Source organism: Leptospira broomii serovar Hurstbridge str. 5399 (assembly GCF_000243715.2).
Lineage (GTDB): Bacteria > Spirochaetota > Leptospiria > Leptospirales > Leptospiraceae > Leptospira_B > Leptospira_B broomii.
This window is the reverse complement of sequence record NZ_AHMO02000007.1, coordinates 170,123-227,793: the sequence shown is the minus strand read 5'-3', so window position 1 is coordinate 227,793 and position 57,671 is coordinate 170,123. Positions and strand designations below refer to the sequence as shown.

The window sequence follows — 57,671 nt, the reverse complement described above, 5'->3', positions numbered from 1 at the left end:
CCATAAACCTGCATTTTTTCCGGTTCCGCGATGACTCTGACTGCTTCTTTTCGACCGCCTAATAATTCCATTCGAGCGACGTCAGGGGTACTAGATAACTCTCTAGCAAGAGGAGCCACTATTGATCTTAAGGAATAATCGTCTCTTGTTTCCGAACTAAAGGTCAGAGCTAAAAACGGAACATCGTCTATCGTGTAAGAGCGAACGGTAGGTTCCGAAACGTTCGGAGGTAGAGTGGATTTAATTTCCATCAAACTATGATGTATTTTGACGAGCGAGGGTTCTAACGGTTCACCTACTTTAAATCTAACGGTAATAATTGCGCCGTGATCTGCACTGGCAGAGTAGACGTATTCAACGCCTTCTAAGCCCCAAACGGCTCTTTCTATCGGTTCGACGACTTTTCTTTCGGTCTCTTTTGCGACGAAACCGGGACTTGAGATATGAATGTCCACCATCGGGACCGAGATTTGAGGCTCTTCCTCTTTCGGAGTTAGCGTGACTGCCAGTATGCCTAATAGAATGCTCGCGATTGAAATGACTGGCGTAAGGCGCGAATTGATGAAAAGATTCGCAATTTTTCCTGCAAATCCTAAGGGAGTTTCTCTCGTATTATTCATTATAATTCTCTAAATTACTGTACATGTTTAACTCGGCTCTGATCTTTAAATATTCAGAGTTGAGATTTACGTTCGAAATTAAGGACTCCGCTGTCTTTCCGAACACGTCCGCTAATTGCAGAGAATGTATTGTTCCCGTCCGGAATAGACGTAGACTTAAATCGAGCTGTTCCTCCTGCGTTTTAAGCGAATCCAACGCTAGTAAAATGTTCTTTTTCAGCGTTTCTTCTTGAAATAGGAGCACTCGAAAATTGCTTTCTTCCTTTAGTCTAATTTCGTCCGCTTTTTTCCGAGCGGCGTCAGACTTCGTTCTCGCTTCCTTGACTGCGCCGATGTCGGAAGGATTCAATAGATTCATTTGTAAGTAAATCCCGGTATTGTACGATGTCGCGGTACTTCGGTTTCCGTCGTATGCATAGGCTTCCGCATAGGCGCCCACTTTAGGTAAAAACCTAGCTTTCTCAGTATCGACGCCGATGAGCGCGCTTTCGGCATACGATGAATAGGCGTTTGAGAGAGAAGTGTTAACGTTGGAATCCGATTTCGGGTAGGGCAAATATTTCTCGGAAAAGTTTATATTATTATCCGCCGACGGAGTAAATTTATCCGGAAGGAAACCGCTAAGTAACTTTAACATCTCTATTGCCGCTTGCCCTCTGGATAGGTAGTCGCCTCTTATTGCCTCTAATTTCAATCTAAGGGACTTGATAGCTAAGGCGCCGGAGTATTCGGTCGGATTTCCAGAAGCTCCGATCTTATAGAACTTAGAAAATTGATCGATTCTCTTAATTAAACGTTCGATCCCTTCCTTCGCTTCGAGCACGTTTCGGACCGACTGGTAGGCCACTGCAGCTTCGTAGTATTCTTTTTTCCGAATATATGAAACCTCGTACCTATTCCCTTCTACGATTTTTTGCTTCATTTTCGAGAGATTGCTCTTTGATCCGCCTTCATAGAGAGCCACGTCGATTCCGAGAGTTCCTCGGGAATAAGTATTGCTACCCGGATGATTTAAAGTATCCTTGGCGGCGATATTTAAGGAATTTGCATTCAAATTTTGATAGGGAAGATTATTGGAGTCCAAATAATTGGAAGGTCTTTGTCGGACGCTCAGAGTGGAGAAGTCGGATTCTCTTGCTGCTCTTTGTCCGAGTTTGCCTTGGAAATTCAATCCCGGATCGTTAGTATTATAATTTCTTAAATCAGTGTAGATTCTGGGTAGCCAATGCATATCCGAATTTTCCTTCGCGATTTCCGCAGCTCGCAACTCAAGCGCTTTTGCTTTTATCGAGGGTGAATTCGTTTTTACTTTTTCCCAGATTTCCGGAAAGCCGACACTCTCGTCGGCCTTTGTCGGAGAGAGGGCGACGAGGTATACCCCCAAGAGTATGAGGGTTCTAACGAGGGAGTTCATTCTTTCTTCTCCCTACCGGAAGCGATTCCGCATTCTGAAGGTACCCCTATTTTTTTAAGCAGAAACGCCATCGGGCAGAAACCTGTGCCCGCGTATAGAATCATGTTCAGTGCAACCAGAAGATTTAATAGATAACCCCATTGCGTAATGAAAAAGCCGATCGATACGCCGATTAAGAAAAGAAATCGTTCGATGTGCCAATTAGTTCCCGATTGCATATATACCCCCATAGGTATGTTATTTAAAATATACCCATAGGGGTATATGTAGCGTCAACTTTTTTCCGGATTCCGGAATCAAAAAGGAACGTTTATCCGAAACGTGAAATATACAAAGAATTTGAGACTCGATTCCCAATTTGCCCGATTGCGAATTCTATGCGTCTTCCAGAGAGAAAATTTTCACTCCGATCGACATGGGGGTGTTCTATTCGGAAACTGGGCGTGTTAAAAATGTTGTTCCCGAGACGGAGGTGGAAAGAGCAAGGATGAGATCCTTCCTCCCTATGAATTGACAGAAAATTTAAATAGGAAAGAAAATAATAAAGGTAGAAGGTTTTATATCGAAAAATCGATTACATTGTCTAATTCCTGGGAATTTCGGACCCGCACTTCATTTTTCTGATTTACTATGGAATAGGACGGAACGCTTTGCGTTAACCAAGCGTTCCCACCGATGATACTGTTTCGCCCGATCACTGTGTCCCCGCCTAGGATGGTTGCACCGGCATAGATAATAACGTTTTCTTCGATCGTCGGATGCCTTTTCAACTTTGCCATACTTTTACTTACTGACAATGCGCCTAACGTTACTCCTTGGTAGATTTTAACGTTATTGGCAATAATCGTAGTCCCGCCGATGACGATTCCGGTTCCATGGTCCATGAAAAAAGACCTGCCAATCTCCGCTCCGGGATGTATGTCGATTCCGGTTTTTTCGTGCGCGTATTCGCTTAACATTCTTGGAAAGATAGGAACTCCTAAGCCGTGGAGGACGTGTGCAATTCGATGTACTGCGATGGCATAAAAACCAGGGTAAGCGAGTATGACTTCCTTTACGCTTTCTGCGGCAGGATCTCCTTCGTAGGCGGCCAATGCATCTTGCCAGATGAGCTCGTATAAATTCGGGAGATTCTTTTGAAAATCCGTCAGTACGTCGGTAGCGTTAAGAGTATTGGAGGAAGAAGTCGAAAGCAAGTAAGGTTGAAGCTTGTCTTTAGTCTCAGACATAAATAACGCTATGCTATCCTCCACTTGGGCGATATCTCGAAACGTTAGATCGGAGAAATATCCTGCAAAAATGATATTGAACAATTCCTGAATAAAGTTTCTCGCTACACGCCGACCACCGTATCGATGAGTACTCTCATTTTGTTTCCGGTAGATGGATTCTAGAAAATTTCTATATTGCTGGTTCTCGGATTGGCTCCGGTCCGAAATCCGATTGAATGCATTTGAACCCATAGTTTATCTCTCCTTACGTGTATTCTATTATTATAGATAATATTCCGTTAAAACGAAAAATAGTAAACAAAATTCAAACTAGTTTATGAGTTAATTCAGCATATTAGACTAAATTCTTTCCGGTACAGAAGAGATTATGATTCGGATTTTCATGATCCGCAAGGTTGCAAATCGAGTTTTAGAAATCGAGTCCAAGTCCCTATTTTGAAATTCTATAATCGGTTACGGTATATCGATCGGAATCTTTGTCAGTCGTTTCTTCGAGTAGAACGAAAGGTTTGGACTGGAACGGAAAACACACTAAACCTGTTTCTCGTTAGAGGCTATAATTCGTTTTAGAAAAGAAATCATGAATTAGATGTGAGATTATGAAAGATATTTGAATCCTTTTTACGTAAAGGGAAGATGGTTGACCGAAGAGAAAGGAAAAAACGCCGATGAAAACTTTGTCGCATACGTTAGTTAGTCGATCTTTAAGATGGAACAGTTTCTGGAATCTTTGCGTCGGAACTTGGATTTTGATCTGGCAGGGATTCGCTTATCTTTCGGCATATGAGGAAAAGCAAGAAATTCTGTTTATTCTCGCGTTGGCTCTTTTCCATTATATCTTTGCAATATGGTATTGGAAAGGCCGGACGTTAACTTCATTTGCGGCAGCTTCGGTTCCTGCCAGACTTTTTATAGCGGGCTATTATTTGATCGTCGCATTTTTATTTTATTTCTTAAGCCCTTCTTCTTCGGCTCCGAGTTCTTTCAGAGGCTTTTTTCTCTTTTATCTAACCGTACAATTAACGATCGATGTTTTAGGCGCCATCATTACTTGGAAATCTTTGCGGGACGATATGCCTAAAATCGAAGGTCGAATCGGAAAGGAGCTGAAGTTCGAACATAAAAATCGGTTCTTGTTCGCGGTTTACTTGCTCTGTTTGGGGCTTTGGATTTTATTTTTTACCGACGGATTTCTACGATTTTTTCATTTCTCGGATAGTAGGTTTTTTGGTTGGAAGGACGACAAAATTCTTTTTGGCCCGATCCATATTCTTGCCGGACAAATTATACTTCTTGCATATTATAATTTTATAGCCGTGCGATATCGATTGGATCCCTTGATCGCAGCAGGAATTCGCGGAGGTGTATTCACTTGTTTCTTCTTACTTACCTTCGTATTGTTCGGATTATTGCATCCTTTGATCTTATTGTTACCGATCGTCGATTTCGTAAGTTTGGTTTCCATTTTGTTTCTGAAGTTAAAAAAAAGGAATTCTTGAATCGTTTTTCGCTCCGATTTTTAATCAAAAGTCCTATTGGCACCGAACATTAGGGCGGGAATATCCGACTTTAAGGAATGCTGAAATTCCTGCAATCTGATGTCCGTCGGGCCGAACGCCGTGTGGACAAGCGTCCAATCGCTAGTAAGTTGTCCGGTGACTCGTGCGGGTAGATAATATAAAAAGGTAAAATCGAATTTCCATTTGTCTTTTTTATAGCCGAGACCGACCGAAACGAGATCTTGGACCATGATTCCGGCTTGAAGAGCATTTGTGCCGTCGGATCGCAACACTCCTGTATTATGGCGAGCTCCCGCACGATAGATCCAAGAATCGGATTCGTATTCTCCGCCGATTCCCGCGGCCCAAGCATCATGATAGTCCAGATTCTGAGGAATCGTATTCGTATTTCCGAATGGAGTAGGATACCAAGAGGCGGCTAACACTTGTTTATAGGTCGTTACATAAGAGCTATAATTATAGTAAAGGAAGTCCATTCCGATACGAAACTTTTCCGTACCATAGGAAACGCCAAGTCCGTGACGTTCGGGAAGATAGAAAGCTGCGGAGACGCCTGTTCTTCCCGGATTCGCTCCGACTTGCATATCACCGTCTAAGGGAAGCTTTGCGGACGTCTGGTAAGAATAGGCGGCCTTTATATTCTCGGTAAGTTGATAGGTCAGGCCGAAAATTCCGCCTAGGGAGAATGCGTTTCGACTTCTGTAGTAAAATCCCTGACCCGGAAGTTCCACCGATCCGGTCGGATCATAGTATTTTTGATAGGCTATTTGATGCGAGTAAATGCCTTCTATTCCGGCCCCGACCAATAGATTTCCGATTTTATAGGAAAGTGCATGAGTATTCTTTACTACATAAAACGTACTAGAATAGGATTCCTTAATTCTTCTCGAGTCGCCGATCGGACCTGAAATATTCAGCCCGGACCAATTTTGAAAAGTTTGACCGTTCGGTGTCGCGCGATTTAATTCGCTAACGTTTCCGTTCCCTCCGCCGGGAACATAGACACCGCCGCCATAAGTTAACTTCTCGGAAATAGGAATCCGGATCGCCATGTACGGAAGCGGAGCAAGAACATTATAATTTTGAGAATTCGTATAAGCTAAATTAGGATCGGGATCTTGGAACTTATCCGTATATACCGAACGAATGTAAGGTAAAGAAACTCCGAATTCCAGTTCTTTTTTTGAAGAGAGTCCTAAATTGGCGGGATTCGTACCGATGTCCATCGGTGAACCGCCTATGGCTAAATTTGTTCCGCCCATTCCGCCATAACGAGCATTATGGGAGGGCTGAAAGATCCCGACTGAAAGAAGATCTCGAGTAGTCAATATCATACATAAGAATATTAGGGAAAAGAGGCGTTTTCCTCGAGTTTGAAGCGCGGGCATGAAACAAGGATTTCGTTCCGGATTTTTTTACAAGTGCTTTCTTTTTAATATCCGAATATTACAGTTGCCAATCCTAGAAAGCTAGAGTTGGAGTTACTGCAGATGGATACGAAGGAACTTAGAGCGCTGCGACAAGAAACGGATCCGATCGCGGATGAGATTATTAGAAAATTCTTTCATGAATCCGCGTTCGATCAACCGAAGACATTACTTTTTTTCGATTTTCTTGCTAAAAACTCCGATCCGATCCCCCCCGGACTTCCGCCGTACTTCGAAGAATATTTCGAAACCACCGAGGTGCTGCCGGACTGGACGGATCAGAATAAAATCCGGCAGGCCCAAGGCATATTTAGTCGCTTTGGAGGGCAGATTTTAATGATGCTCTGCGTTAAGTCTCTTCCGATGGCATATTCTTGCGGGGACGGCGCTCAGGTCCTTTTGAGAACGGGTCGCTTAGTGGAACAAAATCGATCCCTTTCCAACGTAAATCGGCGATTAATGGAAACGACTCAATTTGTTATTTCCGTTTTGCAAGCCGACGGGTTAGGTCCGAACGGGCGAGGCATAAGAGTTTCCCAAAAAGTTCGCCTGATGCACGCTTCCATTCGTTACTTTCTTTCTCAAAGCCCGGAATGGAATCCCGACTTAGGCAAACCTATTAATCAGGAAGATATGGCCGGAACTCTTCAGTCATTTTCAAGCCTAGTGATAGAAGGTCTAGCCCAATCTAGTATTCTTTTAACCGAGGAAGAGAAAGATTCGTTTATTCATTTATGGAGGGTCGTGGGTCACCTCATAGGAGTAAAACCCGAGCTTTGCCCGGAAAGTTTTTCGGACGCCCATTCGTTCGGAGAATCGATTTTTCTAGACCAAAGAAAACCGTCCGATGCGGGTAAGATTTTAACTCAATCGCTTATTGATTTTATGGAATATATGCTTCCTGGAAATCTTTTCGATAATCTGCCGCTTTACTTTATACAAACCTACATGGGTGAAGATACTTCTAAAGTTTTAGGTCTACCTTGGCCTCCCAAAGATCTGCTTGGGAACTTCCTTGAAAGAATTTTTGTGGATGCTGATTTTCATTTGGATGAGGATAGGGGATTCGGAAAACTTGTTTCCTTTTTCTCGTCTAAACTTCTATTTTCGATGGATCATTTTTATTATGACGGGAAGCGAGCCCGCTTCTGGATTCCACCGTCGTTACGGGAAAATTGGGGGGTATAAACCGATGGAATTCTTGAACAAAATTTTTTCGGATCCCGATCTTTTCGGAAGATATACTCTAGCGGAAAATATTCTGCTCTTTCTCGGAGTCATTTTTTGGGCTTATATGTATCTCGTTCTCGTGATTGCGCCGTTTAAATCCCATTTCGTAGAGATGCCCGTTTTCATTGCCTGCGGAAATATTATTTGGGAATTTCTTTGGGGTTTTGTGATTCAAGAACCGATGGGAGCCATTTTATTATGGGGATATAGGCTTGCTTTCGTTCTTGATGTCGTCATCTTCTATCATGTCATTCGATTCGGTAAAAAGCAATTGTCCTTTCCTATAAGCGACATAGGGTATCGATTCCTTTTAGCGTTTCTCGTAATTTCTTGGGGGACCTTAATTTACGCGTTCCACAAAGGGGGATACGATTTGTTTACCGGTTCAAATTCGGCGTATATTTTGAATTTATTTATTTCGGGGTTATATCCTCTTTTGTTTATTAGGATGAAAAATCCGAGTCTCTTTTCGCATCCGGTTTCTTGGGCAAAATTGGTCGGGAACGCTTTTTTTACGGTTTTCTTGTTTCTTTACTTCCCGACGGAATATTTCGTGCTGATTTTAGGTGTGCTTTGCTTCATCGCCGATTCATATTATTTAATAAATTTTAAACGATTAAGTTAATGACGCATGGCTAAGGCGAAAACCGAAAAAATTCCCTACGAGTTGGGGGAACAAATCCATGAGGATTCTTTCTCCGTCACCTACCGGGGGTTTTTTGGTTCTGTCCGAGACGCTAAAATTATTCGCGTTCAAAAAGTCGACGCAAAGGAAGCTTCCTCTTTTTATTTCGTAAACGAATTCGAACTCGGAAAGTTAGTGTCGGATTCCGGAATTTTACGACCGGAAATGATGGTAGACGTTTCCGAACGGATCTGTCTGGTTTATGAAAACGTTTCCTTCGGCCTTTTGGAAAAGCGACTCTCGGGCAGTCCTAATATCGAAATAGAGGAATTTTTGGAAATGGCCCTGTCATTATCCGAAAACCTTTTTAAACTACATTCAGTCGGAATCGTTCATAATCAAATCTCTCCCAAGGCCTTTTTTTATGACCCGGCATCTCGCGTTTCGAAACTGGCATGGCTGGGAGGTGCTTCTCTTTTACTTTCGGACAAAGGAGGGTATGTCCCTCAGCGCTATACCTTCGATTTGCTCGCATATTGCTCTCCGGAAAATACCGGACGCTTAAATAGAGCGGTCGATTCCCGTTCAGACGCTTATTCCTTGGGTGCCTTATTTTATCAGATCTTAGTGGGAGTTCCTCCATTCAATTCCGATGACCCTCTGGAATTAATCCATTATCATATTGCTCGATCGCCGGTTTCTCTCACAAAATTACGGGACGATGTACCGAGAGCCGTTTCCGATGTCGTAGACAAATTGCTTTCCAAAATGCCCGAAGAGCGATATCGCTCGCTCGAAAGTCTAACTCATGATTTAAAGAATATTAAGGAATCTTTACATTCAAAGCGAAAGCTTTCAGAATTTCTGCCCGGCGTTTACGAGCAGAGGACCGGGTTTCGTGACTCTGATCGCGTTTACGATAGGGAAAAGCAAAGAAAAACGATCGAATCCGCTATCGTTAGTGTTACCTCCGGCAAGCGAGGGGTCGTCGTAGTTCGGGGAAAATCCGGAACAGGAAAGACGACTTTGGTAGAGGATGCGATCTCCTACTTGGACATATATTCGGTTCAATTGATTCGAGGAAAGTTCGAGGAGGACAAGCGGGGCATTCCCTATTTCGCATTTAGACAAATGATGGGGGACCTTCTTCGAACGATCCTGGAGCGTAAGGAAGAGGAGATAGTACGTCTTCGGAGCTATATTAAAGAAACGTTAGGTGAAAATTTTGAAATTTTAGCCCACTTTTTACCGGATCTGGTAAACCTTCTCGGGGTTACCGATAAAGCAAGGGATCGGAAAAAAGCCAGGGATGAAAAGACCTTATTTGCAGTAGCGCTGAGGTTTTTATGCTTATGCTTCGATAAAAAGAACCCGGCCGTCATCTTGATGGATGATGTTCAGTGGGCGGATCCTGCCTCCGTTTCTTTAATCGAATTTATTCTGCAAAGTGAAGAATGGGAAGGTTTGCTATTCGTTCTGGCTAGTCGGATCGAGGAAGGGGAGTTTGCTAGTTTAAAGGGAAAGGAGCTTGCTCCAGGTCTGGAGGTCCGAGAAATAACGCTGGGTCCATTGAGTCGAGAAAGCGTACGTAAGTACGTTTCGGATAGCTTATACATAGATGCGGACGACGCGGATAAGTTGGTGGAGATATTAATATCCAAGACGGACGGTAATCCTTTATTCTTACATCAGTTCTTAAAGTCGCTTTTTCAGGATTCTTGCCTAACTTTCAATTCGACTACATCGCGTTACGTTCCGGAATGGGATCGGATTCTTCAAAGAGGCGTCACAGAAAACGTTCTCGATCTTGTTTTTGAAAGAATTGCGCGATTGCCGGAAGAGACCGCCCTCGTATTACGAGTGGGTGCTTGTATCGGTGCAAAGTTTGATCTTAGAATATTATACGATTTTTTCAAGGAAAAGCCGGACCTGCTCGCGCGCGGTATTCGAGAAAGCGTAAAGGAAGGTATTTTATTCTATCGAGAATCGGGAACGATGTTATTTCCTGCCCTACAATATATTTCGCAGGGAAAAATCGAAGAATCGGGACTTCTTTCTTCGTTGTCCGAAGTGCAGTTTCGTTTTTCTCACGATAGGATGAGTCAGGGGATTTCGGATGCTACTGAGCCGACCGAGCGCGGTATAATCCATAAGCGACTCGCGCGCATTCTAATCGAACGAGAAAAAGAGAACGGTAACGGGGCGTTGGTTCTGGAGATAGCGAGTCATCTCGTTCGATCACAAGAGTTGCGCGAAGATGAAGAAGGTAGCGAGGATTTTTTTCATTACACGGTCTTAGCAGGAAATGCGGCAAAAGCCTCCGCAGCTTACGAATCGGCTTATTCGATATTCAGGCTTCTTTCATCTCTTTTAAGAAAAAACCATTGGCGCTCCGATAGAAAAACTTCGTTTAACATTATGAAATCTTTGGCGGAATCCGCCTATTATCTATCCAAGAGGGAAGAGGCGGAGGAAATCGTTGCGGAATTACTGGTAAAAGCCGAGAATCCGATCGAGAAAGTCGACGTATATTTAATGCAGTTGGAGGTCATGAACGTTTTTAACGATCTTGAATCCGCATATAAAATCGGGGTCGACGCTTTGGAATGCCTCGGGATCCGATTTAGGGGCAAACCCGGAATCGCGGGGCTCCTATTTGAACTTCTAAAAATGATCGTTTACGGCAGAGGGAGGAGTCCCGAAAAACTCATTAATGCAAAGGAAAATAAGAACCCGCATAAAGTGGAGGCAGTTAACATTATCGTTAATTTGCTCAATTACGGAAAGCATATGGATGCTACCGTTATGGCGTATTTATATTTAAAACTTATTAATCTTACTCTTAAAGAAGGAAATTCTCCTCCTAGCTTTTTCGGATATGCCGGATTCGGTTCCGTAATCTTAGCAGGAACCGGAAACTTCGAATTATCCCTGCGATATTGGCGATTGGCGGAAGGGATTTTGGAGCGCTTCGACGCGGATCACCTTTACGGAAGATATATTTTCGGTCGCACAATCTTACTGGATTATTTTAAGCACCCTTTTCGCACTATCGTGGATTTTGCCGAAGAGTCATATCACAAATGCCTGCAGCACGGGGACTATTTATGGGCCGGTTACGCTCTTTTTTCCCAGAATATGTATCAACTTTATTCGGCGGAAAACTCCTATTCTTATAGGGAGAAGATTCGGGAAAATATAGAAAGAGGATCGAAACTCAATTACGATATTTTGAATATATTTTTATATACTTCCGAATCCTACCTGGACCGAATTGAGGGAAAGACTAACGAATCGATACGGTTCAAAGAATCAGTACTGAGTCATAAAAACTTCGAAGATTCGGTTCTTTCTCATGCCGGAAACGGTACCGCGAATTCTTGGTATGCGACTCTTATCGGGACTTCGGCGTATTTATCCAGAAATTATGTCGAAGCCGATCGTATTTTAGATAAATATAAAGAAGATGTGGAAAAATCCAGAATTCTATTCCTATATTCGGAATATAGATTTTATAAATCCATGCTGTTACTTAAATTTTCGGATTTGGGTCGAAAATTAAGATTTTCCGAAAGACTTTTTCTCAGGAATTCGCGATCTCTTTTCACTCGATGGCAAAGAATTTATCCGACTGCGTTTAGCGCTTATGCCTCCGTATTAAAGGCGGAAATTGCGGAATTCCAGGGAAAAGAAGACGCGGCTAGCGTTTATTACGAGGATGCAATTAAGGAGGCCGAGTATGAAAGCAGCGACCTTCGGAAAGCGGTCGTTTTTGAACACGCGGCCCGATGGAATATAAGAAGGGATCGTCTTTCGTACGGAAAGTTTCTTCTACAAAATTCACTCCGGCTTTACGGATACTGGGGAGCAAAATCTCTCGTGGAGTCCCTAAAGGAAGAGTTTGAAGAAGTGCTCAGAGTCTCTTCGACCGGCAAGCATTCTTTGGGAAGAGTATTATCCGATTCCATACTTGCCACTAGCTACAATCTTGATTTGAGGACGGTTTTGAAAGCTTCTCAAAGCATTTCGGGAGTAATCGAGTTAGGAGAACTCCTGCGGCAATTAGTTAGAACGATCATGGAAAGTGCCGCTGCGACTAGAGGTTTTTTGGTCCTTCCGGAAGGTAGGGAGTTATACTTGCGGGCCGGATCCGATATCGAAGAGCATGGGTTTTTGCCCAAGCCGATGACGTTGGATGATGCTGCTCACCTATTGCCTACGGAAGTCGTTTATTACTGTTTTCGATCGGGGCAAAGAGTTTTACTAGCGGACGCTTCGAAAGATCCTTTATATTCCGTAAACCCGTACGTTAGACGAAGCAAACCCAAGTCGTTATTGTGCATGCCGATTACGAAACAAGGTAGAATTCTTTGCGTTCTTTATTTGGAAAATCGTCTGACCTCCGGAATCTTCGACCAGCATAGATTGGAAATTTTGGAAATTCTATCGGCTCAAGCCGCAATTTCTTTGGAGAACGCAAAGCTTTACGAAGATATCACTTCCATGAATTCCGAATTGGAACAAAAAGTCGCGGAAAGAACGGATGAGCTGGCAAGGTCCTTAGAAATCATCCGGAAAGATATGCTATATTCGAAGAGGATTCAACGTAGTATTCTGCCCGAGCATTTCACGATACCGGGTTTACGTTACTCGGTTAGCTATTTGCCGATGGACGAGGTTGGAGGAGATTTTTACGACTTATCGGTCGTCAAAGACGGTAAATACAGATTCTTCTTAGCAGATGCGACAGGTCATGGAGTCCAAGCGGCATTGATTACTATGGCAATCAAAGGAGAATACGAGAATCTTAAGTTCAAATTCGACGATCCCGGAGAACTATTATCCGAATTAAATAATGCGATTTTAACTAAATATAAAACTCTGTATTTTACCGCAACATTAACCGACTTAGATTTGAATGAGATGAAATTGAAATATGCGTCTGCGGGACACCTTTCTCAATATTTACTTCGCGACGGAGAAACGAAGGACCTCCCTAAAACGGGGGCAATATTAGGGTTCGTAAAAGATTATCCTTATAAAAATAGCGAATTCAGCATCCGTTCAGGAGACAGGCTATATTTATTTTCCGACGGAATTTTCGAACAATTCGATTCGGATAAAATCGAATACGGCGAGGAACGATTCCTAAATTCAGTGTTATCTACGAATCAATTCGATCCGTATCGGCAGGCGGAGAAAATCATCGCGGGAGTGTATGAATTTCTGCGAGGGACTCCGGTCCAAGACGACATTACGCTTATTATCCTGAATATCGAGTAGAGATTTAAACTCGATAATTTAAAACGTAAAACCGATTCTGACCGCGAAGGGCTATCTAAAAGTTGTTAGGTTTTTTTGTTATATTCTACATTCTTATCACACTGCTGGTTGGAGCAATCTCCTCTAGATTTGTGAGAAGTTCCAAGGATTATGTTTTAGCGGGTAGGCGATTACCTCTTTTCCTTGCGTCTTCCGCATTATTTGCTACATGGTTCGGATCCGAAACGTTGATGGGTGCATCTTCCAAATTTGTGGATGGCGGGGTTTTAGCAGTTATCGAAGATCCATTCGGAGCGGCGCTCTGTCTTTCGTTAGTGGGATTATTTTTTGCCCGGCCTTTATATAGAATGAACATCCTTACCTTTGGAGATTTGTATCGAAATCGGTTCGGGAAGAAAATCGAATTTCTATCCGCGTTATTCATGATTCCTTCCTATTTCGGTTGGATAGCCGCTCAGCTAGTCGCGATGGGGATCGTTATAAATTCTCTGTTCGGTTTCGAAATGTACGTCGGAATCTTGCTCGCATCGATCGTAGTATTGATTTACACGTACGTAGGAGGAATGTGGGCGATTTCTATTACTGATTTTGTCCAAACAATTTTGATCGTAGCGGGATTAGCGGTGCTAGTTTGGGACTTAAAGGAAAAGGCCGGCGGCTTTAATACCGTTCTTTCGAATTCACAGCCAGGTTTTTTCAATTTTTTTCCACCTCTCGAATTGAAAGCCGTGCTGGCTTATATTGCCGCATGGATAACCATAGGTTTAGGCTCTATTCCTCAGCAGGATATTTTTCAAAGAGTCATGTCCTCCAAATCGGAGAAGGTGGCAGTCTATAGTTCCTATTTGGGAGCGGGCATGTACTTAACCGTCGCATTTCTACCTCTTTTGGCCGGATACTTTGCGAGAAAAGTTTATCCGGATATCGCGGTAGGAGACAGTCAAATGATCCTTCCGCAGGTAGTGTTAATTCATTCTTCTCTTTTGATCCAAATTCTTTTTTTCGGAGCCTTACTTTCCGCGATTCTGAGTACCGCTTCCGGAGCTATTCTTGCCCCGGCAACCGTCTTAGGGGAGAATTTGATTCGCCCTCTTCTTAAAGACGCCGGAGAAGACAGATTATTAAAAGTATTACGATTTTCTGTATTATTGGTCACTGCGGTTTCGACGGTAATGGCTTTGAGTGAAACGAACATTTACCAGCTTGTCGCCGATTCTTCTTCGATCAGTTTGGTTTCATTATTTGTTCCGCTTGTGTCCGCTCTTTTTTGGAAGCGTTCGACTGCGACGGGTTCGATTTTTGCTATGTTTTGGGGTACCGCGGCATGGATCGGTTTCAAATTTTGGGGCCCTGATTGGCTCCCGGCCTCCTTGCCGGGATTGGCGATCAGCTTTATGGGACAATTAATCGGAACTTTCTTTCCGATCGCAAGATTAGAACAAAGAGAATTAATTTAAGCCGATATCCGATTGCGGCCCGCCGACTTGGACTCGTAAAGTTTTTCATCCGCGATTCTTAGAAAATCTTCTACAGACTGATTCGGTTCCCTCATCGAAACTCCGATACTGACCGTCACGTTCCATGGAATTCCTTCGAACGTTTCGCTTTCGATCCTGTTACGAATTCGCTCCGCGACAAAGAGCGCTCCATCTTTCGAGGTATTCGTAAGAATTATACAGAATTCTTCCCCGCCGTATCGAGCGGCTATATCGCAATCTCTAACTAAGCCGAATAATAAGCCGCCGATTCTTGCGAGTAGTCGATCTCCTACCTGGTGTCCGAAGGAATCGTTCGTCCTTTTAAAATGATCTAAATCTAATAATAAGGCGGAGACCGGAAAATCGTATCGATTCGCCGCGGAAACCATGGTTTGCAAAGCTTCCATGAGGTGGCGGCGATTGTATAACCCCGTGAGTTGATCCTTATGAGAAAGTTCCCTAAGGTTTCGATTCGATTCTTCAAGTTCAAGCTGCAGAAAATTTCCTTTCAACCTTGCCCTTTCTACAACGACAGAAGCAAAAAGACTGCCTATGGAAAAAGCGATAATAGGGGCTAACGTGCTAAAATCAATTTCTTCATTTAACATCAGACGATATCCGAATAAAAACCAAGTAAAGTTGACCGCTATGATTGCGATATAAGTGGCGAGGCTAGAGCGTATAAAAAGGGGTAAAGTCATCAGACCGAAGCAATACGCAGAATAATCCTTAATATGCGCCAAATCAATCAAGGTGAGAGTGGTTGTCATGAATGTGGCGGTAAAACCGTAAAAATTAGTTAATATCCTGATGATACGAGAATTTGCGTTAAACGTTAAAAACAAGTAGCATATAAAGGAAATAATCGCCACTCCGGTAAACGAAGCGATATATAAAATTTGGATAATGCTCCCTTCGGGTAATCCGGGCGAAATTACATTTTGAACGATTAAAAGTAGAGAGATCAGAATGGAAGAGACGCAGAGTATTCTAACCGTCTTCCCGTTATCTAAGGCGCGAATTTCCCGAATTTGGGAGGATTTTGCTCTTAAAAAATCTTCGTTGATATAATCCCAGAGTTTCATATCCAATTACTTTGGTAGACGGAATAATGAAACGGATCATACGATCTTTAGTACATAACGATATTAATTCATAATTTTTTTCATAATGAAAGTTACGGATAGGTCGGAAAGAAATTGAACTTTCTTCTCGTCATGCTCCGTCTTGATTTTTGTCAAAAGCCTTCTAAAACCCGCGAAATCTTTCAGAGGCTTGCTTCTCCAAGGACTCACGGTGATCCGGATGTGCGATTCTTATTAATTCGTCCGCTCTTTGTCTCAGATTTTTTCCGTAAAGATCGGCAACCCCGTACTCAGTAACGATATAATGGACGTGAGCTCTTGTAGTAGTTACACTCGCTCCCGGCTTCAACATCGTGACTATCCTGGATTCTCCTTTGGAAGTGGAGGAAGGCAAGGCAACGATCGGCTTTCCACCTTCGGAGAGGGAAGCCCCTCGAATAAAGTCCATTTGTCCACCCACTCCCGAAAACTGCCTGGTTCCGATCGAGTCCGCGCAAATTTGTCCGGTTAGATCCACTTCTATTGCGGAATTGATGGCTGTGACTTTCGGATTTTTACAAATCACCGAAGTATCGTTTACGTATCCGATATCTAGCAGAACTACTTCGGGGTTATCGTCGATAAAATCGTAGAGTTTTCTTGTCCCCATGACGAAACCGGAAACGATTTTACCCGGGTGAGTTTTCTTACAGGTACCATTCACAACTCCGCTTTCGATCAAAGGTATCGCTCCATCCGAAAACATTTCGGTATGAATTCCTAAATTTTTGTGATTCGTTAAGAACGTTAAAACTGCATTGGGAATTGCACCTATGCCCATCTGTAATGTCGCTCCGTCTTCCACCAACCCGGCAATATATCTTCCGATATTTGTTTCCACTTCGTCCGGCACAGTCGCGGGGGCTTCTAAAAGCGGGGTGTCACCTTGCACGAAAGCGTCTATTTTACTTACGTGTAAAATCCCGTCACCGTGCGTTCGAGGCATATTGCGATTTACCTGCGCAATAACTTTTTTAGCGGTATCGACTGCCGCTTTTGCGATATCGACTGAAACTCCGAGAGAACAAAATCCATGTTTGTCCGGAGGAGAAACGGAAATCAATGCGACATCGATAGGAAGAATTCCTCTTCGAAATAGAGCAGGACATTCGCTTAAGAAAACGGGCACATAGTCTGCACGTCCTTCTTCCACTGCCTTCCGCATATTCGGACCTACAAAAAGAGCGTTCGTTCTAAAGCTCGCTTCGTTGCCAGGCATTGCATACGGAACCGGACCCTCGGTGTGAATGTGGACGACTTCTACGTCTTTGAGCTCGTTAGCTCTTTTCGACATTGCCTCGATCAGTAGAGGAGGAGCGGCAAAAACGCTATGAATAAAGACGCGATTGTAAGATTGGATTAACGAAACTGCTTGGTCTGCTGTGGTAAATTTTATGTTCATATTATGAAAGGGTCTACTAGACTAAATTCTAACTTTTGGGTATCGCAGCAAAGTATATTCTAAAAAAAGGATTTTTTATCCGGCGAAACTGTCAGAAAGCAAAATTTTCTCCCTTTCTTTTTTACTTTCTAAAGCGTGGTAGTATGGAGTCAACCTCTACCGTCGCCCGTCCAAAAGCCGCTCTCAGCGAACCGTTTTTGATCTTCCTTTTAGCTAGCATTCAGTTCACCCATATCATGGACTTTATGATTATGTTTCCGTTGCAGGATTATTTTTTAAAACAATTCGGAATTGATACGGCGGTATTTTCATTCGTTCTCGCATCTTATTCTTATGCCGCAGCGGCTGCCGCATTATTAGGTGCGAACTTCATCGATCGGTTTAACCGAAAATCTGCCGCAATATTTCTGTACACGGGTTTCATTTTCGGAACGATTCTTTGTGCAGTTGCAGACTCTTTTTATTTCCTCTTAACGGCGAGAATCATTGCAGGGACTTTCGGTGGAATGATTGGCGGAATAATTCTATCCATTATTGGAGATGTTTTCCCGATCGAAAGGCGGGGGCGTGCGATGGGCGCCGTGATGGGTGCATTCTCGGTCGCTTCAGTTGCGGGAGTCCCGATTGGACTTTGGATCGCTCACAAATTTTCTTGGAACTACAGTTTCGGATTCGTGGTTTCTCTAAGTCTGCCGATCTTGTTAAGCGCCATCTTTTATTTACCGAGTATTCCATCAAAGCAAGCAAAGGCACGAGCTTTGGATTTCTCTCAATTATATGCGGTTTTATCCGATAGAAATCACATTAAAGCGATAGTCTTTTTCATGTCGGTTATTCTAGGCGGGTTTGTGGTAGTCACTTCGATCGCGGTGTACATGGAAAGGAACGTGGGATTTTCAAAGCAAGACGTTCAATTAATATATTTGATCGGGGGACTTTGCACTTTTTTCTCTTCGCGGTTTATCGGAATTATGGCGGACAAATACGGGAAACATAAAGTTTTTCTAAACATGGTTCTTATAGCAATTGTTCCGATTATTGTGCTCACTCATTTGCCGAAGGTTCCCCTGCCTATTGCACTTCTAGTGACCACTAGCTTCATGGTTTTAGTATCGGGTCGGATCATTCCCGCAATGGCATTGATGACTTCGGCTGTTCGTCCGGAATTGCGAGGAAGTTTTATGTCGGTGAGTTCCGGTTTGCAAAGTATTGCAACAGGGTTAGGTGCAACGATTGCCGGATTTGTCTTGATCACACTTCCTGACGGATCCTTTGCAAGGTTTGATATCGTCGGTTATTTGGCAGTTGGTTTCAATTTAATCGGACTTTATCTTTCGCGCAAGGTTAAGATCGTTTCCTAAAATATCACCGACCTCGTACCAACTTGCCGGGAATTTCGTAAAAAATTTCGGACATTTCTTGACTTTTTTATGAGACAGAATACGTTCTGGCTACACGTAAAAGGAGGTGGTTTAGTTGAGTAGCGATAGTTGCAGCAAGAAAATGACCTGTGAGGTGGCTGAGCAATAGCCCAAGCCGCTTGCAAAGGCCCTCTAGGACCTATTGCAATACCATCAGACCACTGGCCTTTCTGAGCTCTAGAAATTGGTCACTTCTAGGCATTTTCGAATTCGTTTTGAGATCGAAGTATGCAGACGCTCAGAAGGTTTTAGTCCCTTTATTCAGTTCCTAAATATTCAATTTTACTAATTTTTCTTTCGAGAAACGATAAATTTTATTCTGATTGTTCTTCTTTTGGATTTTGAAAGTTTCCGCTGGGTGTCATAGTTCCTACATATGGGGGACCCTTTTTCTCGCCTTACCTGAAATATCTACCTGCTCCTAGTACTGGAAGATTTCGAAACGCTAGTATTCTGCCTTGAAATTTACTCGCAGAGAAGAAAACTGGCGAACGGATCTTCGAGAATGAAGCGTGCTTTAATTTTATCTGGCGGCGGGGCTCGGGGAGCATATCAGGCAGGAGTCCTGAAATATCTAGAGGAGATTCGCTTCAAGCCGGACATCGTTTGCGGAACTTCTGTAGGAGCTATTACAGCAACGGCGATGGGATGCGGTTTAAACGCCAAACAGATCGTCGATCTCTGGAAATCAATTGAAGTCCAAAAGGTAATGAAGTACTCCATTTGGAATGATTTTGTAGATCTTATTTTTAGGCGATTCTCTCCGCTAGCTGATACGACCCCTCTCAAATATCTTTTATATTCCCATTTGGACTTCCGAAATCTTCGAAAAAGTCCGATTCAAGTCATTATTACCGCCGTTAATATTTTAACTGCCGAGCTTGTTTTCTTTCGTAATAAAGATATCGATATTGAGCACGTAATGGCTTCTTCCGCCATCCCGCTTATATTTCCTTGGCAATACGTTGATGGGAAGCCTCATTGGGACGGTGGCATTATGGCAAATACACCAATCCTACCTGCGGTAGAACGAGGAGCCACGGAAATAGTTGTAGTTCTGCTTTCGCCTGTCGGAGGCGTTAATATGCCGTTACCGCGAAGCAGAAGAGAGGGGTTAGAAAGAGTATTCGAATTATCGTTGATCGGCTCTTTCCAAACCGTTATGTCGAATCTACAATACGAGAAAAAAAAGCGCAGAAGAGGAAAGAAAGGCTTCTTTCAAGAATCGGTTTTTTCTTTTGCCGAAAAGGAAGAAATTAAAATTCGAGTCATCGGACCGAGAACTTCCTTAGGGTTTGGAAGTATTTTAAATTTCTCGCAAGTTCAAGCTGATTACTTAATTAGCCGCGGGTATGAAGACGCAAAAGTCCAATTCGGGGAAGATTAAGCAAACATGTTAGAACTAACCGCTCAAAACGGAAATTTTTACGATTCCGAAGGCTTCCTACTTCAATTGAGAGGAGTGAATCTTTCCGGAAGCTCGAAAGTTCCGTTTCGCCCGGATGGAACTACGCACTTCGACCAAAGCCTGACTTTCTACGACCATAGAAACGTATCCTTTGTCGGGAGACCCTTAGAAGAAGCGCAGGCCAAAGAACATTTCGATCGTCTCAAGAAATGGGGCTTTAACTTTTTACGATTCTTAGTTACGTGGGAAGCGATTGAGCACAAAGGACCGGGTAAATACGACCTCGCCTATTTGGATTATGTGGAACGGATGGTGGCCCTAGCCGAGAAAAAAGGCTTTTATATTTTCATAGATCCCCACCAGGACGTTTGGTCTAGATTTACGGGGGGCGACGGTGCTCCCGGCTGGACGTTGGAAGAAGTCGGAATGGACATCGGTAAAATTCGAGATTCGGATACCGCTATCGTCCATCATCACCAGGGTAGAAATTACGAACGGATGTCGTGGCCTTTGAATTATCAAAAATACGCGTGCGCTACGATGTTTACCCTTTTTTTTGGGGGAAAAACATTCGCTCCACACTTGATGATTCGAGGAAAAAACGCGCAGGAATTTCTCCAGGATCATTATTTCGAATCTATTTGCAAACTTGCGAAGAAATTAGTAAAGTATAAAAATGTAATAGGCTTCGACTCATTGAACGAGCCTTCGCCGGGATGGATCGGAAAGAAGAATCTTGGAGAATTTTCCGGATTTGGATTCGGCAAAGTCATCACAACCTCGCCGTTTCAAGAAATGTTTCTTTCGGAAGGCAGATCTTTAAATGCGAATAATTCATATATGTTGGGATTCGCAGGAATCAACTTCGGAAAAACGAGACTGAATTCTCATAGGACTCCCCTTTGGAAGAAAGGAAATCGATGTGTTTGGCATGATCACGGTGTTTGGGATTATGATCCTAACGGAGCTCCCATGCTTCTTAAATCAGATTATTTTTACAAGTATCGAGGAAGAAAAGTGGAGTTCTTTCCCGAGTATATGACTCCTTTTATAAAACAATTTAAGAAACGAATTCAATCGGTCCAAAAAAGATTTTTCATTTTTATAGAAAGCGATCCTACTCGCTTGGAAATGGAATGGAAAGAGGAAAGCAGAGGAGAGCAAAGCGGCGTTGTAAATGCAACCCATTGGTACGACGCCTCCGTATTAATGTTTAAACGTTTTATGCCGTGGTTTGGGATTCATGTTTTTAAACAAAAACCGGTATTCGGCAAAAAGAACGTTCAAAGTGCTTATGAAGATACGGTAAAGATGATCAAAGAAATGTCTTTGAAAAAAATGGGAAATTGCCCTACGGTTATCGGTGAGACCGGGATTCCTATGGATCTTAACGGGAGAACGGCTTTTTTAAATAAGGATTATGAACCTTTAAAATCGGCCTTAGATCGCATGTTGATTCCTTTAGAAAAGCAATTTGTGCATTATACTTTATGGAATTATACTCCCGATAATACCCATAGTTTGGGCGACAGATGGAATCAGGAGGATTTATCTCTCTTCTCCCTGGATACTCCCTACGATATCGATACTGACGGAGGAAGGGCCGTCCTAGCGTTTTCTAGACCGTATCCGATTCGGACCAAAGGAATTCCTGAAGCTATCCACTTTGATATGGAAAAATCCTTGTTTAAATATTCTTTCCGTAAAGACGGAGAAGAATTGCCCGGAACTGAAATTTTCTTACCGGATATTCACTATAAAAAAGGATTCGAAGTTTTAGTGAACGCCGGAACGTTTAAATTTGACTCCAAAAGAAGGCTTTTATCATTTAAGGGAGAAAAGGGAATTTCCCATTATGGCATAACCGTTCTACCGTCCAAAAAATAACTTTCCAGAAGGAAGGGAGGCGGTAAAATGGCGAAGTTTAAACTACTTAAAAGAACCAAAAGCAGAGGTTTTACATGAAAAAACTATCCTTCGTTATTTTCCCCGCGCTTGTCCTCGCAGTACTTGCTTCCTGTGGTGGCCCGAAGGTTAGCCAAGCGGAATGCGAACCCGTAGTGAACGACTTATTCAAGAATCTTACCGAAGGTAAATCGACTGAAGAAATCGAAAAATTAAATTCACTGCGTCCTTCTCTTGCCCCTATGTTGCTCAAAGAGTGTATGTCGGGTAAGTATGAATTAAGTTGTCTTAAGTCAGCGAAGGATATCCAAGCCCTCGCAGTCTGTAAGAAATAAGTTTTATTTCAAATATCTAGGGCCCTTCCCACGAAGGGTTCTGGGTATTTCATCTCTTTCACATATACCTCTTAATCTTCTTTCAAAAGAAAAAATCCTCTTTCTTCCGTATAGCAGCCGTGCTCTCGATAAGGCCCCGATGGGAAGAAGTGAATTCGCTGTGCATACCGAATTCCGTTTTCAACGCATTTTAAACAGATATCCCAGCGGATGGCCCAATCGCATTCTTCCTTTCGGAAGGCAGGTAAAACCCTTAATAGCGGTTTTGATTCAGGTGTTTCCTTGGGAAAGACATTCGTAGGGGAAGATCCGACTTGCTCGAAGTCCAGAAGAAGAATTACAATAAGTAACAAGCCGAATTTTGCGTTTAGGGATGTCATCGAGTCGCTTCGTATACAATATCGGTTATTTTATTCGAAACCTCTTTTTCTTGGTGGATTTTCTCGTACTAGAATCATAGAGTTTTTCAAAGAAAGTAGTTTTCTTCGAGTTCCGAAGGATCTATTTTCAAAACGAGGAAATCCGGATGATATTTGTGCAAAGATTTCTACCTTATTATATTCTGCTGATCATTTCTATTCTTCCATCGAGTCTCTCTGCTTTCGATCATAAACATACTGACTGGGATGCCTTACTAAAGAGGCACGTGAGAAAGGGGCTAGTAGATTATGTCGCATTTAAGAAAGACATTTCATCCCTGGATACATATCTGAAGAATTTAAGTTCGGTAACTCCGGCCGAATATTCTAAATTCAATGAGCCAGAAAAGCTTACATTTCTCATAAACGCCTACAATGCATTTACCGTAAAACTGATCTTGGATCATTTTCCTGTAAAAAGCATTAAGGAGATCGGAAGTCTACTTTCAAGTCCGTGGAAGCGGGAATTTTTCGAACTGCTGGGGGAACGTAGGAACTTAGACTGGATCGAACACGTAAAGCTTCGAAAGGATTTTAAGGAACCTCGAATCCATATTGCGATCAACTGTGCTTCCTTGGGATGCCCCCCTCTTTTGAACGAATCATTCAAATCAGACCACGTCAAAGACCAATTGAGCAAGATTTCCAGGGCTTTTTTGAAAGATCCTAGTAGGAACTATTACGATTCTCCCGAGAAAACTCTCTATCTCTGCAAAATCTTTGATTGGTTCAAAGAGGATTTCACTCGGGATGGGGGCAGCCTGATCGACTTTTATAATAAAAATAGCGATTCCGCAATTCCCTCTGGAGTTTCTATCAAATTTAAAGATTATGACTGGAGCTTAAATAAGATTCCATAGGCGATTTTTTTTAGAAAAACTTCCTCTTCTTGGAAAAACCTTTTTCCTTAGGTGTTAAAAAAATTGAACGCATAAAAACACCGGAGGTGAAAGGGATCTGAAAAAGGAGCGAACGCTTGTTGGGGTCGGAAATGACTTGAATTAGGTTTTCCAGCTAGGATTATTGCTGAATGGAGTCCCGGAAAGTTTTTATGGAAACCCTTTATAGGGAATCCAGCGGGAGAATTTTTGATTTCCTATATAAATATACGGGAAATCCAGAGGTTGCCTCTGACCTAATGCAGGATACTTTCCTTAACTTCTTTAAGAAGTACGCTGATTCTGATCTCAATCGGGAACAATCCCTTAAACTTCTATATACGATAGCTAGAAATCGTTCGATTAACCATGCAAAGAAATTTTCCACCGTACGGGAAGCCGGAACGGAGGATATGGGAGTCTTTCAGGAAGAAGGTCCGACATTTGTTCGTAAAGCGGAACTCTCCGACTTGGAAGCAAGGCTCAAGGATTGCCTGAGTGCGCTTCAAGAGGACGAGAGATATGCGATCGTTTTGAAGAATATTGAAAATTATACATTAACGGACATTGCCGAAGTAATGGGGATTTCCGTTGCTACGGCTTCGCGTTTGGTGGTTCGAGCTACGGGGAAGCTTTTAGAAATTGCTAAGGAACGCCAGATACTTCCCGGAGCATGATGTGTAGAGATATTAGAGAGAAAGAGTTGGAGAGAATGGACGAAGAGCTGGAAAAAAGAATAAGGGAAGCGATTGAAGGTGGAGCAAATGATTTAACTCCGTCGATCGATATGTTGAATTCTCTTATTGCCAAATCTTGGGGAGATCAGCCTCTAACAAATTCCTCTTTCGAAGAGATTTATAAAAAGGCGGCATCGACAAACGTAAAAATATTTAGGAATAAAGCCTGGTATTTTCTTGCAGCGGCCGTCATTCTTATTACCCCTTTACTTTTTCTTTTTAGAAGCGGGAAAGCTTTCAAGCAAACGCCTGCGGATTCTTCCATTCTTGTAGTCCAGATAAACGGCAAAGGTTATCTTTCCGCAACGGGCTCAAATGATCGGTTAGCTCTTAATGAAGGCGAGAATGTGGGGAAAGGGCAAGTGCTTTCTACGGATCGCAATTCAATCCTTTCTCTTTCAGTCGCAAAGGGGGAAGCAATACTTTTAGATCCTGAGACTGACTTCGAAGTAGTAGACGGCCAAAAGAAAACGTTTCGATTGCACTCGGGAAAACTTCTCGCACACATTCACAAGAATCTTAAAAAAGAGGATTTTAAAATTCTTACTCCGAACGGAATTGTTGAAGTTAGGGGTACGAAATTTTCTGTAACGGAAAGCGCAGAGTTCGGAACTCAGGTTTCAGTATTAGAAGGTAGAGTGGCCGCTATCCGAGGTAGCGAAGAGGATAAGGGTGAGCAGGTGTTGGAACCTGGCCAGAGGATTCGTCTAAATTCTAAAGGCTTCCAGAGATCCTTTCTAACTTCCTCCGAATTAACTGAGCTAAGCGAGGAATTTACCCGGTTGAAGGTTGAAGAGATCCCTCGAGACACTACAAAATCGTTTTCGACAAAAGACGAACTTTTTAAGGAATACCAGAGATTTGAGAGAGTGGTTTTGACTGATAAAACTTCGTTAGAAGGAGTCATCATCGATATGGATGGAGATTTTCTATATCTTCAGACGCTCCAAAAGGAAATTCGGATCCCTAGAGATAGTGTTCAGGAAGTGATTCAAGTTCGATAAATAAGAAATATTTTTGACACGGGGTAATTTCCCCTGGAAGCTACCTAAGAAGGGAATTGCAATGCCGGAAGAAACCCCTAGTACATCTCATAAGCCCTCTAGATATAAGAGACACCTTGCTAATTACCTTATAGATAAGGATTTTCAATTACGATTCTTCCTAAACTTTTCTTTGCTCTTTCTGCTGGGATTATTTCTCACCTTAGGATTTCTCTTTTGGACTCATTCCACAAAGTATGATAAAGGTGTCGTTTTTCGGCTCCGGGAAGATACGGTTAAAGTCTATCAAAAAGGGTTCGAGTTCGTGAATGGTGAAGAGAAGGAAAAATTTGTCGAACGGGACATCGCTCTTCCGGATTACGATCATAGTTTAGATATGTTCACCATTCAGTTTAGAGGGATCCTTTTATTCTCACTTTTATACTTGTTTCTCTCGGCAATATTTGTGATCGTCTACTCCCATAAAATGGCAGGACCGATTTATAATATTAAAAAGAACTTAAGATCCTTGTTAGACGGAGAACCTGTCGAAAGAATAAGGTTGCGCCAGGGGGACGAATTTCAGGAATTGGCGGATTTATTAAATAAAGTGATCGATGAAAGGATGCATGGTAAAAAGTGAGGAATGAACGGGCTGAAGGTCCTATATTTTCACTTTCTTTAGATATTCTTTATTCTTTATTTTCCCGATTCGTTTTCCAAAAGATAGAACTTAATCCGTGGACGTTTGAGAAAACAAAGTGATTGATCCGATCACCCCTACCCAAACTACTCATATCTTTCACCTGAAGGATTCTCGCAGAATGAAAGTTGTGAAGGATCAGAGCGTAAATCTAATCTTAACCTCACCACCGTACCCGATGGTCCAAATGTGGGACGACCTCTTTAAGCAATGGGACGTTAAAGTAAAGAGACTTCTCTTGGAAAATAAAGCGAGTGAAGCCTTCGAGAGAATGCACTTGCAACTTGATGCAGTTTGGAAAGAGAGTTTCCGCGTATTGAAAGAAGGCGGGATTCTTGTTATTAATATTGGCGACGCGACTCGTAGTTTTAAGCAAGAATTTCAGTTATTTTCAAATCATTCTCGAATTCTTCAATCCTGTCATAAGCTAGGCTTTAATTGTCTTCCCGATATTCTATGGCGAAAGCAAACGAATTCCCCGACTAAATTTATGGGATCTGGAATGTTTCCAGTGGGCGCTTACGTAACTTATGAACATGAATATATTTTAATTTTCCGAAAAGGGAGCAAAAGAATTTTCTCGAAGGCGGAATTAGAACTTCGACGTGAGAGTGCTTTTTTTTGGGAAGAACGGAATAAATGGTTTTCCGATATATGGGAAATTAAAGGTGAAAAACAGATTGTAAAAGGTGTAGGAACAACTACAAGAAACAGAACGGCTGCTTTTCCCCTCGAATTTGCTTACAGATTGGTGAATATGTTATCGATAAAAGGGGATATAGTTTTGGACCCTTTTGTCGGGACTGGAACAACTTCTTTAGCAGCGGTATTGACAGCTCGAAATAGTATAGGGTTTGATATCGATTCCGGGATATTAGAAATTGGGAAGTTGAGAATTGAGAATTCGATCAAAATATCTTCCGAAATTTTAGGTCGGAGATGGCGTGAACACGCGGATTTCATCGCCCGGCGTATTCGAGAAGGAAAAAATGCGGTCCATATTAATGAAAATTATAATATAGGTGTAGTGACTGCTCAAGAGAGGACTCTCAAATGGGAAAGTGTGCATTCGGTTGATCGTAAAAATCATTTATCCTACACGGTAAATCATGTTCCTTTCGAACCCAAAAAGGGAAAAAATTGTTGAGTTAATACTTCATGGACTGCTATTTTTTTTGAAAATTATAACTTAAAGTTTACTTCTCTTCGTGCGGGTTTATTGCAATGAACAAATTAAGAAGGTAATCCATATGAAAGTTCGCGCAGTTGGTCAGCAATTAATTACGAGTTTCTGCATAGGGTTAGCAATGGCAATTTCGCCAATCGAGCCGGCCGAGGAAATTAGTGTGGTCCTTTTCGTCACCGGCGAGGCTTTTTATATTCAGAATGGCAAAAGAAGCGAAGTAAAAAAGAATATAGTTCTGAAAAAGCAAGATCAAGTTGAAACGATCAGGGGTAAAGTAGATCTGCAGATCGGGTCAAGCTCGGTTATCAGGATATCGCCATATACTAAAATTCAAATTTCGGAACTTTCATCGTCGGCAAAGGAAAATAAGTCAACGATCGACCTTGTTTCGGGAAAGGTTTTCGCGAAAGTAGATAAAAGTTCGAAAAAGGAAAACTTTGTAATTACATCAGCTTCCTATACTGCAGGTGTCCGTGGTACCCAATTTGTTATTGGCGAAGAATCGGAGCAGATACGTGCAAGTAATCCTGATCACGAAGATTCAAATATTCCAAATGGTATTTTTGTAAAAGAAGGAGAAGTAGGCGTTTCGACTGATTCCAATAACACGACGTCCGTCCATTCAGACGAAGAGATAGTCATTTCTCCTACAGGATTATTAAAACAACCTTTGCAAGCTTTTATGAAGGAAAAAATGAAAATTATTGATGAATTTCGTAGAATGAAAGATGAAAATTATAAAATGCTTAAAGATCAAATTTTGAAGAACCAAGAATTGCTGCATAATGCCAATACGAAGGTAAATCAGGAGTAAAAAATCTCCATTCAAAGATTTTGAGAAATTTCTTCGCGCAACAGAATAAAATAATACCTGTTATCGTTATGCATTCGATAGCTACATTTCGGGGCGAACAAAGGCAGACCATTGCGGTGCGACGTCATAATAGCCCATCTACAGTTTTAATTCCTGCACGAATATGGGAAAAGGTTTGGTTGAGATGGAACGGCAGCTTTTCCGAATATCTTGAATACTTGTTATCGAAGTACAGATTATCGCTGCACCTTAAAGAAGATCTTTGTAAAAATCGGCTCCGAGTTACGTTTCAGGATAGGGGATTGAATTTAATTCGCTATAGTTATCGGCCATTTGAAGAAGATTATCAAGAATTAAAAACCTTATCTCTTGCTCACGGAGTTTCAATTAATCTCCTTATCGTTTATTTAATTGAAATGGACCAAAATTTCATTTGGCAGAAAGTTTTATCTTTATTTTGGAAAGGTAAAATGCCTCCCCAACCGAGAGTTTCCATTTTTTATAGAGAGGTCGACTTTTTTCACAAGCAAATGTCGATAGCGAGTATGTTCGAACCGACCGTATTCTATTTGGCAAGGGGGGCAATTTCATGGTCGATTCTATGAATTTCTTAGTGGAGCTTCGTTTTTCCAATTAACCATTTTTTTTAGCTTGAACAAATCAAGATATCTTGATATCAGGAAAAGGTGGGTAAAAGTAGCGGGATGCTTGATTTGGAAAGTTTAAACGCTTCACAGCTCGCCGAAAAAGGATTGGCGGATCTTACGGTTCAAACTGATTTCCAGTATAATGCGAATTCGCCATCTAGGGAGATCCTTAATGCGTTAAAAGCGGTCTCAGATGAAACTAGAATTAGACTATTATTGGTTCTGTCGATTGCACCATTCAATGTTCAGGAAGTGACCGAAGTTATGGGAATGGGCCAGTCTAGAATTTCCCGCCATTTGAAAATATTGGCCGATGCTGGATTTCTCCATTTTCAGAGAGAAGGCTCATGGGTTTATTATAAAGTAAAAGATCCGACAGTAGGGAATAATTTCCAAATTCGAATTTTCAATATTCTGATGTCACATGAAAGAGACTTGACTTACTCGGTAAGGGATATCGAAAAAGCAAAGGAAATATTAAAGCAGAGGGATCTTAAAACCACTCGTTATTTTGATTTTGTTGCAAAGGATTGGGAAAATCTGCAACAGGATGTCTTAGATCCTCTGCTTTATAGAAAGAAAATTCTTCAGCTATTACCCGACTCGCTGTGTAGGACCTTCGACTTAGGATGTGGCCCTGGGGGGTTAATACCATATCTTCTAACTAAGAGCCAGGAAGTTATAGGTATTGATTCGTCTGAAAGTATGATTCGAGAAGCAACCCTAACTTTTCTGAATAATCCAAAAGTAAATTTTATTGCGGCAGATCTTGAAATGCTACCCGGAGAGTTAGAGAATTCCTCTGATGCGGTAGTAGCTTCGATGGTTTTACATCATATTTCTAATCCGCCTAAGGCGATGAAAGAAGTGCACCGAGTTCTCAAAGATGGCGGAACCTTTTTAATCGTAGATCTGAAAAAACATAGTCAAGAGTTTATGCGCGATAATTTTGCAGATCTATGGTTAGGTTTCGAACCGGAACTCTTAAGCGATTGGCTAGAAGATTCCGGTTTTACAATTGAATCCGTGCAAGAAATTGAATCTCAGAAATACTTCAAAGTATTAATTATTAAAGCTAAGAAAAAAGGAGGACTTTAATGTCCACTGCAGCACAAGAAAAAGGTTTAGACTATAAGGTTAAGGATATCTCACTCGCCGATTGGGGGCGCCAAGAGATTATTCTGGCGGAAAAGGAAATGCCGGGTCTGATGGCATTACGTCAAGAATATAAAGGGAAACAACCACTGAAAGGGACTCGTATTGCTGGTTCTCTGCATATGACAATTCAAACGGCCGTTTTAATCGAAACTCTGACTGAATTAGGAGCGCAGGTTCGTTGGTCATCATGTAATATTTTTTCGACGCAAGATCATGCTGCTGCTGCGATTGCGAAATCAGGCGTTCCGGTATTTGCGTGGAAAGGAGAAACCGAAGAAGAATATTGGTGGTGCGTTGAGCAGACTTTATTTTTTGAAAATGGAACCGGTCCAAATATGATTCTGGATGATGGTGGCGATCTAACCATGTATATTCATGAGAAATATCCCAAACTTCTTGAAAACATCAAAGGAGTTTCTGAAGAGACGACTACCGGTGTGAAAGGGCTCGAGAAACTTTTAAAGAAAGGTGAATTAAAAATTCCGGCAATCAATGTCAACGATTCGGTGACTAAATCAAAGTTTGATAATCTTTATGGATGCAGAGAATCACTTGCGGACGGTATTAAAAGAGCTACCGATATCATGCTTGCGGGTAAAGTTGCTTTGGTTTGCGGATATGGCGATGTCGGCAAAGGGTCCGCTGCTTCTTTAAGAAACTTTGGAGCGCGCGTAATTGTAACTGAAATCGATCCTATTTGTGCGCTACAAGCCGTTATGGAAGGATATCAAGTCCTTCGTGTAGAAGATGTAATTGAGACGGTCGATATTGTAGTAACTTCGACAGGCAACGATGACATCATCACACTTGAGCATATGAAGGCGATGAAAGACGGTTCAATTCTTTGTAATATTGGCCACTTCGATACGGAAATTCAAATGGCGCGTTTAAATTCCGAAAAAGGTGTTACCAAATTGGAAATCAAGCCGCAAGTCGATAAGTATACGTTCCCTGACGGAAAGGCTATCATAGTTCTTGCAGAAGGACGTCTAGTAAATCTAGGCTGCGCGACTGGACACCCATCGTTTGTAATGTCCTGTTCATTTACGAACCAAGTATTGGCTCAAATCGAACTTTGGAATAACAAGTATGAAATAGGTGTATATCGTCTACCCAAGAAATTGGATGAGAAAGTTGCCGCCTTGCATTTGGAGCAGCTTGGTGTTCGTCTTACGACCTTAAACGCGAAACAAGCGGAATACATAGGCGTACCAATCGAAGGACCTTATAAACCGGAGCATTATCGGTATTAATCGGTAAAAGTACGAAACGGGTAGGTGAATTTTGGCATATGTCGTTACTGAACCTTGCGTAGGGTGTAAGTATACTTACTGTGCCGCTGCCTGCCCGGTGGAAGCATTTCGGGAAAGCGAGAACCTTGTTCTAATTGATCCGGACGTTTGTATCCATTGTAACGACTGTTTGCGGGAGTGTCCCGCAAACGCGATTTTCCCCGAGGATGAAGTCCCACCGATCTGGAAGGATTGGATTTTAAAAAATGCGGTGGAGTCGAAGTTCCTACCTGTCATTCGTGAGTTAAAAAGACCTTTATTAAAAGAACCGTGCAATACTAAATCATTATGAAAAAAAAATTCCCGGCATATACAAATTCAAAAGCTAAAGAACTGATTACTCTGTTGCAAGAGAGAATTCTTGTCTTGGACGGTGCAATGGGCACGATGATTCAACGGCATAATTTGGACGAGACGGCGTATAGAGGAGAACGGTTTGCAAATCATACTTCTTCCTTAAAAGGAAATAATGATCTACTTGTGCTTACCCAGCCGGACATAATTGAAAGTATCCATTTGGAATTTTTGCGGTCCGGCGCTAATATAATAGAAACAAACACATTCAATGCAAATAATATTTCCCAAGCGGATTATGCGATGGAATCCATTGTCGACGAGCTTAATCGTGCCGCAGTTAAGGTAGCTAAATCCGCTATTCAAAAATTCAAACTGCAAGAACCGAGTCGCCCGGTTTTCTTAGCCGGGGCCTTTGGACCTACAAATAAAACGCTTTCCCTCTCCCCGGATGTAAATGACCCAGCATTTCGCGCCATTACCTTTGACGAATTGGTAGAAACCTTTTATGAACAAGTAAGGGCTCTCGTTGAAGAAGGCGTGGATTTACTTCTTCCCGAAACAAATATCGATACGCTTAATCTTAAAGCTGCGATTGTCGCTATAGAAAACGTATTTGAAGATCTCAAAGTGAGGCTACCGGTTTCTCTATCCGTGACGATCACAGACGCATCTGGTCGAACGCTTTCCGGACAAACTATCGAGGCCTTCTATAATTCCGTTTATCATGCAAATCCGTTGTCGGTTGGAATCAATTGCGCGCTAGGTGCCGCGGAAATGAGACCGTATATCGAAGAACTTTCTAGAGTCGCAGACTGTTTTATAAGTTGTTATCCGAATGCAGGACTACCTAACGCATTCGGAGGCTACGACCAAACTCCGGAAGAATTCGGAAAATTCTTAGGAGAATTTTCAGCGGCTGGCTGGTTGAATATCGCCGGCGGGTGTTGTGGAACTACTCCGGATCATATCGCGGCAGCAGCAAAAGCAGTTGTCGGTAATCCGCCTAGAATAATACCTACGATTGCGGATTTTACTAGATTGTCTGGACTAGAACCTTTAAATCTTACACCGGATAAAGGATTCATAATGGTAGGTGAAAGAACGAATGTTACCGGATCGCCAAAGTTTAAAAAACTGATTTTGGATGGAAATTTCGAAGAAGCCGTTGCGGTCGCTTTACAGCAGGTCGAAGCAGGCGCAAATATAATAGACATAAATTTTGATGAAGCTTTGCTTGATGGCGAAGCTTCCATGACTCAATTCTTAAACTTAATAGCGGTAGAACCGGATATCGCAAAAGTACCGTTCATGGTCGACAGCTCTAAGTGGTCCGTGTTGGAAGCTGGACTAAAGTGTATTCAAGGTAAGCCGATCGTGAATTCCATTTCTTTGAAAGAGGGAGAGGAAAAGTTTCTAGCTCAAGCTCGTCAAGTTAGGAGATATGGCGCAGCAGTTATAGTCATGGCGTTTGATGAGCAAGGGCAGGCGGCAAGTAAGGATGAGAAGGTCAGGATTTGCAAGCGAGCTTATGAATTATTAATCAACGAGGCAGATTATTCTCCGTCAGACATTATTTTCGATCCGAATATTTTGACTGTCGGGACCGGAATCGAAGAGCATAATAATTATGCGGTCGATTTTATTGAAGCGATTCGCGAAATTAAAATAAAATGCCCCGGAGCAAAAATTAGCGGTGGATTAAGTAATATCTCCTTTTCTTTCCGGGGCAATAATCCCGTTAGGGAGGCAATGCATGCTGCCTTTTTATATCATGCAATTCAAGCAGGTTTAGATATGGCCATCGTAAACGCTGGTATGCTTGCCGTTTACGAGGAGATACCTAAGGACCTGCTGGAACTCGTCGAAGACGTACTTTTAAATCGCAGACCGGATTCAACGGAGCGACTAATCGATTTTGCGGAAACTGTTAAAGCCGGCGATAAGGTCGATAAAAAAGAAGACGTATGGAGATCCGGTTCCGTTGAACAACGTCTTGAGCATGCTTTAGTTAAAGGAATTGTTGAATTCATTGAGCAAGATACGGAAGAGGCTAGGGTAAAATACGACCGACCGTTGAGTGTTATTGAAGGCCCGATGATGGACGGGATGAGAGTTGTCGGTGATTTATTCGGCTCCGGAAAAATGTTTCTTCCGCAAGTAGTAAAAAGCGCTCGTGTTATGAAAAAGGCAGTGGCGTATCTTTTGCCGTTCATGGAAGAGGAAAATAAAAGGCAGGCTCAAGTTTCGCAAAAACTAAAATTTCTAATTGCGACTGTAAAAGGTGATGTTCATGACATCGGTAAGAATATCGTCTCCGTGGTGCTTGCCTGCAATAACTACGAGGTGGTAGATTTAGGGGTGATGGTTCCTTGCGAAAAAATATTAGAGGAAGCTAAAGCACAAAAAGCGGATATAATCGGCTTATCCGGGTTGATCACTCCATCTCTGGATGAGATGGTATATGTTGCTTCCGAAATGCAAAGAACCGGTTTTACCGTTCCGTTGCTCATAGGAGGAGCTACTACAAGTTCGGCACATACTGCGGTAAAAATAGCTGAAAAATATGATCATCCTGTCGTTCATGTTATTGATGCTTCGCGAGTCGTAAATGTTGTAGGGAAGCTATTGAACCCATCGTTGCGAGACGAATATGTTGAACAAATTAAATTAGATCAGAAATCACAACGTGAGATTTATTTCAATACTAGAAGCGAGCGAAAATTAGTTTCAATCGAGGAAGCAAGGGAGAACAGATTTATTTCGGATTGGAATGCGATTACAATTTCAAAACCGAATATCACCGGAGTGAAAGTCTTTGATGAAGAGATTTCATTAGAAACTTTAGTTCCGTATATTGATTGGTCACCTTTCTTTCAGGCCTGGGAATTAAAGGGTCGCTTTCCGTCTATATTAGAAAGTGAAATTTATGGAAAGCAGGCGAAAGAATTATACGAAGATGCGCGTAGGCTTTTGGAAGATATCGTTAAGAATAAACGTTATAAAGCGAAGGGTGTGATTGGTATTTTTCCTGCCAATAGCGTTGGCGATGATATTGAAGTTTATGAAGATGAAACGAAATCAAAGATTCTCTGTGTTTTTCATACGCTTCGTCAGCAGATTTCGAAAGAAGATAAGCAGGAGCCGAATTATTGCTTGGCCGATTTCATCGCTCCCCAGGAAACCGGGTTGACCGATTATATCGGCGGTTTTGCAGTTACGTCGGGGCATGGGGTCGAAGAGTTTGCGAAGATCTTCGACTCAAAATTGGATGATTATAACTCAATTATGGCGAAAGCTTTAGGAGATCGGCTGGCGGAAGCGTTTGCCGAGTATATGCATCTTAAAGTTCGAAAGGAATATTGGGGGTATGCTTCCGAAGAAAATCTTCCTGTAGAGGATCTTATTCGGGAAAAATATCAAGGTATTCGTCCTGCCGCTGGTTACCCGGCAAGTCCGGACCACACGGAGAAGCGTACTCTGTTTGATCTTTTGCAGGTTGAAAAAAATACGGGTATAACCTTGACGGAGCATTTTGCTATGTGGCCTGCAAGTTCCGTAAGTGGACTGTATTTTGCTCACCCTGATTCAAAATATTTCGCCGTAGCAAAAATTAATCGCGATCAGATTGAGGACTATGCTAAGCGCAAAAATACGAGTGTAGCTGAAATTGAAAGATGGCTTTCACCCAATTTAGCTTATGATCCCAAAGAAGTCGTTCCTACCGTCTAATAAAAAGGAGCGATTTGACGATGGTAGAAGTTCCTACAAAGATATTGGAGACGCATGCAGAATTTTCGGAAATTTGTTATCCAAATTCGGAATTCTCATTCCATCCTTGGTTAGCGTCGGAAATTCGAAAGAGAATCGGGGGATCCGTAGCTTCCCTAAGAGCTATCGAGTGGGCTTGTGAGGATCACTCATGTCCAATAAATGAAACTTGGATTGAGGTTTTTGCAGAAGATCAGGGGCAATTGCTGAAGACGATTCGGATTTCGAGGAAGAAGCATCTTATTAATAAGTTAGATTTGAAACTCTCGTTTGAAAAACAGGGCTTGTAGGAACTTCGACGATATCCAGGAGAAAAAGGAATAAACCTGCTTCCCTTCTAAGCCGGTAAAAAATGTAGTAACTAAGACAAATTCCTCGTTTCCATCATTTAGGCAAGTTTGGAGAACTTTCTGAAAAACTATATTTCACTCCTAACTGCCCTTGGATTTCAGATGTAAGTACTCCGTCGGTAGTCGGAAACGGTTGATGGAGGGGAACACGAACTAAACCTTCAAAACGTAGATTTCGTGTAGAGACAGAAAACCCAGGATTGACATAATATTCATACCCTTGAGGCCAGCCTTTGAGTGCAACCGGAGGTTCGACTGGAATTAGGGTTTTGTCGTTAAATCGCTTAACTCCCGAAACTTGTAAGAAGAAATCTAATTGGTTTTGGCTGCTTGTTCCAGAAAAAACAGAGTAGCTTACTCCGATCGATGATTTGGCGGATTCTGGAACGGCTAAACCTACACCGTTCCCAGCCATTCTCATCCCTAATCCCATATGAATTCCGGCATGACCCGCAATATATCCAAGCAATAAATTACCGGCTTGGTTATCTATTCCTCGCGAAATATTTTGATTTACGCCAGGTAGTGAAGTGCTTTGGCTTCGAACGTCAGTCAACGCATCAAATGCTCGGCGTTCCGTCGTAGCTCCTACATATGCTTCGCCGGAACCTGGTTTCGGCTGATTTGCCACCGACAATGCCATAACGAAAATTTCTTCTTTCCCCAGAGAAGGGTATAGGGCAAAGAATTCACGTCGGCCTCTAACGATCTGGGGCGGCTTTGGAAGAAGAGTATTCATTCCCGGGATCGATTCCCAAGCTTGATTTTCTGTCGGGATGAGACCGCTCAGAAGTTTTGCTTCGAATGGACCTTTAAAAGTAAATGCTGAGAAGAATAAAACTGGTTTTTCTTCTTCTACGCTTTTTTCCTTTCCGTCATTGACGTTTTTTGGCGAAGATTGTTCAGGTGAACTAAAAACGCCAAACGAGTCCCAAAAAAGACCCGAATCTGTTTCAGCGTAAGTCATTGATAACCCAAGGAAAACCGGTAAAAAGAAAATGGTGGCAGATCGTAATATGGGACGAGCTGAGTTCTTTTTTAGAATCTTTCTTCCCATTTACATCCTCTATTAATGATATATGACGAAGGAATCCCTGTTGCCAATGAAAAATCAATTTGAAACGTCGAAAAAAAGGGAACGCCTATGTATGATATTAAGGAAAAACCGGGATGAAGACAAAAATAAAGAATTTTGGCGAATGTAGAATAGAAAGTCCGGCCGGTTACGAATATTACACACCGGAAGAATCAAAGGCTATTTTCAGGACGGTTTTCGAGAATCGAGAGGATTGGAAGCATTACCTCGAATCTGAAGTAGATTTCTTTGAACAGGCAGGCCCTCGGGAAAAAATTTATTTCGATCCGCAAAATGTAACGGCTGGAATTGTTACCTGCGGTGGACTTTGTCCCGGTATTAATGATGTCATTCGCGGGATCGTAATGGAATTGACATATCGCTATGGGGTTCGAAGAATTCTTGGTTTTCCTTACGGGTACCAGGGGTTAGTGAAACGCTACGCTCATCGCCCGATAGAACTGACACCGGAAAATGTCGCCCATATAGGTGCTGACGGAGGAACCATCCTTGCCTCGTCGCGAGGAAATCAGGCTCCGGAAGATATGGTAGATACACTTGCTCTCTACGGAGTAAAGGTTCTATTCTGCATCGGCGGCGACGGGACATTACGTGGAGCAAAGGAAATCGTTCGAGAAATTGAAAAACGAAACGAAGAAATCTCTGTCATTGGAATTCCGAAGACCATCGATAACGATATTAATTATGTCCAAAAAACATTCGGATTTTCTACTGCATTTTCAAAAGCAATGGAAGCAGTAGAATGTGCCCACGTTGAAGCGAAGGGTGCACCTAACGGAATCGGGGTCGTAAAACTAATGGGTCGCCATTCCGGTTTTATTGCAGTCAATGCCGCCCTCGCATCTCAGAACGTGAATTACTGCCTAATTCCTGAGGTCGATTTTGATTTAGATGGGAAGGGTGCCTTTCTAGAAATTCTTAAAGATCGAATTTTAAAAAGAAAGCACGCAGTCATCATCGTTGCCGAAGGCGCCGGACAGAAATTCTTCGGAAAAAATGAGGAAAGGGATGCGTCCGGGAACTTAAAACTCGGCGATATCGGAGTCTTTTTGAAGAATAAAATTATAGAGTTTTTTAAAAAAGAGAATATAGAAACCAACGTAAAATACATCGATCCCAGTTATATAATCCGGTCGATTCCTGCTAATCCGGAAGATTCTATTTTCTGCGGTTTTCTAGCTCAGAATGCGGTTCACGCGGGCATGGCCGGAAAAACGGATATGGTAATCGGAATTTGGAATAATGTATTCACCCATTTACCTATCGATCTCGCTATTCAGGAAAGAAAGGTCTTGCAGCCGAATAAGAGCACGTTATGGCGGACTCTCCTCGCTTCCACCGGACAGCCGCCTCGGATGACTAATCGCTAGTCATAGTTCCTACAAACCAAACCACGACCACGGAATCTCAATTCAGTCGGACTAGGACTAGAGTATAATCGTCATGGGGGTCGGCTTCCCCTCTGAACGCATCCGTCGTATCTAAGATCAAATCTTTCAGATTTTCTACAGGCATGTCCCCGTTACGTTCGATAAGTTTTGCAAGATTTTCTAATCCGTACATTTCCCGAGTTTCGTTGGTCGTTTCACTAACTCCATCGGTATAGAGAACGACTAAATCTCCGGGTTGGTATTCTACTTCATGCTCTTCAATCTCGGATTCTTTGATACCGAGAGGCATCCCTTTTCCGGAAAGCATCACAACTTTCTTGTCTTTAGCTTTGTACAAAAGTTGCTCGTTGTGGCCGGCGCTTGAATAACGAATTCTTTTCTTGAGCATGTTGATTCGAATCAACATTACGGTTACGAACATAAAGTATCCGGATTTCTCCTGAATAATACGGTTTGCCCCCATTAAGCTGATACTCGTCGAAGAATTGCGAGCTACTTCGTCCGCAATGATCGTTTTGGAAAATTCCATAAAAAGCGCGGCGGAGATTCCTTTTCCGGAAACGTCCGCTATTAATAGGCTAATTTCGTCCGGATTATGATAAACAAGATCATAAAAATCTCCCCCGATCTCTTTGGAAGCGGTATAAGCGGTTTCGATCTCCAGTAAGTGCATTTTCTTGGGGATACTCGGCAGTGAATTGAGCTGGATCTGGGAGGCGATTTGCATATCTCGTCGGATCGAGGTCAGTTTTTCTTTCTGATTTTTAACGAGGAGGCTATTATAAGCTTCCGCAATTTGATTTGATATCGTACTTAAAATGGAAAGATCTTGCGAAGAGAAACTGTCGCCGCTCTTTTTATCGGCAGCGTTTAATATTCCGATAATTTTTCCATCCTGTCTGATCGGTACTGAAACAAATGACCTCGTTTTATATCGGATAGGATTTAAAAGATTCGGGTCGATATCGGTTTGTCCTTGAACGAGCAAAGGTTTCCCGTCGGAAAGAATTCGATTCAGAATTCCTTGCGACTCGTCCACAAGTTGGGATTCTTCTTCGATTCCAAAACCGATGGATTTAGAAAGTTCGAAAGATTTAGTCCGTGGATTCTGGAAAATTAAAGAAACCCTTTCCGCGCCTAGCACGTCGGAAATCGAATGGACGGTTAGGTTTAAAAACTGATCCAATTCGCTGATATTCGAAATAGCTTGGGAAATCTGGTACAGACAGTCGAGTTCCCGCGCCCTGTCTTTGAGGTCTTTGATGAGGCGTCTATTTCGTATGGCAATAGCGGCCAAATCCGAGAGGTATTCTAAAATTCTAATATCTTTCGAAGTAAAATCGGGGCGTTCGTTGGAATTAACCGCCTCTAACACTCCCTGAATTTCCCCTTGAGTTTTCATGGGAACGCAAATCAGATTCCGAGTCGTAAATCCTACTGCTTGATCGATATTTCTATAAATACGAGGGTCATTAGCCGCATCGTTCGTAATCACGGGCTCCAGACTTTCCAAAACCATTCCGGCAATCCCCTTGCCGCGAGGAACCTTCAGTTCGGTAAGAGATTCCCCTTTGTCGCCCTTGGCAATTTGAAATACTAAGCAATCTTCTTCCTTATCGTACAGCAATAAGGAGCATCCCTCGGTATTTAAAACGTCTTTGGTAGTTTCTATGATAATTCCCAGCAACTCCTCCAAATTATCAGTGGAGTTGATGCGGGCGGTGATATCGGAAATTAAGGAAAGAGAGAGCTGCTTAAAACTCATGAGGCTAGTTCAGTGACTTCGCAAAAATAAGGGTTCTGGCTTCGGAGAAATTGTATTTCAGCCTAAAGCTCTGCTTTGTCAAGGAGATTCGGGAACTTTCCGGCGCGTAGGTCGAAGTTGAGGAAATTTATCACTCTATCAACGATCCGATTCCTTGGTCGGTGAAAATTTCAATTAGAATTGAATGCGGAACTCTTCCGTCTATAATATGAGTTCTTCGGACGCCCTGGTCGATTGCGGTAAGGCAACATTCGACTTTCGGAATCATCCCACCCGTTATCTCTCCTTTACGAATATAATCTTTTACCAAGGCTCTATTTAGGCCGGTTACGAGTTTTCCATCTATCAAAATTCCGCTCGTGTCGGTGAGAAGAATTAACTTTTCCGCTTTAAGGGCCCCTGCAAGTTCGCCGGCGAAAGTATCCGCATTAATATTTAAGGATTCTCCCTTGATCGATTCCGCGACGGGGGAAATCACAGGAATGAACCCTTTTTCCTGGAGAGACAGAACGACTGTCGGATCGATCTTGTCTATTTTACCCACCAATCCCACATCGACTAATTGGGGGGCCGCTCCTTCTACCTCGATTTCAATTTTTGTTTTAGAAGCCTCGGCTAAATTACCGTCTTTTCCGGAAAGTCCGACTGCGTTCCCGCCTTCGGCATTGATCATGGAAACAATCTGTTTATTCACTTTGCCAGTGAGAACCATTTCCACGACATCCATTGTCTCGGCGTTAGTCACTCGATGACCGTGAACGAACTCAGTAGGAATGTGAAGTGAGTCCAAAAGTCTATTGATCTCCGGCCCACCACCATGAACGATCACAGGATGAATCCCCACGTATTTGAGAAGGACTATATCCTTCGCAAACGATTCTTTCAAATCCGCTTTTGCCATCGCGGCACCGCCATATTTAATCACGACAGTCTTACCGGAATATTTTGTGATATAGGGAAGGGCTTCAAGAATATGGTTGACCCGTTCTAAAGATTGTTCCATACCAAACAGGGAAATCGCTCCGCCTCTCCCTGTCGATTCGGAAATACGGGGAAGGTTCTTCTCTATCGATCGACCTTTTTAAAACCGGTAAACAATTGTTAAAAAACCCTTTAGAATTCGGTTCCATTTTAGTTACAGGTGGCAGCGGAGGCTTAGGAAGAGCTTTAGTTCGAAATTTTACTGCAGCCGGCTACTCCGTATGGAATTGGGATAAGAATCAACCTGAGACAGTCCAGTCGGGAGAATCTTTCGTTCCTATAGATCTTGCTTCCGCCGTTCGTGTTCGGGAAGAATGTAAATCATTCGCGAAAAACTTCGCATCCTCCGGAGAAGAACGTCGCTTAATAGGATTTGTACATTGCGCAGGATACGGAGGTCCCTATCATAAAATCACGGAAGTTACATTAGAAGAATGGGATGCGATATTTTCGATTAACCTTCGTTCGGCTTTTCAAATAACGCAGGCACTTTTACCGATCTTATCGACCCAAAGATTCGGCCGTTTGATTTATATCGCCTCGTCCCTTTCGATCAAGGGGAGTGCTCTGTCGGTCGCTTATTCCGCTTCCAAACACGGCTTAGCCGGGTTCGTAAAATCCGTAGCTGCAGAATGGGGAGAATTTGGAATCACTGCAAATGCGATCAGCCCAGGATACATTGAAACAAAAATGGGAATCCGGGAGGATCAGGTCGACGATCACCGAAAAAAAATACTCTCGATTACGCCGACAAAAACGATTGCGGATCCCGAAGAGATTGCTCGCGTAGCTTCCTTTTTACTTTCGAAAGATTCTCGGTATGTTAACGGGGCCAATTGGGCGGTAGACGGAGGCATCACCGCGATTTAATCGTCTTTGCGGCCACTCCGATTTTCTTCTTTTTTGATTCCACCTTACTTACAATATTTCGCCTGGGTTTAAGAGAGAGGAATATTTCTCGCAATGATAAAGTGGTTTCGTCGACTTTATCGTTTATCCAAAGTTCGTTAGAAGAAGGCTTTTTATCGAATTGAATTTTACGCTTCAGAATCGTTCCGCGTCTTGAGATTAAAAGTTCGGCTTTTTGTCCCGGTTTATATTTTTTTAATAAGTCTTTGAAATTATTGGGTAGGGCTCGAATTCCGTCGATGGAGATCCATTCGTCCCCTGTGCTTAAATCGGTATTTTTGATGGGCTTGGAAAGGTTTATCTTACTCAAAACGAGTCTTCCTTTCTCGTCCCTGGCTCTAAAGCCGGGCTCCAACTCGGGCGGCGACGAAGTTCTTTCAATTCCGATTTTAGCAAGGTACTTCTCGATCGGTATCCTTTTCGGTTCCGTTATGTAAGGATCGAATTCGAGTTTCAAATCCACTCCTACCACTTTCTTTGCCGCTTGAAAAAATTCGGCTTTAGTGAACCCCCGCTTTTTTTCCAGATAATAGTTTTTATAAAGCTCACGCATGATGTCCAGTAAGGACTTCTTTCCTTCTGTTTCCGAGAGAACGAATAACTGAAAACTCAATGACAGGATCGCTCCCTTCGTATAATAAGAGATTCCGGTGTTTCCGAAATTCGGATCCAGAGGGCGATTATAATATTTAGTCCAGGCCGTAAAGCTGGACTCTTCTAAACTCATCCAGCTTTCGCCTTCGGATTCTTCAAGTTCCCGAATGTCCTTCCAGAGTTTATTGAGATATTGTTGCGGGTTATAAATGTCGCATAATAGCAGAAAATAAGCGTCAAAAAAGCTGGTAATTCCCTCCGCAATCCAGAGCTCTTTTGTCAGGTTGGGTTTTTGATAATCGAACGGACCCAAAGCGATGGGTCGAATCCGTTTTACGTTCCAATGATGAAAATATTCGTGAGAAAGAAGTTCGATTAAAGTTCGATAATTTTCCCCGGAAAAGGCGCCGATCGGATCGAACTGGTTTACACTGCAATTGAGATGTTCCAAACCGCCGTACAGATTTTCCGTCATATCAAGTATGAATAAATAATACGAATTTTCGGTTCCACCCATGCATCGAATTTGCATATCCACTACTTTGGAAAGATCGGCGGCTATTTTCCGCTTTTCCGTATTCGGGATATTCCCTAGAACGACAAGATCGAAATGGCAGGATCGTGTTTCGAAACCGATTTCCTTCTCGTTACTAAGAAGAATCGGGCTGTCAAATAATTCGTCGATATTCGAAGCCTTCCAGGTTAACTTCGCGTTCTCTTTTCGTTTTAATCCGGTATAGCAGTGCTTGAACGGTGCGATAGATTTCCAGGAAACCTCTACTTCGGAAGTTATTAAATCTTTGGCATATAAAAATGTCGCAGGCGGATGGATTAGCATAAACTCGCTGGTAAAATAATTCGTGCGAACCGTGTGTTCATAGCCGTATACGAGATACGAAACGTGAAACGTTTCTCCTTTGGAATATACTTTCCAAGTATCTAAGTCCGTTTGTTCGATGGTCCATCCTGATTTAGGATTTACTAAACGTACTTTATGAATGGACTTCGCATAATCTCTAATTTTATACGACCCAGGGGACCAGGTCGGGATAGAAAGAAAGGTTTCCTTCTTCTTGGGGTGGACCTCCATTTCCACCTGTAGGTAATGTTGATGAGGTAGGTAAGTGTCTAGAAAAAACTTAATTCCCACGCTAGGCTCGAGCCGCCTTTAAAATTTCATCCAGAGTTTCGGAGACTGTCTTAGTTGGATCCACTTTTCTCCAAACTTTCTTAATGGTACCGTCGGGTCCTAATAAGAACGTATCACGAGATAATCCTTTGAATACTCTGCCTTGCCATTCCTGATCTCCATAAACTCCTAACTGCCCGCTCAAGGTTTGATGCGGATCGGATAAAAGAGGGAAACTTATATTGAATTTGTTAATGAAATTCTTATGACTGTCCAAGGAGTCGGAACTGATTCCGAAAACTTTTGCGCCGGCTTTCCGAAAGTCTTCCAAATGATCTCTATAGGAGCAAGCTTGTTTGGTGCAACCGGGAGTGTCATCTTTCGGATAAAAATACAACAAGGTCCAGGAACCCTCGGCATCCTTCGGTAAATGAACGGTGCCCCCGGTACTGCTTTCTAAGCTTACATCCGGCAATTTCTTGCCTTCCCATTTGTCCACCATGAGCTTCTTCCTCCTCTTTTCAGGATAGTTGTACTAAATTTCCCGTCGGGGAAAAGGAAAAAATTGCCGTAAAAAACTTGAATTATCATGCTTTTGCTCATCAAATAGAATACCTCGTTCCGGAACGTCAGGGTGGCCGAAACACTCATGCCCCGTCTTTTGGAAAGGTCTTTTTATCAGAAATCCCCTCCGGGAATAGGAATATAAACATAACGCATGTCGCTTAAACATAAGACGGACGTTCAAATTTCGATTTTTTCTTGGTTTCTCTCTCTATCCCTAATTTTCTGTCTTCCTTTGATCGCCGAGGAGACCGTATCGTCGACACATTGGAAAGATATAGATCTCAAACGACTCGATTGGTACTCGTTGGAAGGGTTTCTTCCCGAGTATAAAAACGGATTCGACGAAAATACGAATGAAGTCAGGAAGATCGAATCCTTTCCAGTCGTTTTGAATGCGATTTACGATAGTGCGATTTCCAGCGGGACGAAGGAATTTACTCTTCAGACGCGCTTTGTTCTGCAGGAAGATCCGAAGCAATACTACTTCATCGAGCCGATTTCACTATTCATCAATTCGATAGGAGAAAACTGGGAAATTTTTCTTAACGGCCATTTGCTAAAAAGCGAAGTTCATTTGGCCCTGGACGGACAGATCGAACGGAGAAGAACGATTCGTCAACTTCGATTACCTTTGGATTCTAGCCTATTAAAGCAAGGGTCGAATATTTTAGTATTTCGTTTAATCGGTGACGCACCGGCAGTTGCGCTTCCGGAACTTTTAGCTCCGCGAAATCCCGACCTGGGTTTTTATGTGGATGGGGAATATTCAATAAACAAGAATTTGGATTTTACGCGAGAGGCCGGCGTCTTATTAAATCTAAGTCTAAATACGATATACGTTTTTTTCGGTTTATATCACTTGTTGATTTTTTCAAAGCGAACCGCGGATAAATACAATCTCTATTTCGGTGTCTTTTCAATCGCGATGGCGGTTTATTCTCTTTGTCGTTCTTCCCTTTCTTTTGAAGTCATTGCGGATACCGCCGTAATAACGAGGGTAGAATACGGATCCGTAGCTTTATTGGCCTCCCTGTTTCTACTTTTCTTGCATGATTACTTTTACGGGCGAGCGCTACCGAATCTTCCGATTCTGATAATTGCAGGTTGGAGTTTTGTGATCTTTTTCTTCTCCTTATTGGCCCCATTTCGGTTTCTCATGACGAGCTTACGTCTCTGGCAATTTTCAATGGTGCCCACTTTAATTTATCTTTTATATTTCATCGGGAAGGCGGTATATCTCCGCAAGAAAGATGCCTCGTTAATGGCGATCAGTATGTTCGTCATAGTATTTATTGCAATCTATGATATACTTGATTCGGTCTTCTTCCAGCTCGGGATTCGGTTTACTCAATTCGCATATCTTTTATTCGTAATATCCTTAACGACAATTTTAGCGAATCGTTTCATCGAACTTTATAAACAATCCGAGGATTTAAATATAGAACTCAGTCATCAAAAGCTGGAATTAGCCAGACAAAAGAACGCTTTCTTTCGATTTGTTCCCATGCAATTCTTAAGCGTTCTCGGGAAAGATTCGGCGGTAGACGTGAATTTGGGGGACTCCGCGCTTCGAGAAATGAGCGTTTTATTTACAGATATTCGGTCTTTCACGACGATCTCCGAAAAAATGACTCCCGAGGAAAATTTCCGATTTATCAACGGCTATTTGGCAAGCATGGAGCCTTTGATTCAAAAATACGATGGCTTCGTGGATAAGTTTATGGGAGATGCGATTTTGGCCCTTTTTTCCGCCGAGCGAGCCGTTCAATCCCCGGATCAATGGGAAGGGAAGTCGGCGGCTGATCGCGCGGTTTATGCGGCAATTGCGATGAAGAAGCGGATTCGCGAATTGGATGTGGAAGTCAAGGGCGGACATCTAAAAGGCGTAAGAATCGGAATAGGAATTAATACCGGTAATTTAATGTTGGGAACCGTAGGTTCTTCTGACCGACTGGATACGACTGTCATAGGCGACACGGTTAACGTCGCTTCTAGATTAGAGAGTCTTACGAGTCTGTATAAAGCCGACATTCTGATAACCCAACAGACATTAGCCAGCTTGACAATTTCGGATGATGTAGCGATTCGCGAGGTGGATTCCGTTGTCGTGAAAGGAAAAAGCCAACCCATCATTATTTACGAAGTCTATGAAGCCGACGATCCGCATATTCGCAAGCTAAAGGAAGCGACATTACCCTTAGTGTCGCGCGGAATCATCTTGTATAAAGTCGGTAACTTTAAAGACGCATTAGTAAACTTCGAGCAGGCGTTGAAGGTTTTTCCCGAAGACATAGTCGCGATATTGTATCGTAAACGTTGTCAAGAGTATATAGAAACTCCGCCTCTCGGGAATTGGGTCGGTGTACAACACCTGTTGGAAAAATAGACGTTTTTTCGCTTTCCTACGGGATAGTGATGTTCGAATGTATCCTCGATGATTTCTTACACAGTTTACAAATTAGTTCATATTCTCGGAATCTTATTTTTGTTTTTGGCTTTCGGCGGGATTGCCTTGCATGCGATTGGGGGTGGTACGAAGGAGAACGCGCAAAAAAAATTGATCGCGATGACCCACGGTATCGGACTTTTCTTAATTTTATTAGGCGGGTTCGGTATGCTGGCACGATTAGGGATTATTTGGCCTTGGCCCGGCTGGATCATTGCGAAATTCTTATTTTGGTTACTCTTTGGCGGATTACTTACTCTATTCTATAAAAAACCTTCCTTGGCAAAGTTTTTATGGTTCGCTCTTCCTTTCCTCGGAGCAATAGTCGGCTACATCGCTCTATACAAACCCTTCTAGACTAACCTTTGTTCGCTTAATGTGCAGCCCGACTACATGTTAAGCCTTCCTTGTTGACAAGAAGCGGTTCCATCAGCGAGAATAGGCTCCGAGGAAATCCATGGTAAAGCCGACCGCTTCTAGAGCAAAAAAAACAAGTTCTTCTTCAAAGAAAGAACGCACAATTAAACCGATTCAGGATTTTCTAGGTTCGCGGGATCTCCCTGCCCCTGTGGATCGCCTTGAAGACGTTCGCAAACGAGCGAGAAGATTTAGAGAAAGGATTCTTTCCGGTCCGCAAGTTATCTTTTATAAGTCCTATGATTTGATCAAAGTTCCTTATCCGACCAAGTACGGTCTCTTAAATGCGTTTGCACTTCCTACCCCGCTGATGCATATAGTAAATCGTCTTTTCATCATACAGTATAAAACGTCCGAAGGAGTTAAAACTCTCTTATTCTCTCCTTCGGACTTAGAAGGAAATTCCGAAACGCCTTTCTTTAAGAGATTTGCCGAAAGCTTCGGTCCGTTTAAAGATATAGGAAAGAAAATCATAGCTCCAATCCTGAACACTGTAGAGGAATGTCTTGCAGATGCCGGGATTGCGCCTTCGCAGGTGGATTATATTTCTTACGACCATTTGCATACTCAGGACTTACGAAAATGGTTGGGTGCAAACGGACAGCCCGGATATTTTCCTAATGCAAAACTTTTAGTTATGAAGGAAGAATGGAATTCAATTCAAGGACTCTTACCGCCTCAGGCAGATTGGTATTGTCCCAACGGTTCCGGAGGAATTTCAATGGATCGAATCGTTCTTTTGGATTCGGATGTGGAACTGGGCGGAGGAGTGGCTCTGATCAAAACTCCCGGGCATACATATGGAAATCATAGTTTGGTTGCTCACACCCCCGAGGGCATTTTTGTTTCTAGCGAAAACGGTGTTTGCGCAGATAGCTACGCGCCCATCAAATCCCGCATCCCGGGCGTTCGTAAATATGCGAAGACAACGGGCATGGAAGTCATTCTAAATGGGAATACTATGGAGATCGGATTGGACCAATATATTTCCATGGTTTTAGAAAAAGAAATCGCCGGATTGTCCTCTAGAAATCCTGAATTTTATAATGTAGTACCATCCTCGGAAATGACGGGATTTTGGCTCTTTCCAGGTACGAATCCTACGTTCTCGGTCGGCCGACTCCAATTCGGCGATCCGATTCGGTCCGAAGTTTAAACCGAGGAAATCGTAAAAGTATCTCTGATTTTGCGATCATACCGGAATCAGAGTAAATGAGAGGAAAGTATGAAAATATTAATTACCGGTGCTAGCGGCGGATTGGGACAAAAACTCGCCGAAGATTCCTTTGCCAGGGGGCATGAAATATTTCTAACAGACATTAACGAAAAAGCGTTAAACGCGTTTGCCTCGAAATGGAAAGGGGAAAAAAATAGAGTTATTACTTCGAAATTGGATATCAGTTCGGCTGCCGATTGGAAAAAGGTAATGAATCTCCTCTATAAAAAATGGGAACGATTGGATATTTTGATGAACGTCGCCGGATATTTACTCCCGGGCTACATCTACGAAACTCAACCGAAAGATATCGATCGACACATCGATATCAATTCAAAAGGATTAATGTACGGTACTAGAGAAGCCTCTCTACGTATGATCGATCAAGGGGGAGGTCATATAATCAATATCGCATCGCTTGCGGGAGTCGCACCTATTTCCGGGCTAACGCTTTACAGCGCCTCCAAATTCGCAGTGAGGGGGTTCTCTCTGGCAGCCGCGGAAGAACTGAGACCGAAAAACGTTTTCGTAACGACTGTATGTCCGGACGCGATAAAAACTCCGATGCTTGATTTGCAAAAGGATTACGAATCTGCTTCTTTAACTTTCTCCGGTAATCGATATTTGACCGTCGAAGACGTTTCGAATATCATCTTTCGAAAAGTAATCCCTAACAAACCTTTAGAAGTTCTTGTCCCCGGTTCAAGAGGGTTTCTTGCGAAGCTAGGAGGCTTCTTCCCTTTCCTTGGTCTCCTGCTAGGACCGGCCCTTAGAAGCAAAGGCAAGAAAAAACAAGCGACGTATTCGGTATAGACTCTTGAACTTTTCGACCTATTTCGATTTAGCCGGGGTCGCCGTATTTGCCATTTCAGGAGCGCTGGCCGCATCGGAAAAGAAAGGCCATCACAGCGATGCGTTTACCGTTTTCTTTACCGGTTTTATCACTGCAATCGGAGGGGGAACATTAAGGGATATAACGCTCGGAAATTACCCGGTATCTTGGGTTCGAGATTCCAATGTGCTTTGGGCGATTTTTGTAGGCTTCTTAATAACGATAGTCTTTACCCGATTTCTGGTGCGTTACCGGAGTTGGATATTTATTTTTGACACGGTCGGAATTAGCATTTATACGGTTATCGGAACCAAAATTTCTCTTTCTTACGGCGTAAATCCATTCGCTGCTTCGATTCTCGGAATGATTTCCGCCGTTTTCGGCGGAGTAATTCGAGATACTCTCATCAACGAAGTACCTTTGATTTTTCGTCGGGAAATTTACGCCACGGCCTGTCTAGCAGGGGCGATACTCTACATTCTGTTAAGTAAAGCGGATGTGAACGTCGATTTAAGCACAGGGATCTCCGCGGCATTAATCATTCTCATTCGGATTATAGCGGTTCGATACAATCTCGCCTTACCTAAATTTCGTCTACCGGAATAGGAATCAGTCTAATAAGGCGTCTCCAAATAGCTTCAAATAGATCGGTAAAAGTATGCGCAGAATTAATTCACTCAGATGGGTCCTAACGATTTTATTTTTAGGCACAATATTATTAGTGTTTCTAAAACCTAAGGATAGAGGGGTTCCCTATTCCGAATATTTCAAATCTTTAAACCTGGAGCTTAAGTTGCATGGACCCGGTAAACCGGTCGTTTTACTGGATTTAGATCGTCTTGATTCGAATTTGAAACTCTTAAAAGAAAAATTACGACCGCCTCTTAAATATAGGATCGTGGTAAAGTCCTTACCTTCCCTGGATTTACTGCGATATATAGTCCGAGCGACGGACAGTAATCGTCTGATGGTTTTCCATTCGGAAGATATCGTTATGTTACTGAAGGATCCTGAATTTCGTAAATTCGATATTCTTTTGGGTAAACCGATGCCGGCAATTGCATTAGCGCAGATCTTTCGTAAAACCTCAAGGACGGAAGTAGAGAAAATTCATTGGTTAGTGGACACTCCGGATAGAGCGGTTCAATATCTCGAGTTCGCTAAGAAAGAAAGGTGTAAACTCGACTTAAATTTGGAAATCGATATCGGATTGCATCGCGGCGGATTTCCGAATCCGGAGGCGATGGATGGGGTCTTGAAATTGATTTCTTCCAATCCGGAATATCTAACCTTTTCCGGGTTTATGGGATATGAACCTCATGTCGCTTCGGCTCCGACGATTTTAGGGAATAAGATTACCGTTATGGAGGAAGCTCTACAGCAATCATTGGATCGATATTCTTCTTTTATTAAGTTGGGAAGAGCAAACTATTCTGGATTATTCGAAAGGGATCTTATTTTAAACGGGGGAGGGAGTAAAACGTATCGATTCTATCAGAAACATATTGGAATTGTTAACGATGTTTCGGTCGGGTCTGCTCTAGTAAAGCCGACGGACTTTGATGTGGATAGTCTTGAAGATCATACACCCGCCGTATTTATCGCGACTCCGGTATTGAAAAGGTTGGAAGGGACAAGGATTCCTTTTTTGGAATCGATTTCTTTTCTTTTTCCTTTATGGGATCCGAATTTGCAAGTTACTTATTTTACTTATGGGGGAGCCTTTCTGGCAAAGAAGGAGTCTCCGAAAGGCCTTCAAGATAATTCTCTTTTCGGTACCAGCACGAACCAAGGAATATTAAACGGATCTAAAGCGACAAATCTTTATCCGGACGATCATGTCTTTTTCCGTCCGACTCAAAGCGAAAAAATTATGGCCGAAATGGGTGAAATTCATCTTGTGCGCAATGGAAAATTAACAGGCACTTGGAAATGCTTTCTAAATTAAATTCGAAAGCAAAGGAACTTACAAACGGTATAAAGGCAGGATATGCATCCACTGAAATAGGAATAACCGCAGTCGAAACTCTCGCTCAAATTTATCTTTTAGAATTTTACGTTTTGGTTGTAGGGTTAAAGCCGTCACTTTTCGGACTGGCAATGTTGGTCGCGATTCTCTGGGACGCAATCAGCGATCCTTTAATGGGTACGATTTCTGATCGAACCGCTTCAAAGATGGGAAGAAGAAGACCGTATATTATCAGCGGTGGTCTGCTTCTCGGTGTGAGCGTGTATTTTCTGTTCACACCGCCGCTTATCGAATCCCAGATCGGAAAGTTCTTTTACCTACTTGGAATGTATTCGCTTGTAAACACGTTCATGACTGTTTTAGCGGTACCGCATATCGCCTTGGGCGGGGAACTTTCTTTCGAACGGGAAGAGAGAAATAAAATTTTCGGCTGGAGATTGTTTTTTGCGAATTTAGGTCTTTTATCGGGTTTACTATTACCGGCGATTTTTGCGGGAACAGGAAGCGACCTTTTTCTATCTAGGAGTTCTTCATCCATGATTGTGGGAGTCGTTCTGGTTCTTACGGCCTTACTTGCATTCAATGTAACGAAAGGAAGAGATTTCCGTCTCGAAAATTTGCAAATTAAAAAAAGCCCGAAAACGGGTTTTTTCCATTCATTCTCGTCCGTAATCAAGAACGGTTTCTTTCTTCCTCTACTTTTCGCTTTCATAATTGCCGCGTTAGCAAGAACTTTAAATTCTTCAATTGGTTTACTATATTATAAACAACGACTTCTTTTGGAGGACGCACAAGTAGTTGTCCGTATATTATTACCGTTCGTATTCTTCTTACTCGTTTCCATTCCGTTTTGGCTTTTCTTGGCTAAGAAGTATGGAAAAAAGCGTCCCTCTTTTTGGGGGAGTCTCGGTTTGGGAATTATGACGGTGATCGCGTATCCGCTCTTCCCGATAGGTTCTTATACGGCTCCGTTAATAGCAGCGTTTGTGGGAGGTATTTGTGCGGGCTCAATTTTGCTCTTCGATTCCTTAGTCGCGGATGTAGTGGATTACGATGAGTTGATCACCGGCGATAAAAAGGAGGGGGCGTATTTTGGATTTTGGAAAATGGCAACCAAAGTCGTACGAGCGGTAGGCCTCGCATTCTTAGGTTTCATTTTAGAGGCGATCGGTTATCGGGAGGGAGCGGTAACTCAAGCCCCCGAGCTCGGATGGCGATTGACGATATTATTCGGGCCCGTGGTCGGGAGTTTTTTTATTTTAAGCGCCCTTGTTTTTGCACGAATGCCGCTAGTAGATTCTAAACATAAACGGATTCAAACCTTGCTGGTTCGAAGACGCGCATTCAGAACTAAGATGGGGACGATGCGGGAGGCCGCTCGAGGATGACCGGTCTTATCCGAATTGAAAAGAGGTTTATAAAATAAATTTGGTATTCATTTTATAAACCTCTATAAACGAAAAATTTACTTACTATATTTCTTTCTAATTTCCTTCAAGGCGTCTTGAATATGTTTTTGCCGAACTTGCGGGCGAAGGTTTTTTCGAATCGGTAGATAACTTTCGGTCGTAGCAAGACTCTTATGCCCTAGAAAGTCTCTAATCTCCTCCAACGTTTTTCCTTCCGCTAACTGATGAACGGCGCGGCTATGCCGGAGAGTAAATAAAGTCACGATTGTCTTTATTCCCGCTTCTTTTGCCAAATCACCGATTAATCGCTCCACGTTACGCGATGTTAAGGGTTTGCCTTGGAATTTTCCCGGAAAGAGATGGGATCCTTTTTCGGCGCCGACTTCTTTTTCGAATCGCTTTAGGATTTTTAAGAGATCATTGTCTAAGATCACCGTCCTTTTTTGAGTGGGAACTGGCGAATCGACATATAAAGATTTCTTGTTTAAATCGAACTGTCCCCATTTTAGGCGGACGATTTCTCCAACGCGGAGTCCTTCATAGTAGGCGAGTCCGACTAATAGATGGGAGCGGGGCGACAAGGCCGAAGCTTCCAATAACGCGGAAACTTCCTTTACCGTAAGTGCTTTCGGCGTTTTATATTCGCGTGCCGGGCGCCTAAAATCGTCGAAGACGTCCATATTCAGGACTTCTTCAAAGAACATCTTTAACGAGCTGATATTAATCTGTATCGTTGAGGACGATACTTTTCTCTTTTTTAAGTGTTCTATATACTTTTCAATATCTTTAGTGACGACTTTCTCCGCCGGCTTATTGGCAAAAAGGAGAAAATCCAAATTGTATCTTAAATATGTGTATTCGGTTGCTTTCTTATAGTTCCTCTGCCGGATCAATTTTACGAGTTTCTCGAAAGAAGCTTTGTTCTTCTTCGGGATTTCTGTATCTAACATGCGCGACCTCTAGTTTTTTCTTTATCATGGTATTCGGGAATCCGCTCCCCTCTTGATCATCGCTACAGGGTATTCTATATTTTTAAAACACGTTCCTATTCTTCACTTATCCGAGTTAAAAACGAATGAGCTTGAACAAGGCCGTTAAACGAACATTTCAAGAAGTTCAAAATCTCGTAAAGTGATTTCTTATTTCCTAGATTCGTTTGCGTTTTGAGTTGCTAAAGTAAAGGCAAATCGCTCGTGATGAATCAGAGCCATCCGGATTTGCGTAGGATTTCTTCGCACACATCTTCTATTTTGCGTTCATCTATAGCAATTTGAAAATCCGAGTGTGCACGATAATGCGGTAATCGTGATTCCAGTACTGTTTTATAGGAAATTACTGAGCTAAGAGGAGGACGAGTCGAATCATTCTGAATTTTTTCTACTAAATATTCAATTGGACGGGATAAAGAAACTATGATAGAGTCCTTACGCAAAAGCTGAATTTTTCTTTTGCTAGGAATCTCCTTTCCGCTTGCATCAAGATCGAAGAGTATTCCGCCACCGCAGTCTAAAATTAAACCGTTGGAGCCGGATAGTTTTGTTAAGATTTTGTATTCTAAGTCTCGGAAAGGTTTCCAATCACCTAAGTTTGCTTTGATGAACTCCGGAATCGAAATTCCTCCTGCTTCGTAAACGGCAATCATATCCGTTGAAATGGCAGGTCTGCCTGTTAACTTAGCAAGTTTTCTAGAAATTTTTGACTTTCCGACCCCTCTAGGGCCGATCAACGCAAGATTTTTCAAACAGCGATAAGCTCCGCAAGATGCCTCGCGATCTCAGGCAGCAGGGTGTAGTACATCTGTAGATCACTATCCGTTACTCCTGCTATTTTGAGGGCTTGCGGGGAGAGTGGCGTGCGAAGACCGCCTATGTCAATTCCCATTCCGCTTAAAATTACGACACAATGAGCAATATGAACAACCGAAACTAATTCGGGAAATTTTACGGCTTTTTCAGGCTCTGTATAGAAATTAGCGACTTCTACCAATTCTTCGGGAAAATTCCATTTAGCTAAAAGCTTCGCCCCGGCTTCCTCGTGCGTGTACCCGAAATATTTTCTTTCAAGGTCTTTGTACGGTCCTTCATACGTTTGCAGTTCGGCTCTCAATTGTAGGATGATCGACGGAAAAAATTCGGATAGGATTACCTTTCCGATATTATGCAGTAGCCCTGCGGTAAATGCGACGTCTTTATCGAACTTTAACTTTTTCTGAACGGTGATTCTCATCGCAAGTTCAGCGACAGTTAAAGAATGCATCCAATTTGATTCCGCGTCTACCTGGTATCCTTTTAGGTCCTTCTTTAAGATCCCTTTAGCTTCGGTTAAGAGAATCATTTCGCGGACCGTTTTGATCCCTAATGTCATCAAGGATTCCTGCACCGTTTTAACCGGTTTGGTCGGTCTATAATATGCGGAGTTGGAAAGCTTGATCACCGCAGCCGTTAAACCGGGATCTTTGGAGATTTCTTTTGCTAAGTCGGCGATGGCAACGTCTGGACGATTCACCATCTCCATTACTTTGCTTACTACCGAAGAGATTTTCGGCAGTTGCGCTTCATTTTCGAAGAGTTGGTCTATTTTTCCCTTCATTTCCGCCTACCTGACCTTGTAGAGGTACTTCTCAAATCCGCCTTTTTTGAGGAGAATTCGTCCGTCGTCTAAATATAAACTGATCGTTCGACCTTCGTGCCCGGAAACATCTTCGACGAGTAAGGTGATTTTTTCCTTCTCCAGAAATTCACGAGCTACGGTAATGTTCAGTTCCCCGATATTTTGCAGAAAACTGGAATTCATTCCTTTAAACATGGATGCTCCGCCGAACAACCGGGCATGGTACTCGCCCTTGGAGCAACCGAGTTCCGCCATTTTTTTTACCAATTCAGGTAGAGCAGTATCGGCGTATTTATAGGGATTTTTCGCGGAATCTTTTCCGGTCGGATCCTTAGACAACATAATATGTGCCATGGCTCCGACCTTTTTGTCCGGAGAGTAGAAAACGACTCCGATACAAGAGCCTAATGTAGTACGAATGACAGAGGGAGATTGTCCTCCTTGTAGATCCGCAATTCCAACGTTGATGATTTTTACGTCCTTGTTAAGCATAGTGAAGGTTTTATTTTTCTCTGCGAAAGCTTTCGAAAACGGCGTTCAGTTTGTCGCCCCTGTGGAATCCTTCAAATCATTTTTTAGAAAGCGACAAATTGCATCCCTTTCTTTATTTCAAGAGACGGAGAAAAGAGTAAAAAACATGTCAGAAATCTCCGGTCAGGCTTAAAAATTGAGTTTCATCTCTTATCGACCGGACGAAACTATCCGGAGTAAGAAAATGGAATCAAATTCTCCCATACAAACCGCCGAATCCACCGAACCGATTCGAACTTTTGACCTAGACGGATCTGCGATCACGATTTTGGGTACGGCTCATATTAGCCAAAAAAGCATAGAAGAAGTCTCTCGAATCGTTTCCGAAAAAAAACCGGACGTTATTTGTGTGGAACTTTGCGGCTCTCGGATGAGGTCCGTTAAGGATCCGAACCACTGGAAAAAATTGGATATCTTCAAAGTATTCAAAGAAAGAAAAATGTGGCTACTTCTTTCCAGCCTAATTCTTTCTTCATTCCAAAAGAAAATGGGCAACGGAAGCATTCGTCCAGGTGATGAAATGCGCAGAGCCATCGAAGAAGGGGAACGCACCGGAGCCAGAATCTTCCCCGTCGATCGGGAAATCTCCATCACTTTAAAAAGAGCCTGGTGGAAGGTAGGTTTTTGGGATCGGATGTATCTCTTTTCGGCCTTAGTTACTTCCTTATTCGTGAAGGAAGAAATTTCTCCCGAAAAGATAGAGGAAATGAAATCCGACGACGTACTGAAGGATTTATTTTCTCAGTTACCGTCTCGTTACGAATCCGTAAAGAATGTTATTATTGACGAAAGAGATGCCTATCTTGCCCAAAGGATTCGGGAAGCCGCAAAGCACGGAAAGAAAATCTTTGCGGTAGTCGGAGCAGGCCACTTAGAAGGAATCATGAAGAATATCCAGCGGGATCAGTCGGTCACACATTTGGATATCCTTCCGAGCAAAGGCTCTTGGGATAAAATTCGCCCATTCCTATTTCCGGCGATCATTCTGACTTTGGTCGCTACATTAGTATTGTTTGGAGGAAAGGAAGCCGGACAGGAGTTCATTATTCGTTGGGTTCTCGTAAAGGGAACGTTAGCTGCGATCGGTGCCGTCATCGCTTTAGCTCATCCTATTTCGATTCTACTGGCTTTCGTCGCCGCCCCGATCGGAAATTTCAATCCTATTATTAAGCCGGGTTGGGTGGCGGCCCTTGCGGAGTCATGGTTGCGTAAACCTCTCGTCGAAGATTTTGAGAAAATCGGAGAGGATTCGGAACGCTTTAAAGGCTATTGGCAGAACAATGTGATTCGGATCTTCTTGGTTTTTATGCTTCCTCAAATAGGCAGCAGCATAGGAACCTTTATCGTCACTGCAGAATTGTTTAAGAGACTATCGGAAATATTCACTCGAATTCTCGGCCAAATCATCGGTGGATAACAGAAAGATTTATGGGCTGCGCTTGGAAAAATCTGGGAGTCCTTTTTGCGATCACAGGTGCAGCGTTTCTTTTTGTTTACCCTTTTCAGGAAATTTTATCTAAGCAAACTACGCAAGACTTAGTAGTCGCCGAAGACATGGACGGAATTTCCTTACTTCGGTATATTAGCATTTTCAAAGATACTTCCGGAAGAATGACCTTTCCCGACATTCGCGAAGCGTCGGCAAACGGTTTGTTCAAAACCTTGGAGCAGAATAGTATCGGATATACCGACGCAGCTATCTGGATTCGGCTCGCGGTTTCGAATCCGGTTTCCGTTAAGACAGATTGGATCTTGGAAATCGATTACCCTTTACTGGACTACGTTGATCTATATACCAGTACGTCGGGAAACGATCCGGTAAATATGTCCGGAGATATGCGAGGCTTTAGTTCGAGGCAGATGGAATACCGTAATTTTGCCTACGCATTTCAAGAATCTCCTTCGAGTCGTCGGGAAATTTATTTCAAAGTCGTTACGAAAAGTTCCGTTCTTCTTCCGTTATTAGCTTTTACGCAGACCCGTTTTACCGAACGCGTTTTTTCCGAACAACTTGCGCTCGGTTTTTACTACGGCTCCATGCTGGTGATGGTCGTTTATAACCTGTTTCTACTCTTTTCCATCCGAGATCGAAGCTATCTGTATTACGTAATTTATATTTTAAGTTATATTCTTTTTCAATTCACTCTGAACGG

General features: G+C 42.6%; 48 protein-coding genes (2 of these 48 running past the window's edge). 31 read left to right on the top strand and 17 right to left on the bottom strand.

The annotated features are described in order from the left end of the window. From LEP1GSC050_RS04420 to epsC, 4 genes are all read right to left on the bottom strand, one after another. Nucleotides 1-620: the 5' portion of an efflux RND transporter permease subunit gene (locus tag LEP1GSC050_RS04420; protein WP_010568414.1), read on the bottom strand. 2,548 nt of this gene lie to the left of the window's left edge; 620 of the gene's 3,168 nt are visible here — the first part of the coding sequence; the start codon lies at nt 618-620; its stop codon lies beyond the left edge, outside the window. Continuing rightward, on the bottom strand, nt 613-2,034 hold the full coding sequence (locus tag LEP1GSC050_RS04415; protein WP_010568415.1) for a TolC family protein: 1,422 nt from the start codon (nt 2,032-2,034) through the stop codon (nt 613-615). The genes LEP1GSC050_RS04420 and LEP1GSC050_RS04415 overlap by 8 nt, the downstream gene beginning before the upstream one ends. Further along, entirely contained in the window at nt 2,031-2,252 is a 222-nt protein-coding gene (locus LEP1GSC050_RS04410) for a DUF2892 domain-containing protein (RefSeq protein ID WP_010568416.1), read from the bottom strand. Before LEP1GSC050_RS04410 ends, LEP1GSC050_RS04415 begins: the two co-directional genes overlap by 4 nt. A gap of 339 nt (nt 2,253-2,591) precedes the next feature. Continuing rightward, nucleotides 2,592-3,497: a serine O-acetyltransferase EpsC gene (epsC, locus tag LEP1GSC050_RS04405; protein WP_010568417.1), complete on the bottom strand. Its 906-nt coding sequence runs from the start codon at nt 3,495-3,497 to the stop codon at nt 2,592-2,594. Nucleotides 3,498-3,934: 437 nt separating this feature from the next. Here epsC and LEP1GSC050_RS04400 point away from each other — a divergent pair, with 437 nt between their 5' ends. Further along, complete coding sequence (locus LEP1GSC050_RS04400; RefSeq protein WP_010568418.1) at nt 3,935-4,765, top strand: hypothetical protein; 831 nt, start codon at nt 3,935-3,937, stop codon at nt 4,763-4,765. 20 nt (nt 4,766-4,785) lie between these two features. Here LEP1GSC050_RS04400 and LEP1GSC050_RS04395 read toward each other — a convergent pair whose 3' ends face one another. Beyond that, nucleotides 4,786-6,174 carry an OmpP1/FadL family transporter gene (locus LEP1GSC050_RS04395; protein ID WP_010568419.1) on the bottom strand — a complete coding sequence of 463 codons (1,389 nt, stop codon included), beginning with the start codon at nt 6,172-6,174 and terminating at the stop codon, nt 4,786-4,788. A 102-nt stretch (nt 6,175-6,276) separates the two neighbouring features. Here LEP1GSC050_RS04395 and LEP1GSC050_RS04390 point away from each other — a divergent pair, with 102 nt between their 5' ends. The 4 genes from LEP1GSC050_RS04390 (at nt 6,277) to LEP1GSC050_RS04375 (ending at nt 14,808) form a co-directional block, all read left to right on the top strand. Further along, nucleotides 6,277-7,401 carry an oxygenase MpaB family protein gene (locus LEP1GSC050_RS04390; RefSeq protein WP_020987128.1) on the top strand — a complete coding sequence of 375 codons (1,125 nt, stop codon included), beginning with the start codon at nt 6,277-6,279 and terminating at the stop codon, nt 7,399-7,401. 4 nt (nt 7,402-7,405) lie between these two features. Beyond that, nucleotides 7,406-8,068 carry a transmembrane-type terpene cyclase gene (locus LEP1GSC050_RS04385; RefSeq protein ID WP_010568422.1) on the top strand — a complete coding sequence of 221 codons (663 nt, stop codon included), beginning with the start codon at nt 7,406-7,408 and terminating at the stop codon, nt 8,066-8,068. A 6-nt stretch (nt 8,069-8,074) separates the two neighbouring features. Then, nucleotides 8,075-13,351, top strand: coding sequence for a trifunctional serine/threonine-protein kinase/ATP-binding protein/SpoIIE family protein phosphatase (locus LEP1GSC050_RS04380; RefSeq protein WP_010568423.1), 5,277 nt, complete (start codon nt 8,075-8,077; stop codon nt 13,349-13,351). A 62-nt stretch (nt 13,352-13,413) separates the two neighbouring features. Beyond that, nucleotides 13,414-14,808, top strand: coding sequence for a sodium:solute symporter family protein (locus tag LEP1GSC050_RS04375; RefSeq protein ID WP_010568424.1), 1,395 nt, complete (start codon nt 13,414-13,416; stop codon nt 14,806-14,808). On the opposite strand, the gene LEP1GSC050_RS04370 is transcribed toward LEP1GSC050_RS04375, so the two are convergent. Beyond that, nucleotides 14,805-15,914, bottom strand: coding sequence for a GGDEF domain-containing protein (locus LEP1GSC050_RS04370; protein ID WP_010568425.1), 1,110 nt, complete (start codon nt 15,912-15,914; stop codon nt 14,805-14,807). The genes LEP1GSC050_RS04375 and LEP1GSC050_RS04370 overlap by 4 nt on opposite strands. A 163-nt stretch (nt 15,915-16,077) precedes the next feature. Then, a complete protein-coding gene (locus LEP1GSC050_RS04365; RefSeq protein WP_010568426.1) occupies nt 16,078-17,355 on the bottom strand; it encodes an acetyl-CoA hydrolase/transferase family protein in 1,278 nt (425 codons plus the stop codon). A 143-nt stretch (nt 17,356-17,498) separates the two neighbouring features. Between LEP1GSC050_RS04365 and LEP1GSC050_RS04360 the strand changes: the two genes are divergently transcribed. The 4 genes from LEP1GSC050_RS04360 to LEP1GSC050_RS04345 all read left to right on the top strand — a co-directional run bounded on the left by LEP1GSC050_RS04360 (nt 17,499) and on the right by LEP1GSC050_RS04345 (nt 22,424). Beyond that, nucleotides 17,499-18,716, top strand: a complete 1,218-nt coding sequence (locus LEP1GSC050_RS04360; RefSeq protein WP_040911112.1) for an MFS transporter — start codon at nt 17,499-17,501, stop codon at nt 18,714-18,716. Between the two features lie 565 nt (nt 18,717-19,281). Then, nucleotides 19,282-20,163, top strand: coding sequence for a patatin-like phospholipase family protein (locus LEP1GSC050_RS04355; protein ID WP_010568428.1), 882 nt, complete (start codon nt 19,282-19,284; stop codon nt 20,161-20,163). Nucleotides 20,164-20,169: 6 nt separating this feature from the next. Beyond that, nucleotides 20,170-22,071: a glycoside hydrolase family 5 protein gene (locus LEP1GSC050_RS04350; RefSeq protein ID WP_020987148.1), complete on the top strand. Its 1,902-nt coding sequence runs from the start codon at nt 20,170-20,172 to the stop codon at nt 22,069-22,071. 74 nt (nt 22,072-22,145) lie between these two features. After that, a complete protein-coding gene (locus tag LEP1GSC050_RS04345) occupies nt 22,146-22,424 on the top strand; it encodes a TIGR04454 family lipoprotein (protein ID WP_010568429.1) in 279 nt (92 codons plus the stop codon). 71 nt (nt 22,425-22,495) lie between these two features. Here LEP1GSC050_RS04345 and LEP1GSC050_RS04340 read toward each other — a convergent pair whose 3' ends face one another. After that, the gene (locus tag LEP1GSC050_RS04340; RefSeq protein WP_010568430.1) at nt 22,496-22,804 is read right to left on the bottom strand and encodes a hypothetical protein; all 309 of its coding nucleotides are present in this window, start codon (nt 22,802-22,804) and stop codon (nt 22,496-22,498) included. A 146-nt stretch (nt 22,805-22,950) separates the two neighbouring features. Here LEP1GSC050_RS04340 and LEP1GSC050_RS04335 point away from each other — a divergent pair, with 146 nt between their 5' ends. From LEP1GSC050_RS04335 to metH, 11 genes are all read left to right on the top strand, one after another. Beyond that, nucleotides 22,951-23,703 carry a DUF547 domain-containing protein gene (locus LEP1GSC050_RS04335; RefSeq protein WP_010568431.1) on the top strand — a complete coding sequence of 251 codons (753 nt, stop codon included), beginning with the start codon at nt 22,951-22,953 and terminating at the stop codon, nt 23,701-23,703. Between the two features lie 170 nt (nt 23,704-23,873). Continuing rightward, complete coding sequence (locus tag LEP1GSC050_RS04330; RefSeq protein ID WP_020987061.1) at nt 23,874-24,398, top strand: RNA polymerase sigma factor; 525 nt, start codon at nt 23,874-23,876, stop codon at nt 24,396-24,398. Beyond that, nucleotides 24,395-25,462, top strand: coding sequence for a FecR family protein (locus LEP1GSC050_RS04325; RefSeq protein WP_232225651.1), 1,068 nt, complete (start codon nt 24,395-24,397; stop codon nt 25,460-25,462). Before LEP1GSC050_RS04330 ends, LEP1GSC050_RS04325 begins: the two co-directional genes overlap by 4 nt. Nucleotides 25,463-25,523: 61 nt before the next feature. Further along, on the top strand, nt 25,524-26,084 hold the full coding sequence (locus LEP1GSC050_RS04320) for a hypothetical protein (RefSeq protein ID WP_010568434.1): 561 nt from the start codon (nt 25,524-25,526) through the stop codon (nt 26,082-26,084). A 181-nt stretch (nt 26,085-26,265) separates the two neighbouring features. Continuing rightward, entirely contained in the window at nt 26,266-27,291 is a 1,026-nt protein-coding gene (locus LEP1GSC050_RS04315; protein WP_051184843.1) for a DNA-methyltransferase, read from the top strand. A 160-nt stretch (nt 27,292-27,451) separates the two neighbouring features. Further along, entirely contained in the window at nt 27,452-28,144 is a 693-nt protein-coding gene (locus tag LEP1GSC050_RS04310; RefSeq protein ID WP_198012831.1) for a FecR family protein, read from the top strand. 68 nt (nt 28,145-28,212) lie between these two features. Then, nucleotides 28,213-28,749 (top strand): DUF1564 family protein, encoded by a 537-nt coding sequence (locus LEP1GSC050_RS04305; protein ID WP_084695312.1) that lies wholly within the window; start codon nt 28,213-28,215, stop codon nt 28,747-28,749. A gap of 99 nt (nt 28,750-28,848) precedes the next feature. Then, nucleotides 28,849-29,889, top strand: coding sequence for an ArsR/SmtB family transcription factor (locus tag LEP1GSC050_RS04300; protein ID WP_010568438.1), 1,041 nt, complete (start codon nt 28,849-28,851; stop codon nt 29,887-29,889). After that, a complete protein-coding gene (gene ahcY / locus LEP1GSC050_RS04295; RefSeq protein WP_010568439.1) occupies nt 29,889-31,202 on the top strand; it encodes an adenosylhomocysteinase in 1,314 nt (437 codons plus the stop codon). Before LEP1GSC050_RS04300 ends, ahcY begins: the two co-directional genes overlap by 1 nt. A 31-nt stretch (nt 31,203-31,233) precedes the next feature. Beyond that, entirely contained in the window at nt 31,234-31,533 is a 300-nt protein-coding gene (locus tag LEP1GSC050_RS04290; protein WP_010568440.1) for an indolepyruvate ferredoxin oxidoreductase subunit alpha, read from the top strand. Beyond that, nucleotides 31,530-35,267: a methionine synthase gene (gene metH / locus LEP1GSC050_RS04285; protein WP_020987072.1), complete on the top strand. Its 3,738-nt coding sequence runs from the start codon at nt 31,530-31,532 to the stop codon at nt 35,265-35,267. Before LEP1GSC050_RS04290 ends, metH begins: the two co-directional genes overlap by 4 nt. Before the next feature lie 423 nt (nt 35,268-35,690). Here metH and LEP1GSC050_RS04275 read toward each other — a convergent pair whose 3' ends face one another. Further along, nucleotides 35,691-36,713 (bottom strand): LIC_20087 family outer membrane protein, encoded by a 1,023-nt coding sequence (locus LEP1GSC050_RS04275; protein WP_010568443.1) that lies wholly within the window; start codon nt 36,711-36,713, stop codon nt 35,691-35,693. A gap of 113 nt (nt 36,714-36,826) precedes the next feature. Here LEP1GSC050_RS04275 and LEP1GSC050_RS04270 point away from each other — a divergent pair, with 113 nt between their 5' ends. Beyond that, a complete protein-coding gene (locus LEP1GSC050_RS04270) occupies nt 36,827-38,122 on the top strand; it encodes an ATP-dependent 6-phosphofructokinase (RefSeq protein WP_010568444.1) in 1,296 nt (431 codons plus the stop codon). Between the two features lie 37 nt (nt 38,123-38,159). Here the strand turns inward: LEP1GSC050_RS04270 and LEP1GSC050_RS04265 are convergent, their stop codons facing one another. Beyond that, entirely contained in the window at nt 38,160-39,908 is a 1,749-nt protein-coding gene (locus LEP1GSC050_RS04265; RefSeq protein WP_010568445.1) for a GAF domain-containing SpoIIE family protein phosphatase, read from the bottom strand. A gap of 130 nt (nt 39,909-40,038) precedes the next feature. Then, complete coding sequence (gene argB, locus LEP1GSC050_RS04260) at nt 40,039-40,911, bottom strand: acetylglutamate kinase (RefSeq protein ID WP_010568446.1); 873 nt, start codon at nt 40,909-40,911, stop codon at nt 40,039-40,041. 95 nt (nt 40,912-41,006) lie between these two features. On the opposite strand from argB, the gene LEP1GSC050_RS04255 reads away from it, so the two are divergent. After that, nucleotides 41,007-41,759: an SDR family NAD(P)-dependent oxidoreductase gene (locus LEP1GSC050_RS04255; RefSeq protein ID WP_010568447.1), complete on the top strand. Its 753-nt coding sequence runs from the start codon at nt 41,007-41,009 to the stop codon at nt 41,757-41,759. On the opposite strand, the gene LEP1GSC050_RS04250 is transcribed toward LEP1GSC050_RS04255, so the two are convergent. Both LEP1GSC050_RS04250 and LEP1GSC050_RS04245 read right to left on the bottom strand, forming a co-directional pair. Then, nucleotides 41,746-43,542 (bottom strand): M61 family metallopeptidase, encoded by a 1,797-nt coding sequence (locus tag LEP1GSC050_RS04250; RefSeq protein WP_040911033.1) that lies wholly within the window; start codon nt 43,540-43,542, stop codon nt 41,746-41,748. The genes LEP1GSC050_RS04255 and LEP1GSC050_RS04250 overlap by 14 nt on opposite strands. A gap of 1 nt (nt 43,543) precedes the next feature. After that, nucleotides 43,544-44,023 (bottom strand): peroxiredoxin, encoded by a 480-nt coding sequence (locus LEP1GSC050_RS04245; protein ID WP_010568449.1) that lies wholly within the window; start codon nt 44,021-44,023, stop codon nt 43,544-43,546. Between the two features lie 216 nt (nt 44,024-44,239). On the opposite strand from LEP1GSC050_RS04245, the gene LEP1GSC050_RS04240 reads away from it, so the two are divergent. The 7 genes from LEP1GSC050_RS04240 to LEP1GSC050_RS04210 all read left to right on the top strand — a co-directional run bounded on the left by LEP1GSC050_RS04240 (nt 44,240) and on the right by LEP1GSC050_RS04210 (nt 52,356). After that, nucleotides 44,240-46,474, top strand: coding sequence for an adenylate/guanylate cyclase domain-containing protein (locus LEP1GSC050_RS04240; protein WP_010568450.1), 2,235 nt, complete (start codon nt 44,240-44,242; stop codon nt 46,472-46,474). Nucleotides 46,475-46,522: 48 nt separating this feature from the next. Continuing rightward, entirely contained in the window at nt 46,523-46,891 is a 369-nt protein-coding gene (locus LEP1GSC050_RS04235) for a hypothetical protein (RefSeq protein WP_010568451.1), read from the top strand. A gap of 100 nt (nt 46,892-46,991) precedes the next feature. Further along, complete coding sequence (locus LEP1GSC050_RS04230; protein ID WP_010568452.1) at nt 46,992-48,107, top strand: MBL fold metallo-hydrolase; 1,116 nt, start codon at nt 46,992-46,994, stop codon at nt 48,105-48,107. A 69-nt stretch (nt 48,108-48,176) separates the two neighbouring features. Then, complete coding sequence (locus LEP1GSC050_RS04225; protein WP_010568453.1) at nt 48,177-48,980, top strand: SDR family oxidoreductase; 804 nt, start codon at nt 48,177-48,179, stop codon at nt 48,978-48,980. Between the two features lie 4 nt (nt 48,981-48,984). Beyond that, nucleotides 48,985-49,605 carry a trimeric intracellular cation channel family protein gene (locus LEP1GSC050_RS04220; protein WP_010568454.1) on the top strand — a complete coding sequence of 207 codons (621 nt, stop codon included), beginning with the start codon at nt 48,985-48,987 and terminating at the stop codon, nt 49,603-49,605. Nucleotides 49,606-49,657: 52 nt separating this feature from the next. Further along, nucleotides 49,658-50,947 (top strand): alanine racemase, encoded by a 1,290-nt coding sequence (locus LEP1GSC050_RS04215; protein WP_010568455.1) that lies wholly within the window; start codon nt 49,658-49,660, stop codon nt 50,945-50,947. Next, nucleotides 50,932-52,356, top strand: coding sequence for an MFS transporter (locus tag LEP1GSC050_RS04210; RefSeq protein ID WP_010568456.1), 1,425 nt, complete (start codon nt 50,932-50,934; stop codon nt 52,354-52,356). Before LEP1GSC050_RS04215 ends, LEP1GSC050_RS04210 begins: the two co-directional genes overlap by 16 nt. A 77-nt stretch (nt 52,357-52,433) precedes the next feature. Here LEP1GSC050_RS04210 and LEP1GSC050_RS04205 read toward each other — a convergent pair whose 3' ends face one another. From LEP1GSC050_RS04205 to LEP1GSC050_RS04190, 4 genes are all read right to left on the bottom strand, one after another. Beyond that, a complete protein-coding gene (locus tag LEP1GSC050_RS04205; RefSeq protein ID WP_010568457.1) occupies nt 52,434-53,327 on the bottom strand; it encodes a tyrosine-type recombinase/integrase in 894 nt (297 codons plus the stop codon). Nucleotides 53,328-53,578: 251 nt separating this feature from the next. Next, the gene (locus LEP1GSC050_RS04200; protein ID WP_010568458.1) at nt 53,579-54,118 is read right to left on the bottom strand and encodes a shikimate kinase; all 540 of its coding nucleotides are present in this window, start codon (nt 54,116-54,118) and stop codon (nt 53,579-53,581) included. Further along, nucleotides 54,115-54,966, bottom strand: a complete 852-nt coding sequence (locus LEP1GSC050_RS04195) for an HDOD domain-containing protein (RefSeq protein WP_010568459.1) — start codon at nt 54,964-54,966, stop codon at nt 54,115-54,117. Before LEP1GSC050_RS04195 ends, LEP1GSC050_RS04200 begins: the two co-directional genes overlap by 4 nt. 6 nt (nt 54,967-54,972) lie before the next feature. After that, nucleotides 54,973-55,479: a chemotaxis protein CheD gene (locus LEP1GSC050_RS04190; RefSeq protein ID WP_010568460.1), complete on the bottom strand. Its 507-nt coding sequence runs from the start codon at nt 55,477-55,479 to the stop codon at nt 54,973-54,975. 223 nt (nt 55,480-55,702) lie between these two features. On the opposite strand from LEP1GSC050_RS04190, the gene LEP1GSC050_RS04180 reads away from it, so the two are divergent. Then, nucleotides 55,703-56,935 (top strand): TraB/GumN family protein, encoded by a 1,233-nt coding sequence (locus LEP1GSC050_RS04180; protein ID WP_010568462.1) that lies wholly within the window; start codon nt 55,703-55,705, stop codon nt 56,933-56,935. 11 nt (nt 56,936-56,946) lie between these two features. Further along, a protein-coding gene (locus LEP1GSC050_RS04175) for a 7TM diverse intracellular signaling domain-containing protein (protein WP_010568463.1) crosses the window boundary here: on the top strand, nt 56,947-57,671 show its 5' portion. 1,414 nt of this gene lie beyond the right edge of the window; the window shows 725 of its 2,139 coding nt (coding positions 1-725); the start codon lies at nt 56,947-56,949; its stop codon lies beyond the right edge, outside the window.

Bases quoted from the DNA above. Each gene is read 5' to 3' on its own strand.
- LEP1GSC050_RS04415 (WP_010568415.1), bottom strand. From the start codon at position 2,034: ATGAACTCCCTCGTTAGAACCCTCATACTCTTGGGGGTATACCTCGTC.
- LEP1GSC050_RS04410 (WP_010568416.1), bottom strand. From the start codon at position 2,252: ATGCAATCGGGAACTAATTGGCACATCGAACGATTTCTTTTCTTAATC.
- epsC (WP_010568417.1), bottom strand. From the start codon at position 3,497: ATGGGTTCAAATGCATTCAATCGGATTTCGGACCGGAGCCAATCCGAG.
- LEP1GSC050_RS04400 (WP_010568418.1), top strand. From the start codon at position 3,935: ATGAAAACTTTGTCGCATACGTTAGTTAGTCGATCTTTAAGATGGAAC.
- LEP1GSC050_RS04395 (WP_010568419.1), bottom strand. From the start codon at position 6,174: ATGCCCGCGCTTCAAACTCGAGGAAAACGCCTCTTTTCCCTAATATTC.
- LEP1GSC050_RS04390 (WP_020987128.1), top strand. From the start codon at position 6,277: ATGGATACGAAGGAACTTAGAGCGCTGCGACAAGAAACGGATCCGATC.
- LEP1GSC050_RS04385 (WP_010568422.1), top strand. From the start codon at position 7,406: ATGGAATTCTTGAACAAAATTTTTTCGGATCCCGATCTTTTCGGAAGA.
- LEP1GSC050_RS04380 (WP_010568423.1), top strand. From the start codon at position 8,075: ATGGCTAAGGCGAAAACCGAAAAAATTCCCTACGAGTTGGGGGAACAA.
- LEP1GSC050_RS04370 (WP_010568425.1), bottom strand. From the start codon at position 15,914: ATGAAACTCTGGGATTATATCAACGAAGATTTTTTAAGAGCAAAATCC.
- LEP1GSC050_RS04365 (WP_010568426.1), bottom strand. From the start codon at position 17,355: ATGAACATAAAATTTACCACAGCAGACCAAGCAGTTTCGTTAATCCAA.
- LEP1GSC050_RS04360 (WP_040911112.1), top strand. From the start codon at position 17,499: ATGGAGTCAACCTCTACCGTCGCCCGTCCAAAAGCCGCTCTCAGCGAA.
- LEP1GSC050_RS04355 (WP_010568428.1), top strand. From the start codon at position 19,282: ATGAAGCGTGCTTTAATTTTATCTGGCGGCGGGGCTCGGGGAGCATAT.
- LEP1GSC050_RS04350 (WP_020987148.1), top strand. From the start codon at position 20,170: ATGTTAGAACTAACCGCTCAAAACGGAAATTTTTACGATTCCGAAGGC.
- LEP1GSC050_RS04345 (WP_010568429.1), top strand. From the start codon at position 22,146: ATGAAAAAACTATCCTTCGTTATTTTCCCCGCGCTTGTCCTCGCAGTA.
- LEP1GSC050_RS04340 (WP_010568430.1), bottom strand. From the start codon at position 22,804: ATGACATCCCTAAACGCAAAATTCGGCTTGTTACTTATTGTAATTCTT.
- LEP1GSC050_RS04335 (WP_010568431.1), top strand. From the start codon at position 22,951: ATGATATTTGTGCAAAGATTTCTACCTTATTATATTCTGCTGATCATT.
- LEP1GSC050_RS04330 (WP_020987061.1), top strand. From the start codon at position 23,874: ATGGAGTCCCGGAAAGTTTTTATGGAAACCCTTTATAGGGAATCCAGC.
- LEP1GSC050_RS04325 (WP_232225651.1), top strand. From the start codon at position 24,395: ATGATGTGTAGAGATATTAGAGAGAAAGAGTTGGAGAGAATGGACGAA.
- LEP1GSC050_RS04320 (WP_010568434.1), top strand. From the start codon at position 25,524: ATGCCGGAAGAAACCCCTAGTACATCTCATAAGCCCTCTAGATATAAG.
- LEP1GSC050_RS04315 (WP_051184843.1), top strand. From the start codon at position 26,266: ATGAAAGTTGTGAAGGATCAGAGCGTAAATCTAATCTTAACCTCACCA.
- LEP1GSC050_RS04310 (WP_198012831.1), top strand. From the start codon at position 27,452: ATGGCAATTTCGCCAATCGAGCCGGCCGAGGAAATTAGTGTGGTCCTT.
- LEP1GSC050_RS04305 (WP_084695312.1), top strand. From the start codon at position 28,213: ATGCATTCGATAGCTACATTTCGGGGCGAACAAAGGCAGACCATTGCG.
- LEP1GSC050_RS04300 (WP_010568438.1), top strand. From the start codon at position 28,849: ATGCTTGATTTGGAAAGTTTAAACGCTTCACAGCTCGCCGAAAAAGGA.
- ahcY (WP_010568439.1), top strand. From the start codon at position 29,889: ATGTCCACTGCAGCACAAGAAAAAGGTTTAGACTATAAGGTTAAGGAT.
- metH (WP_020987072.1), top strand. From the start codon at position 31,530: ATGAAAAAAAAATTCCCGGCATATACAAATTCAAAAGCTAAAGAACTG.
- LEP1GSC050_RS04275 (WP_010568443.1), bottom strand. From the start codon at position 36,713: ATGGGAAGAAAGATTCTAAAAAAGAACTCAGCTCGTCCCATATTACGA.
- LEP1GSC050_RS04270 (WP_010568444.1), top strand. From the start codon at position 36,827: ATGAAGACAAAAATAAAGAATTTTGGCGAATGTAGAATAGAAAGTCCG.
- LEP1GSC050_RS04265 (WP_010568445.1), bottom strand. From the start codon at position 39,908: ATGAGTTTTAAGCAGCTCTCTCTTTCCTTAATTTCCGATATCACCGCC.
- argB (WP_010568446.1), bottom strand. From the start codon at position 40,911: ATGGAACAATCTTTAGAACGGGTCAACCATATTCTTGAAGCCCTTCCC.
- LEP1GSC050_RS04245 (WP_010568449.1), bottom strand. From the start codon at position 44,023: ATGGTGGACAAATGGGAAGGCAAGAAATTGCCGGATGTAAGCTTAGAA.
- LEP1GSC050_RS04240 (WP_010568450.1), top strand. From the start codon at position 44,240: ATGTCGCTTAAACATAAGACGGACGTTCAAATTTCGATTTTTTCTTGG.
- LEP1GSC050_RS04235 (WP_010568451.1), top strand. From the start codon at position 46,523: ATGATTTCTTACACAGTTTACAAATTAGTTCATATTCTCGGAATCTTA.
- LEP1GSC050_RS04230 (WP_010568452.1), top strand. From the start codon at position 46,992: ATGGTAAAGCCGACCGCTTCTAGAGCAAAAAAAACAAGTTCTTCTTCA.
- LEP1GSC050_RS04225 (WP_010568453.1), top strand. From the start codon at position 48,177: ATGAAAATATTAATTACCGGTGCTAGCGGCGGATTGGGACAAAAACTC.
- LEP1GSC050_RS04215 (WP_010568455.1), top strand. From the start codon at position 49,658: ATGCGCAGAATTAATTCACTCAGATGGGTCCTAACGATTTTATTTTTA.
- LEP1GSC050_RS04210 (WP_010568456.1), top strand. From the start codon at position 50,932: ATGCTTTCTAAATTAAATTCGAAAGCAAAGGAACTTACAAACGGTATA.
- LEP1GSC050_RS04205 (WP_010568457.1), bottom strand. From the start codon at position 53,327: ATGTTAGATACAGAAATCCCGAAGAAGAACAAAGCTTCTTTCGAGAAA.
- LEP1GSC050_RS04195 (WP_010568459.1), bottom strand. From the start codon at position 54,966: ATGAAGGGAAAAATAGACCAACTCTTCGAAAATGAAGCGCAACTGCCG.
- LEP1GSC050_RS04190 (WP_010568460.1), bottom strand. From the start codon at position 55,479: ATGCTTAACAAGGACGTAAAAATCATCAACGTTGGAATTGCGGATCTA.
- LEP1GSC050_RS04180 (WP_010568462.1), top strand. From the start codon at position 55,703: ATGGAATCAAATTCTCCCATACAAACCGCCGAATCCACCGAACCGATT.